Below are 55,851 nucleotides of genomic sequence, written 5' to 3'. Positions count from 1 at the left end.
AAGTGGGAGACCATGAGAACGCGGTTGTGTTGCCGGGGGATGTGACCGACGCGGCGGCGATGGAAGAGGTGTTTGCCCGCTTCGTGGCCGAAGCCGGGCGGCTGGATGTGCTGTTCAACAATGCCGGGATTTTCGGGACGGCAGGACCGATTGACGAGATCCCGCTGGAGGATTTCGAGCGGGTCATGGATGTCAACATTCGCGGCATGTTCATTTGCGCGCGGCTGGCGTTCGGACAGATGCGCCGACAAGACCCGAGGGGCGGGCGGATCATCAACAACGGCTCGCTTTCTGCGCACAATCCGCGGCCCGGCTCGGTGAGCTATACCACCAGCAAACATGCGATCACGGGTCTGACGCGGACGCTCTCGCTGGATGGGCGGGACTTTGACATCGCCTGCGGGCAGATCGATATCGGCAATGCGGAAAGCGAGCTGGTGGCGATGCTGAAGGACAAGTCGCCGGAGATGCAGACCATGGGCGTGGAGAATGCCGCGCGCTCGGTGGTGCATATGGCCAGCATGCCGCCAGAGGCCAACGTGCAGTTCATGACCGTGATGGCGACCAAGATGCCCTATATCGGGCGTGGTTGATTGGGGTGGGGGCAGGCTTTTCGAAAAGCCTGCCGGAACGCCTTTGCAAAGGCGTTCCTTCGGCGTTTGAATTGAGGGGGAGGGAAAGCCTTTCGAAAGGCTTTCCGCCGACTTATCCGCCCTGTCGGATGAAGCGGAAGGCGGCGGAGGCGCCCCAGCCGGCGGCGATGGCGATGGCCAGCGACAGGAGACCGTAGACCAGCGGTTGCTGGCGTGAGAGGTTGAAGAGCCAGCGTTCCAGCCCAACCTTGCGCACGTCGATCGTGGTTTCGTACTGCGAGACGACGTCGCCCCCGCGTGTCAGGAAGATGCGCGTGAGATAGTCGCCCTCGGTCAGGTTGGCGGGCAGTTTGACCGAGGTGTTGAACAGTGTCTGCTGGTCGACCTCCACGGTGTTTTCCAGCACTTGGTAGAGACCGTTGTCGGTGCGGATGCGGGCCACGGCTTCGGAAAATTCCTGTGCGTTCTTCACATCCATCGGTGCGCCGACAGACCGGATGGCGCGGGGGATCGAGATCTTGTGGCGCAGGTCCTCGATGTCTTTCACGATCTCCTTGAATGGGCCGGAGGTGGCCACGGCATAGAAACTGGGGGCGGCGTCGACCTCGACGCTGTCGGTATTGACCCAGATGCCGAGGCGCTTTTCCTTGCGGCGCACGACCACAGGCAGTTTGGGCCCGGACACGGCGACAACCACTTCAAGGGGATGGGCCTCGGGGATCGCGGTTTCGCGTTTCACCGCGCCGAAGATCAGGATCTCGGAGCCATCGAAATTGGCGGTGATCGCGACACGGTTCTGGCTCATGCCGAGGACGACCTGTTCCTCGGTGGCCATCAACGGTGTGGCGATCAGGAAAATGAGGGCAGCAAGGTAGCGGAGCATCCTAGTGTCCTCCTACCGCGCCGAGCGAGTAGAGTTCGTTCGGCATGACGAGAAGATCAAAGGCCAGTTTGCCACAGACGGCGAGGACGAGGGCGGCCAGAAGGATGCGCAGTTGTTCCGCCTTGAGACGGGTGCCGATGCGGGTGCCGATCTGTGCGCCGACGACGCCGCCCACCAGGAGAAGCACGGCAAGGGCCATGTCGACGGTATAGTTGGTGGTGGCGTGCAGAAGGGTGGTGAAGGCGGTGACAAAGATGATCTGGAACAGCGAAGTCCCCACCACGACCTTGGTGGGCATGCCCAGCAGGTAGATCATCGCGGGGACCATGATGAAGCCGCCGCCCACGCCCATGATGGCGGCGAGGATCCCCACACAGAGGCCGACCAGAAGCGGCGGGATGACCGAGATGTAGAGACCCGAGACACGGAAGCGCATCTTGAAGGGCAGACCATGAATCCAGTTGTGTTTCTTGCGTTGCGGCGGTGCGGCGTTGCCGCGCGACTTGCGGATCGCGTTCAGGCTTTCGATGAACATCAGGCCGCCGATGATGCCAAGGAAGATCACGTAGCAAAGCTTGACTAGCAGATCGACCTGACCGAGCGACTTGAGATAGTTGAAGATAAACACGCCGAGGCCCGCCCCGGCAAGGCCGCCGACAAGCAGGACACATCCCATCTTTAAGTCGACGGTTCGTCGTTTCAGGTGGGCGAGAACGCCCGAGAAGGACGAGGCCACGATCTGGTTGGCTTCGGTGGCAACGGCCACTGCCGGTGGAATGCCGATGAAGAACAGCAGCGGCGTCATTAGGAAGCCGCCGCCCACGCCGAACATGCCGGACAAAATGCCCACGATTCCGCCCAATCCGAGCAGCAGGAAAGCGTTCACGGAGACTTCGGCGATGGGGAGGTAGATCTGCATGAAACCAGTTAGCGTTACCGTGGAAAAGAATGCAACACATGTGCCGGTCAAAAGGTCGACAGGCTTGATGATTAGTTGCCGATTGGACTTATGGGTTTGCTTGGCTGGCCCCATTCAGGGCCAGCCGGATCACCATGAGAGCCGTTGGCCTAGCGTTCCTTGACGTAGGGCTCGCCTCCGGCACGTGGCGGGATGGCCTTGCCGACAAAGCCTGCGAGAATCACCACGGTCAGGATGTAGGGCAATGCACCCAGCAACTGGCCCTGTACCTTGATGCCGATCACGGTTTCGATCAGGTCGGGGCGCAGTTCGAGCGCCTGGAAAAGGCCGAACAGAAGGGTTGCCCAGAGCGCGTACCATGGTCGCCATTTGGCAAAGATCAGCGCGGCAAGCGCGATATAGCCACGGCCTGCGGTCATGTCTTTTACGAAGCCAGCCTGCAGGGCGGTGGCAAGGTAGGCCCCAGCGAGGCCGCAGAGTACGCCGCAGATCATCACGGCGGCAAAGCGCAGGCCAACCACCGAGACACCGGCGGTATCGACCGAGGCCGGGTTTTCGCCAACCGCACGCAGGCGCAGGCCGAAACGGGTGCGGTAGAGCACCCACCATGTCAGCGGTACGAGGCCAAAGGCGATATAGACAAGGATCGGGTGGCCCGAGATCAGTTCGTGATAGATCGGGCCGAGGATCGGCACGTCCTTGAGGGCTTCGGCAAACGGCAGGGTGATCGGTTCGAACCGGGCTGCCCCTTCGAGTTGCGGCGTACGGCCGCCCTGTTTGAACCAGTCCTGCGCGATCAGCACGGTCATGCCGCTGGCCAGCATGGTGATGGCAAGACCCGAGATCAGCTGGTTGCCACGGAAGGTGATCGAGGCGAGGCCGTGGATGCCCGACAGGAGCAGCGAGACACCGACACCCGCGAACAGGCCAAGCCAGACCGAGCCGGTGGTGTAGGCAAAGGCGGCAGAGAAGAAGGCCGCTGCCAGCATCTTACCTTCAAGGCCGATGTCGAAGATGCCCGCGCGTTCCGAATAGAGACCGGCAAGGCAGGCCAGCAGGAGCGGCGTTGCGAGGCGCACGGTGGTGTCGAGCAGTTGAACGAGGCTGAGGAAATCCATCATGCGTCTCCCTTGCGCAGCGCGAGGAACATTTTTTCAAGCGGCATGCGCACCATGTTGTCGAGGGCTCCGGTGAAGAGGATCACCAGCGCCTGGATCACCACGATCAGTTCGCGCGGGATGTCTGTCCAGAGGGCGAGTTCCGCACCGCCCTGGTAGAGGAAGCCGAACAGGATGGCGGCGAGGAAGACGCCGAAGGGATGGCTGCGGCCCATGAGGGCAACGGCGATCCCGATGAAACCGGCCCCTTCGGTGAAGTTCAGCACAAGGCGTTCGCTTTCGCCCATGGTGGTGTTTATGGCCATCATGCCCGCCAGTGCGCCGGAGATCAGCATTGAGATCACGGTGATGCGGACGGGCGAGATACCGGCGTATTTCGCACCACTTTCGGAATGGCCGAAGGCGCGGATTTCATAGCCGAGCTTGGTGCGCCAGATCAGGAACCAGACGAGGACACAGGCCGCGAGGGCGATGAAGAAGGACACGTTGGCCGGCGCGCCGCGGAACAGGATGTTATCGGCGGTCGAGAACATGTCGCGGAATGTGGGCAGGTGGGTGGACTCGGGGAACTTGGCGCTGGCCGGGTCCATGGAACCGCGCGGACGCAGGAGGCTGACCAGCACATAGTTCAGCAGGGCGGCAGCGATGAAGTTGAACATGATGGTGGTGATCACCACGTGGCTGCCGCGTTTGGCCTGCAGGTAGGCCGGGATCAGCGCCCAGAAGGCACCGAAAATGGCGGCACCCGCGCTGGCCCCGAGGATGGCCAGCGACCAATGCGGCCAGGGGATGTAGAGACAGGCCAGCGCAACACCGAGGCCGCCGAGCATGGCCTGGCCTTCGCCGCCGATGTTGAACATGCGGGCGTGGAAGGCGACCGAGACGGCAAGGCCGGTGAAGATGAAGTTGGTGGCGTAGTAGAGCGTATAACCCCAACCGGACGAGCGCATCAGCGCGCCGTCGACCATCAGCTTGAAGGCAGTCCAGGGGTTTTCCCCGATCGCAAGGATCACGAGGGCCGAGAGGAGGGCCGACAGGACCAGCGAAATCAGCGGGATCAGGACGATGTCCGCCCAATGAGGCATCTTTTCCATTATGCGGCCTCTCCGTTCATGCCGGCCATCAGGAGGCCGAGTTCTTTTTCATCTGTTTGTGCGGGATCGCGTTCGCCCATGATCTGGCCGTCGAACATCACCGCGATGCGGTCGCTGAGCGACATGATCTCGTCGAGTTCGACCGAGACAAGGAGGATCGCCTTGCCCTGATCGCGCAGGTTGACGATCTGCTGGTGGATGAACTCGATCGCGCCGATGTCGACGCCGCGTGTGGGTTGCCCGATCAAAAGAAGGTCGGGGTTGCGTTCGATTTCGCGGGCCACGACGATCTTCTGCTGGTTGCCGCCGGAAAAGTTCTTGGCGGCAAGGCGCGGGTGGGGGGGACGGACGTCGAAACGGTCCATCTGTTCCTGCGCCTTGGCGAGGATACCGGCGTTGTCCATCAGGAGGCCGTTTTGGTAGGCCGGGTCATGGTGGTAGCCAAAGACCGAGTTTTCCCAGGCCGCGTATTCCATGATCAGGCCTTCGCGCTGGCGGTCTTCGGGGACGTGAGCGATGCCGGCGGCGCGGCGGGATTTGCCGTGCGCGCCCTTGCCAACCAGCGGCAGCGTGGCACCGTTCATGGTGATGTCGCCGGTGGCGTTCATGTAGCCGCCCAGCACCTCGAGCAGTTCCGACTGGCCATTGCCGGCAACCCCGGCAATGCCGAGGATTTCGCCGCGTCGCACGGTGAGGTCGATGCCCTTGACGCGTTCGACGCCCTTGTCGTCGGTGACCCGGAGGTTCCGGACCTCGAGAACGGTGTCGCCGGGGGTGGCGGGTTTCTTGTCAACGCGCAGCAGCACCTTGCGGCCCACCATCAGCTCGGCCAGATGCTCCGGGCTGGTTTCCGAGGTTTTCACGGTGTCCGTCATCTGACCACGGCGCATGACCGAGACGGAATCGGTGATGTCCATGATCTCGCGCAGCTTGTGGGTGATGAGGATGATGGTTTTGCCCTCTTCGCGCAGGCGGTCGAGGATGCGGAACAGCTGGTCCGCCTCGGCCGGGGTCAGCACGCCGGTGGGTTCGTCGAGGATCAGGATGTCTGCCTGACGGTAGAGCGCCTTGAGGATTTCAACCCGCTGCTGGTGGCCGACCGAGAGGTTTTCGATCATCGCGTCGGGGTCGACGTTCAGTTCATATTCCTTGGCGAGGTGGGCCAATTCCTTGCGGGCCTTGGCAAGAGAGGGACGCAGGAGGCCACCGTCTTCGGCACCAAGGATGATGTTTTCCAGAACCGTGAAGTTCTCAACCAGTTTGAAGTGCTGGAAGACCATGCCGATTCCGGCGGCGATGGCGGCCTGTGAATCGGGGATCTGGGTTTTCTGGCCCTTGATGAAAATCTCGCCCTTGTCGGCCTTGTAGAAGCCGTAAAGGATTGACATCAAAGTCGATTTTCCAGCGCCGTTTTCACCGATGATACCATGGATTGTACCGGGCATGACGGAAATCGAGATGTCCTTGTTGGCCTGAACCGGGCCGAAGGCCTTGGAGATGCCTTTCAGTTCGATGGCGGGTGCTGTCATTCGGGCTCTCCCAAACCGACGAAGCCGATGAGGCGCGCGGGGCGGTCTTCGGCATCGCATTCGATGAAGTACTGGCCAAGCTGCACGGTGCCGTCCGCCATGCGGAATTCGACGGTGGCGCGGTGATGGCCTTGGGTTGTGCTTTGGGACACGACCGCAGCGGTCGCGCCGGGGGCGTATTGCGTATACATGCCGACATAGTCAACCAGTGCCGCGAGGGAAGTGATCGGCTCGGGCGTGCGCGGGTCGAGGTAGTGGATGTCGGGGGATAGGCTTTGGCCGAGGGCCGCCGCGCGGGCGTCTGCATCTGTCAGGCCCCAGGCGGAAAAGAAACTGGCAATCGCGTCTGACATCTGTGTCCTTTCGCGGGGTCGCGAGGGCGATGAACCCTTTTGACCGAATGGGCGGCCCGATGAGGCCGCCCACGGTATTTCAACTCATCAGGCTGATCAGAACTGGAGAACCGAGCAGCTTTCGTTGTCTGCGTAGTTCTCGACCTTGATCTCGCCGCTGATGATGCCTGCGGTCGCCATGTCGACGGCCTTGGTCATGTCAGCGGTGACCAGAGGTGCGTTGTTGTCGTCCATTGCAACGCCAACGCCCTGGGCCGCGAGGTTCAGGTTCTGGAAGCCGGGAGCGAGGTCTGCGCCGTCCTTGAGGGCGTTGTAAACCGCGACGTCAACGCGCTTGAGCATCGAGGTCAGGACTTTGCCCGGGTGCAGGTGGTTCTGGTTGCTGTCCACGCCGATCGACAGGATGCCTTCGTCGGCTGCGGTTTGCAGAACGCCAACGCCGGTGCCGCCTGCTGCAGCGTAAACCACGTCAGCGCCCTGTGCGATCTGTGCCTTGGTCAGTTCCGAGCCTTTAACCGGGTCGTTCCATGCCGCCGGGGTGGTGCCGGTCATGTTGGCAACGATGGTGGCATCGGGGTTGACCGATTTCACGCCCTGAGCATAGCCGCAGGCGAATTTGCGGATCAGCGGGATGTCCATGCCGCCGATAAAGCCGACGGTGCCGGACTTGGACGCCTTGGCGGCCATCACGCCAGCCAGGAACGAGCCTTCATGCTCGGCAAAAGAGATGGTCTGAACGTTGGGCAGGTTGGCCCAGCCGTCGATGTTCACGAACTTGGTGTCCGGATAATCGGGGGCGACTTCCTCGATCGGGGTGGTCATGGCAAAGCCCATGGTCACGATCGGGTTGGCGCCTGCCTCGGCGAAACGGCGCAGGGCCTGTTCGCGCTGGGCTTCGGACTGAAGCTCGATCTCTAGGTACTTGCCACCGGTTTCATTCGCCCAACGCTCGGCGCCGTTGAAGCCCGCTTCGTTGAAGGATTTGTCGAATTTGCCGCCGAGGTCGAAAATCACCGCCGGTTCGGCCATTGCGGCGCCAGCAGTCAGCGCCATAGCAGCAGCGGCGCCGAGGAATTTGTGCATTAGGGTCATGTGTCTCTCCCAAACGTTGAAGTGGCTGGTCTTTGCGTTGCCAGCCTTTCGAATTGGACTGATCGTGTCAGATCACATGCCAGTAAGGCCGCAGGGACACGGGGTGGTCAAGGCGGATTCGACCATTTGGACAAGATTCAGCAACATTTGATGGCTGACGCTAGGGAAGTCGCTTGGCCATGACGCGTGCGTCGATCCGGCTGCCGTCGGGGCGCTGGTAGTAGCCGCTGCGGATCGCGCGATCCTCGTAACCTGCGGACTGGTAGAGCGCGATAGCCGGCGCATTGTCGGCGGCCACTTCGAGGAAGGCTTCGGTGGCAGCGAGGGTTTGGGCCTGGGTTTCGAAGGCGGTGAGCCAGTGGCGGCCGCGGCCCTGACGGCGGGTGTCCGGGTGGGTGGCGATGGTAAGGAGTTCCGCTTCGCCCGCGATCACGCGGCCAAGGGCAAATCCGGTTGCGTCACCGACGACAAAGCAGAAGGGCGAGGCCAGGAGATCGGCGAATTCCTGTTCCGACCAGGGGCGCGACTGTGTGAAGGCGGCAGCGTGCAGGGCCGAAAGTTGGGCCGGGGTCATGGCAGTATGGTTGGTGCCGGATCGCGCGGTGGGGCGGCATCGGCGGCCTTGATATAGAGCGGGGCCGGGCGGGTCGGGGTCTCTGCGTGGCGCAGGAGAGCGACGCGGGCGATATTCTCGGCAAGTTGTGCCGGTGCGGGCGGCGTGAGGACGGGGAGGTCGGTCTCAAGCGTCTGAAGTAGGGCCGGGGCGGCATCGGGGAGGATGGCATAGACCTGATCGCGCGGGGCAGGGACGGTGGGGACGTGCGGGTCCGGCCGGCCAAACGAGGTGGCGTCGAAGGTGGACACGCCCACGGCGGGGATGTTCAGGGCCAGCGCCAGCCCGCGTGCCGCCGAAACGGAAATTCGGATGCCGGTGAAGTTGCCGGGGCCGACACCGACGCCGATTGCAGTGAGGTCAGCCCAGACAAAGCCCGCTTTGGCAAGGGTTTCTTCGAGAAGCGGCATCAGGCGTTCGGCCTGACCGCGCGCCATGTCTTCGGTTTTCTGCGCGATGAGGGTCTCGTCTTGCAGGAGTGCGGCCGTGCAATGGGGGCCGGAGGTGTCGAAACCAAGGATCAGCGTCACGGGGGCGGTCTTTCAGTCAGCGGCGTTCAGGGTGTTTCGGCCAGAGGCCGAGGCGCGTTCGAGGGTGTCTTCGATATGCAGCCATGGATAGGCGGAATCGGCGTGGCAATGGATGCGCGGCGGCAGGCGGTCGGCCTGATCAATCAGGCCAAGCGGTACGTAAACCTGATCGGGGAGGTAGTCAAAGGTTGCCATCAGAGGCGAGCCGCAGGATGGGCAATTCCAGCGGGTGACGCCTGCGGTGTGGGAGACGCCGGGGCCCTGGTTCGGGGTGGCGGACAGGTCGGCGGCGCGAAAGGCAGCGAAGGCACCGACGGGCGCGCCGGTCCAGCGGCGGCAATCCGAGCAGTGGCAAAAGGCCACCGTCAGCGGAGGGGCGTCCGAATGCAAAGAGACGGCGCCGCAATAGCACCGTCCCGTAAAGGCCGTATCGGCCGAAGGCGTCGGGGTGCCGTCAGACGGCAACCGGGCGTACCTCGGTCACTTCGGGGATATAATGGCGCAGAAGGTTCTCGATCCCCATTTTCAGGGTGAGGGTCGAGGAGGGGCAGCCCGCGCAGGCCCCCTGCATGTGCAGGTAGACAACGCCGCGATCGAAACCGTGGAAGGTGATGTCACCGCCATCCTGTGCCACTGCGGGGCGGACGCGGGTATCAAGAAGTTCCTTGATCTGGACAACGATCTCACCGTCTGGGCCGTCGTGATCGGCGTGGCCGGAAGGGGCGATTGCCTCGCCTGCCATGACCGGCTGGCCGGACTGGAAGTGCTCCATGATCGCGCCGAGGATGGCGGGTTTGATGTGGTCCCACTCGACGTTGTCGGCCTTGGTCACGGTGACAAAGTCATTGCCGAAGAAAACGCCGGTTACGCCATTGACGGCAAACACGCGGCTGGCCAGCGGCGAGGCGCTGGCGCCTTCGGCAGAAGGAAAGTCCGCGGTGCCTGTTTCCAGCACGGTCTGGCCGGGCAGGAACTTGAGTGTTGCGGGGTTCGGTGTGGATTCGGTTTGAATGAACATGTGGGCACCTGCTTTCGAAGTTACATCGGATATGCGCCTTGGGGGGCCGTTAGTCAAGGTTTGGAATGGTTCTAAATCAGCGGCGGAGTGCGTGGTCCAAAGCCTGATCAAGACGGTCGTCGCCCCAGAACAGTTCCTTGCCGACGGTAAAGCTGGGCGCACCGAAGATGCCAAGGGAGATGGCCGTGTCGGTCTGATCGCGCAGGGCCTGTTTGACCTCTGGGGTTTGGGCCTTTTCGATGAGCGACAGGGGGAGGCCCGCCGTTTCCAGACATGTCTCCAGCGTGGAAGGGGCCGAGATGTCTGCGCCCTCGGCAAATTGCGCGGTGTAGACGGCACGACAGAATGCCGGCATGTCAGCGCCTGCCGCAATCGCGAGGCGGGCGGCGTTCAGCCCGTTTTGGGGGAAGGTGTCAGGACGCTGGAGCGGTAAGCCACGCGCGGCACAGAGGCGTTCCATGTCGCGCCACATGTACCGGCCCTTGGCCGGATAAAGGTTGAACGGCGAGGTGGTCCAGCCCTGTGCGGCGAAAATCGGGCCAAGCAGGAAAGGCCGCCAGCGCAGGGTGATGCCGCGCGCACGGGCCATGTCTTCGATCCGCATCGTGGTGAGATAGGAATAGGTCGAGGCGAATTCGAACCAGTAGTCCAGCGCGGGCGCGCTCATGTGATGGCTTCGAGCCGTTCCTTGGAGAGATCGCCGGGCACCACGGTGATCGGGATCGGAAGGCTGCCGGAGTTGCGGGACATCTGGGTCACCAGCGGGCCGGGGCCTTTCTTGTCGGTGCCTGCGCCAAGCACCAGAACCCCGATGTCTTTGTCTTCTGAAATCTGGTCGAGGATTTCGCGCACCGCTTCGCCTTCGCGAATGACCAGTTCGGGATCAACACCCTGCTTGTCGCGCATCCATTTGGCGAAAACTTCGAAATGCGCGTGAATGCGTTCGCGGGCTTCTTCGCGCATCACCTCGCCAACGCTCATCCAGTGATTGAACTCGTCCGGCGGAATGATCGACAGGATCTGCACGCCGCCCTGCGTATGGGCCGCACGCATCGCCGCGAAGCGCATTGCGTTCAGGCATTCGCGACTGTCGTCCAGAACAACGAGGAATTTACGCATCATCAGTCTCCCTTGCGGCGATCATGGCCGATGGTTTGGGCGGTGGCAATGAAAGAAGATAAGTCCAGGCCGGGTTTGCCGTTGCGCGGGATCAGGCGGAATGCGCCCAGTCCCAATAAAGCTCGCGCACACGGCGCGTGACCGGACCCACCTGGTACTGGCGATCGTCAAAGGCGGTGACAGGGGTGACCTTGGACATGTTGCCGGAGAGGAAGACCTCGTCCGCGTCTTCGAAGTCTTCAAAGGACAGGATGGCCTCGTGGACGGCCATGCCGTCGGCCTTCATGTTGGCGATGTGGCGGGCGCGGGTGATGCCGGCGAGGAAGGTACCGTTGGGGATGGGGGTGAAGACCTCGCCATCCTTGACCATGAAGACATTGGCGGTGGCGGTTTCGGCGACATTGCCCATGGCATCGGCCACCAGCGCGTTGGCGAACCCCTTGGAGCGGGCCTCGACCAGCATCCGGGCATTGTTGGGATAGAGGCAGCCCGCCTTGGCGTTCACCACCGCATTGTCGAGGGTCGGGCGGCGAAAACGGGTGCGGGTGAGCGTTGTGGTCGCCTCGGCCGTGGCCATCGGCACGGCCTCGAGGGAAATGGCAAAGCCGGTGGCATCGGCTGTCGGGGCAATCGCGCTCTTGGTCATGTCGCCATCGATGCCCCAGTACATCGGGCGAATATAGACGGCCTCGTCCGCATGGAACCCTTCGAGACCTTCGCGGGTGATCTCCAGCATCGCCTCGACATCCATCGTGGGGGTCAGCATGAGCGCTTCGGCCGAACGATTCACGCGGGCCAGGTGCGCATCGAGATCAGGTGTGATGCCTTCGAAGAAGCGGGCGCCGTCAAACACCGTGGTGCCCAGCCATGCGCCGTGGTCGGCCGCGTTCATCACAGGAACATCGCCGTCGTGCCAGGTGCCGTTGAAATAGGTTCGGATGGTTTTGCTGATGGCCATGATCTGATCTCCCTCACTCGCTCGGGCGGATGCTAGACCCGGGAGGCGGGAAGGTCCATCCCCGGAAAGCGGCAAATGGAAAGCCCCCGACCGGGGGAGGTCGGGGGCGAAAAGTTTGGTTCTGAAAAGGATCTTTGGGGTAATCCGGGTTGCCCTTAGCCGATCAGGCCACCATCGGTGCGACGGATGGCGAAAACACCCGAACGCGGCACGCTGGTGCCACCGCGCGGGAAGTGGGAGTTGCCCTTTTCGCCCGGGTGCTGGATGCCGACAAACATGGTGCGGCGATCCGGCGACCAGCAGATGCCGGTGACTTCGCACTCTTTCGGGCCAACCATGAAGCGGCGGATTTCGCCGGTCACCGTGTCCCCGCAGAGCATCTGGTTGTTGCCCATGCCGGCAAAGTCGCCTTCGTTGGAGTATTTACCGTCGGTCTGGATCCACAGCAGGCCGGTTTCGTCGAAGGCCATGCCGTCGGGCGAGTTGAACATGTTGCCCGCGTTGATGTTCTCGGAACCGGCATAGGCGTCGTCGTGAACCTCGGGGTTGCCCGCCAGCGCAAACAGGTTCCAGGCAAAGCCAGGGGCGCTGTGGTCTTCGTTGTCGGGCATCCAGCGGGCGATCTGGCCATAGTTGTTGCCAACCCGCGGGTTCGGGCCGTTGGCCGGGGTGTCGTCGCCACCCTTGTTCGGCTTCTTGCCGCGGTTCTTGTTGTTGGTGAGCGCGACATAGGCTTCGGCCTTGGTCGGGTTCACCGCCACCCACTCGGGGCGGTCCATGGTGGTTGCACCGACCTTGGAAGCGGCCTGGCGGGTGTGGATGCGGATTTCCGCGTCGGACATGCCGGTGGTTTCCGGGGTCAGGGCCAGCCATTCGCCGCGCATGTCGTCGTGGAACTTGGCCACGAAGAGATCGCCGCTTTCCAGCAGGTCCGAGTTGTCGCCGGTGGCCGCGTAGGTGCCATGCGAGACGAACCTGTACAGAAACTCGCCACGCTCGTCATCGCCGAGGTAGACAACCGCCTTGCCGTTTGCCGCGATGACAACGGCGGCGTTTTCGTGCTTGAAGCGGCCAAGGGCGGTGCGCTTTTTCGGGGTCGAGGTGGGATCGAAGGGGTCGATCTCGACAACATAGCCGGCGCGGTTGGGTTCGTTGGGGTTTTTTGAGACGTCGAAACGCGCGTCAACCTTGGCCCAGCCATAGCCCCAGTCCTTCGACGATACGCCGTAACGCTTGAGTTCGGCGCTGACCTCATGGGCCTCGTCTGCGGCAGAGAAGTATCCGTTGAAGTTTTCCTCGCAGGTCAGGTAGGTGCCCCAGGGGGTTTCGCCGTTGCCGCAGTTGTTCCAGGTGCCAAGGGTCTTGGTGCCGCTCGGATCGGCCGCGGTTTTCAGGAGGTCATGGCCAGCAGCGGGGCCGGTCAGATCCATCTCGGTCCGGGGGGTGATGCGGCGGTTCAACTCGCTGTCGAGGACCACCCGCCAGGCGCCCTTGTCGTCGCGGGCCACTTCGAAGACCGAAACACCATGAGCCATCATGCCCTTTTCGATGTCGTCGCCGTTTTCAGGTTTGCCGTCGGGACGGTTGCCCCAGATGATCTTGCGGTTGGTGTATTCGTTGTTGATGGCCATGACGGTGCGGCCGTTGCGGGTGAAGATCGACATGCCGTCGTTGTTGTCCCCAAAGGCGCGGGCCTGGGTTGCGGCGGTGCCGCGGGTCGCGTCGTCAAACCCGTCGACGCCGCTCCACAGCGGATCGCCCCACTGCACCACCGGCTCCCATTCGAAGCCTTCCGGCACGGTGATGGTATCGTCGGTGTTGGCGGCCACCTGGGCAAAGCCGAAACGGTCCCCGGCCTGTGCCTCGCGGGTCAGGGCGGTGGTGCCGACAAGGAAAGTGCCAAGGCCGAAGGTCATGACCCCGCCAAGAAAGCCGCGGCGCGACAGCGCGGTGTCGACGATCCGGTCAAAGTCGGTCTCTTCCGGGCGCGGGTTCAGCAGTTCGTCATGTTCGTCAAACGAAAGGTCTTCGTGGTCCATCTCTGGCTCCCTGTTCAGGTGGCTATCAGCCTAGTGCGTTCAGAGCGCAAAGCTAGGGGAGGAGAGATACAGATTCGTGACGGAGACATGTCGGCTTTGTAACCGGGTGCCGAAATGCAGGATGCCTTCGGCGGGAGTTTTTGGGGTGCATTGAAGAGAGGGGCCTGCCTTCAATGCACCCAAAATACTCTGGGGGGTGCGGGGGGGCGAGCCCCCCGCGCTGAGATCAGGCGCCGACCATGCCTACGATTTCATAGGTTTTCTTGAGGATCGGCGCGGCGATGGCGCGGGCGCGGGTGGCACCGGCATCAAGGATCTTGTCGATCTCGTCCTGCTCCTGCATCAGGCGGGCCATCTCGGTCGAGATCGGGGCCAGCTTGTCAACCGCCAACTCGGACAGCATCGGTTTGAATTCCGAGAACTGCTTGCCGCCAACCTCGGCGAGGACCGCATCGACCGTGGTGTCGGCGAGGGCCGCGTAGATGTTGACCAGGTTGCGAGCTTCGGGGCGGTCTTCCAGCCCTTTGGCTTCGGAGGGCAGGCCATCGGGATCGGTTTTGGCCTTGCGGATCTTCTTGGCGATGGTTTCGGCGTCGTCGGTCATGTTGATGCGCGAGGCATCCGAGGGATCGGATTTCGACATCTTCTTGGAGCCGTCGCGCAGCGACATCACGCGGGTGGCCGCGCCTTCGATGACCGGTTCGGTTTCCGGGAAGAAATCGACCTTGTAGTCGTGGTTGAACTTGATCGCGATATCGCGGGTCAGTTCGAGGTGCTGTTTCTGGTCTTCCCCGACCGGCACGTGGGTGGCGTGGTAGACAAGGATGTCGGCGGCCATCAGCGCAGGGTAGGCAAACAGACCCAGCGAGGCGTTCTGCTGGTTCTTGCCGGCCTTGTCCTTCCATTGGGTCATGCGCTGCATCCAGCCCATGCGGGCGACGCAGTTGAAGATCCATGCCAGTTGCGCGTGTTCCGAAACCTGGCTCTGGTTGAACAGGATGGATTTGGCCGGGTCGATGCCCGCCGCGATGAAGCCTGCGCAGAGTTCGCGAGTAGCGTGGCGCAGCTTGTCGGGGTCTTGCCAGACGGTGATCGCGTGCAGGTCGACCATGCAATAAACGGTTTCAAAGTCACCTGCGTCCTGCATGGTGACGAACCGCTTCATGGCGCCGAGGTAATTGCCCAGCGTCAGGCCACCCGAGGGTTGAATCCCGGAAAAGACGCGTGGGGTAAAGTTGGAGGACGTTTGGACCGCCTCGTTCATGATGGATACTCCGTCTGGATTTATGTGTGGTGTTGCCTTACCGATGGGGCAAATTCCCGTCAAGGAGAGGCAGAATGCAGAAGCAGGAGAACCAGAGCCCGATCAACCCGCTGCCGCCGGTGGTGGTGGCGTTGTTCTTTGTCATCATCGGGATCGAGCTGATCTTTACGGCGGGTGCGCGCGGCTATGCCGGTGGGCACGAGGGTGTTGGCTGGCGGCTTGCGGCCTTGCAGCGCTATGCCTTTTCGGACGACATTTTCGAGTGGATGCTGGGCAACGGGATCTGGCCGTTTGAACATGTGATCCGCACGGTGACCTATTTGTTTGTCCACCAAAACCTGACCCACGCGGCCTTTGCCGGTGTCATGCTTCTGGCGCTGGGCAAGATGGTGGGCGAGGTGTTTTCGCCGGTCGCGACGCTGGCGGTCTTCGTGGTGTCGGGCATCTGCGGGGCGCTGGCCTTTACGTTCCTGCTTGAGGAATCAGCGCCGCTGATCGGGGCCTATCCCGGGGTTTACGGGCTGATCGGGGCCTTTACCTTTCTGTTGTGGACGCGGCTGGGGCAGCTTGGCGAAAACCAGGCGCGCGCCTTTAGCCTGATCGGGCTTCTAGTCGGCATCCAGTTGCTGTTCGGGCTGATCTTTGGCGGCAACCGCGATTGGGTTGCGGATGTGGCCGGGTTCGGAGCCGGGTTCCTGATGTCGTTTGTCTTTGTGCCGGGCGGCTGGCAGCGCATCCTGAGCCGGATGCGCCGGGATTAAACCTCGCGGCGGGCGGCTTTCTTGAAGTCCGACAGGTTGAAAGCGCCGATCAGCTGGCCAACGGCGAAATAGGTGACGGCGCCGGCGAGGATCAGGAGCGCCAGCGCGAGGTAGCGCCAGCCGTCGGTGCCAAGCATCGGGCCGAGGACAAGGGTTGCACCCCAAAGTGCCGCGCCCATGACGCCAGAGGCAACCACGATCCGCGGCATGCGGCGGCGGAAGCGTTCGTCGAAGCGCGCGACATAGCCCATCGGGCGGGCGCCGACGGCCAGCATCAGAACCATCACCCAACCGGCAAGCGTGGTTGCGACGGCGGGGGCGAGCCAGTCGATGACAGGGGCAAGGCCGATGGCGACGATGGCGTTCACGACCATTGCCCAGAGCGCATAGCGGAAGGGGCTTTTGGTGTCTTCGCGGGCAAAGAACAGCGGTTGCAGCACTTTTTGCAGAACAAAAGCGGGCAGGCCGAGGCCGTAGATGGCGACGGCCACGGCGATGGCGGCGCTGTCGTCGGCGGTGGCCTGGCCGCGTTCGAACAGGACCGAGACCAGCGGCAGCGGGATCACCACAAGCGCCACGGCGCAGGGGATGGTGAGGGCGAGCGCGATTTCGCCGGCGCGGGAAAAGGCAGTGCGCGATCCGGCTTCGTCCCCGGCCTTGAGGCGGCGGGAGAGATCGGGCAGGAGCACGATGCCGACGGCAATGCCGACCACGCCGAGGGGCAGTTGATAAAGCCGGTCGGCGGTGTAGAGCCAGCCGACGGCGCGGTCAAAGTATGAGGCGACCTGTTGGCCGACAAGCAGGTTGATCTGGACCACGCCACCGGCGAGGGCGGCGGGCAGGGCCACGACCACCAGCCGTTTCATGTCTGGTGACCAGCGCGGGCGTTGCAGGCGCATCGGGAAGCCAGCCCGCGCGGCGGCAACCGTCACCAGCAGCAGCTGCGCGACACCGGCGACGGGGATCATCCAGATCAGGGTGCGGGCGACATCCCCGCCGATCCATGCGGAAATCGCCAGCCCGCTGACCAGGAGAACGTTCAGAAGGACCGGTGCGGCGGCGGCGGCGGCAAAGCGTCCGGTGGCGTTCAGCACGCCGGACAGGAGGGCGGCCAGCGAGATGAACAGGATGTAGGGAAAGGCGATGCGGCCGAATTCGACCGAGAGGGCGAACTGGTCCTGACCGGCAAAGCCGGAGGCCAGCCCCCAGACCAGCCATGGCATGACCGCCTGCGCCAGCAGCGTCAGAAGGATCAGCACGGTGGCGAGGCCGGAAAAGGCCTCGCGGGCAAAGCCGAGGGCGTCTTCATCCCCTTCGAGCCGTTTGGAGAACATGGGCACAAAGGCCATGTTGAACGCCCCTTCGGCAAAGAAGCGGCGGAACATGTTGGGCAGGCGGAAGGCCACGACATAGGCCTCATACAGTGGGCCTGTGCCGAGAAAGGCGAGGATCATCGCGTCACGCACGAAGCCGAGGACGCGGCTGGCCATTGTCCAGCCGCCAACTGTCAGGAAGCCACGCATGAGCCGGATCGGCTTCACGACGTGGCCCTTTCGGCGCCGCGCTCGATGGCCTCGCGCAGCTTTGTCTCAAGGGTGCGCTGTTTGCTGTCGGCGTGGAACTTCAGGCCGAACATGTCCTTGACGTAGAAGCTGTCGACCACCTGTTCACCGAAGGTCGCGATCACGGCCGAGGCAATGTAGACATTGCTGTTGGCCAGCGTGCGGGTGAGATCGAACAGAAGGCCGGGGCGGTCGCGGGTGTCGACCTCGATGATGGTGTAGATTTCCGAGCCTTCGTTGTCGAAGGTGATCGTGGTAGGCACCTTGAAGGCGCGTTCGCGTTTCTTGATCACATCGCGCGACTTCATGGCCTCGGTTGCGATCACTTCGCCCTTGAGCGTCTTGTGGATCATCTGCTCAAGACGTTTCAGGCGGCTGGCCTCGTAGGGTTTGCCCTCAGCGTCCTGTACCCAGAAGGCCGCGGTGGCATAGCCGTCCTTCGAGGTGAAGGTGCGGGCATCGACAATATTGGCCCCGACAAGGGCAAGCGCGCCGCACATGCGGCTGAAGATGCCGGGGTGATCGGCCATCGCGAAACAGGCGCGAGTGGCGTCGCGGTCTTCGTCGGGGTGCAGGTCGATGCGGATTTCATCGTCGCCGATGTCGCGCAGCAGGTTGGCAAAGACCACATGGGCAGTGACGTGCAGGCCCTGCCAGTAGGGATCGTAATGGCGACCGGTTTCCTTCTTGAGGTCTTTTGAAGGCCAGTCCGCCAGTTCGGCACGCAGGTTCTTCTTGGCGGCCGCACCGCGGTGTTCGCGGGTCATGGCCTCCATGCCGTTTTCAAGAACGGTCTGGGTCTGGCCGTGCAGCGCCCGCAGCAGCGCGGCTTTCCAGTTGTTCCATGTGTCCGGACCAACGCCGCGAATGTCGCAGACGGTGAGAACGGTCAGCAGGTTCAGGCGGTCGACGGTTTTCACCGCCTTGGCAAAGTCGCGCACGGTGCGCGGGTCGGCGATGTCGCGTTTCTGGGCGGTGTCGGACATCAGCAGGTGGTAGCGCACAAGCCATTCCACGGTGTCGCAATCGCTTTTGCTCAGGCCAAGGCGCGGGGCGACTTTGCGGGTGATCTGGGCGCCAAGGATCGAATGGTCGATGTCACGCCCCTTGCCGATGTCATGCAGAAGCATGGCGACCATGAGGATCTTGCGGTTCACACCCTTCTTGATGATCTCGGAGGAGAGCGGCAGTTCGACCTGCAGTTCCTCGCGTTCGATCTGGGCATAGTTCGAGATCACCTGAATGGTGTGTTCGTCCACCGTGTAGGAGTGGTACATGTTGAACTGCATCATCGCCACGATGGGTTCGAATTCGGGGATGAAGGCCGACAGGACACCCAGTTCGTTCATGCGGCGCAGCGCGCGCTCGGGGTTGCCGTGTTTCAGCAGCAGATCAAGGAAAATGCGCTGGGCTTCCTTGTTGGCCCGGAAGTCATCGTCGATCAGATGCAGGTTTGCCGTGACCAGACGCATGGCGTCGGGGTGGATGAGCAGACCGGTGCGCAGGCCCTCTTCGAAGAGGCGCAGCAGGTTCAGCTTGTCGGACAGGAAGGCTTTGTCGTCGGCGATGGCCAGACGGTTGTGGATTTCCTTGTAGCCCGCCTTGATGCGGGGGCGGCGGCGGAAGATGCGTTCGTAAAGCGGCGCGGCCTTGCGGTGGTCGGCCTCGAGTTTCGTCAGCAGGATGCGGGTCATGTCGCCGACGCTGGTGGCGTGACGGAAATAGTCCTGCATGAAGTGTTCCACGGCACGCCGGCCACCCTTGTCGGTATAGCCCATGCGTTCGGCCACCTCGACCTGCATGTCGAAGCTGAGTTGTTCGACAGGGCGATTGGCGATGATGTGGAGATGGGCGCGCACGGCCCAGATGAAATTCTCAGCGCGTTCAAAGCGTTTGTATTCGTCTTCGCGGAACAGGTCCTGATCAAGCAGGTCGCGGGCGCTTTGGACGTGGTAGGCGTATTTGGCGATCCAGAACAGCGATTGCAGGTCGCGCAGACCGCCTTTGCCTTCTTTCACGTTGGGCTCAACGACATAGCGTTCGCCCTGTTTCTTGTGGCGCTCGTCGCGTTCGTTGAGCTTGGCTTCGATGAATTCGCGTTCGGTACCCTTGAACAGATCATTCTCGAGACGGTTGCCAAGCTCTTCGGACAGGGGCGCGTGGCCGCGCAGGAAGCGGTGTTCAAGGAGCGCGGTGCGGATGGTGAAATCTTCTTCGCCAAGACGCAGGCAGTCTTTTACCGTGCGGGACGCGTGCCCGACCTTCAGGCGCAGGTCCCACAGGATGTAGAGCATGGATTCAATGACGCTCTCGGCCCAGGCGGTGATCTTGTAGGGGGTCAGGAACAGCAGGTCGACATCGGAATGCGGCGCCATCTCTCCACGGCCATAGCCGCCGACGGCAAAGAGCGCGAGACGTTCGCCTTCGGTCGGATTGTTGAGCGGATGCAGATGCTCGGTCGCGACGTGGTGCGCGGCGCCGACAAGACAATCGGTGAGCCAGGTATAGGCGCGCGTCATCGGGCGTGCCTCGAAGGGTTTTGCCGTGAAGGCATCCTTGATGGCGGCGTTGCCCGACTTGCGGGCCGCCATCAGGATTTTGACCACCTCGTTGCGGTAGGAACGATCATCTGCGGCCTCTTCGCGGGCGGCGGCGATCGCGTCCAGAACGGCGGTGCGGTCAAAAATGTCGTCTGCCGGGCAAATCAACTCGGCAGACGGATCGGGAAACGGGGTTGCGGCCTTATCAGAAGCCGAAGCCACCGAAGCTTTGGGGAGCAGGGTCAAGAGTCACCACTTGTCTGTCGCGGATCGTGACGACTGCCAGTCCGCGTTCGTTCGTTCCGTTGGCTCGCAGGCGGAAGATACCATTCACGCCCTGGAAGCCGGCGCCCTGTGTCAGGGCTGTCGTGGTCAATGCGTTGCTTTTGCCCGCTTTGACCAGTGCGCCAATCGCCGCAATACCATCGTAGGCAAGGCCGCTGAGGTTGTGAGGCAGGCCGCCATAGGCCTGTGCGTAGCGGTCAAGGTAGGCCCGGTTCAACTGTGCGTCGGGGCGGGCAAACCATGCGCCCTGAACGCCGGGCAGCGACAGGGTCTGCGAGGGCAAATCCCAGCGGGTCAGGCCGATGTACTGAACCGTCTGCGGATCAAGGCCCGCTTCCGGCAGCATCTGCGAGAACAGGGGCAGCGCACCGGAGGTCGAGGCGGTCATGAAGATCGCGTCGGCGTTGCCGTCGGTGGCGGCGGTCTTGATCTCGTCAATGGCGCTGATCACGCCCTGCTGCGAGAACTCGTAGCCGACGGTGCCCGCGCTGATCGCGGTTGAGCCGTTGAGGGCCGCGTTGATGGCGTTGCGGCCGACCTGACCGGGCACGTTGTTGGAGTGCACGACGAGAACGTTGCGCTTGCCCTGGCTGGCGGCGTATTTCACCAGGCGGTTTGCGGTGTTCTCGAAGGTCGAGCCGAGAATGAAGACGTTGCCGCCCGCGATGGCGGCGTTGTTGGAGAACGACAGGACATTGATGCCCTTGCCGGCCACGGCCTTGCCCACGGCGTTGGCGGATTCGGCGTGCAGCGGGCCGAGAATGATCTTGGCACCTTCCGACACGGCCTGTTGGGCGGCTTGGGCGGCGACATCTGCGTTGCCCTTGGTGGCATAGACACGCAGGTCGATTTTCACGCCGTCCAGATCGGCAATGGCCAGACGGGCCGCGTTTTCAAGGCTTTGCGCGATCAGCGCCTCGCCGGAATCGCTTGAGCCGGCGGGCACGAGAAGGGCGACAGGCACCGGGTTGCTTGTGGAAATGGTCGGGCCAGTGCCTTCGATACAGGCCGAAAGGCCAAGCAGGGCGAGGGCCGAAGCGGCCCCTTTCAGAAACCGGCGGGCGGGGTTAAAACGGGTGAACATGAGGTATCCTTACTTCCACGGCGGGTCGGTTTTCGGGGCGTCGCTTACGGGGGCGGATCATAAACGACACAGATAGCGGGTCCAGCGTTGAATCATCAAATCAGCAGATTGCAGCCGGGGTTGTACTTTGTCGCAACACCTATCGGAACAGCGCGGGACATCACTCTTCGGGCGCTGGATGTGCTGGCCTCGGCAGAGGTGATCGCGGCCGAAGATACGCGTTCGATGCGGCGTCTTCTGGAGATCCACGGCATCAAGCTGGGGGATCGTCCGCTGCTCAGCTACCATGACCATTCCGGCGCGAAGGGGCGCGAGAAGCTGCTGGCGCTGCTGGCTGAGGGCAAGTCTGTTGCCTATGGATCGGAAGCGGGCACGCCGTTGATTGCCGACCCCGGATATCACCTTGCGCGCGAGGCAATGGAAGCCGGGCACAGTGTCACTTCGGCGCCCGGACCGTCGGCGATCATCACGGCGCTGACGCTGGCTGGCCTGCCGACAGATGCGTTTTTCTTTGCCGGGTTCCTGCCCAATGCAAAGGGCGCGCGACGGGCGGCGCTCGAGGCGGTGCGCGAGGTTCCGGGGACGTTGGTGTTCTACGAGTCTCCGAAGCGTACGGGCGAGATGCTGCGGGATGCGGCGATGGTGCTGGGTGGCGGGCGGCAGGCGGTGATCTGCCGAGAGTTGACCAAGAAGTTCGAAGAAGTGCGTCGTGGCACGCTTGAGGAGTTGGCCGCAGGTATCGACGGGGCACTCAAGGGCGAGGTTGTCGTTCTGATTGATCGCGCCGGGGCGAGCGAGGTTGCCGAAGGCGATGTCGAGGCAGCGCTGTCAGAGGCGTTGGAAAACATGTCGGTGCGCGATGCGGCGGACAGTGTGGCCAAGGCTTTTGGCGTGAATAAACGGAAAATTTATCAATTGGCGCTCAAGCTCTCGAAGGGATCGTAAAGCGGGGCTCAGATGGCAGACAAGCAGGCAGAGTTGTTTGACTGGGTGCCGCCTGTTGATCCCGCGCGGGCGCGTAAGGAGCAGCGTGGCAGCCGGGCCTGGCACTCCGGAGCCGCCGCCGAAGACATGGTCGAGCGGGCCTATCTGCGGCGCGGCTTGCGGCTTGTGGCACGGCGATGGCGCAAGGGAGGTGGCGAGATCGACCTCGTGATGCGCGACGGTGAGATGCTGGTGTTCATCGAGGTCAAGAAAGCGCGGGATTTCGATCGCGCGGCAGACCGGATTTCCGAGCGGCAAATCGCCCGTCTTCACAAGGGAGCAGAGGTGTTCCTCGCACAACAGCCGATGGGCGAGTTGACGGCCTGTCGTTTCGATGCGGCGCTGGTGAACGAACGGGGCGAGATTCACATTCTCGAAAGCGCCTTTTGAGGGGGCATTGCAAGGACGCCCCTCATGGGCCATGTAATGGGCAACCATAGCAAAAGGATTGCCCATGAAAATCGCCTTCCAGATGGACCCGATCCAGTCGGTCGACATCAACGCCGACAGCTCTTTCCGGATTGCCGAAGAGGCGCAGGCGCGCGGCCATGAGCTCTTTTACTATTCGCCGGACAAGCTGGCGTATGAAGAGGGGAAGATCACGGCGCGCGGGCATTTCATGACCCTGCGCCGCGAACAGGGCAACCACGCCGACCTTAGCGAAGTAACCCATGTGAACCTTGAGGATTTCGACGTTGTCTGGCTGCGGCAGGACCCGCCGTTCGACATGCATTATATCACTTCGACGCATCTTCTTGACCGCCTCAAGGGCAAGGCGCTGGTGGTGAACGATCCGTTCTGGGTGCGCAACTATCCTGAAAAACTGCTGGTTCTTGATTTCCCGGACCTGACGCCGCCAACCACGATTGCGCGTGATCTGGATACCATCAAGGCCTTCAAGGAAAAGCACGGTGACGTGATCCTCAAGCCGCTTTATGGCAATGGCGGTGCGGGGGTGTTCCGACTGGACGCCAATGACCGCAACCTGACCTCGCTGCACGAGCTGTTCACCGGTTTCAGCCGCGAGCCGCTGATCGTGCAGAAGTTCCTGCCGGACGTCAGCAATGGCGACAAACGCGTGATCCTTGTGGACGGGGAACCAGTTGGCGCGATCAACCGCGTGCCGGCAGCGGGTGAGACACGGTCGAACATGCACGTCGGTGGCCGCCCCGAGAAGATCGGGCTGAGCGAACGGGATCTGGAAATCTGTGCCGCCATCGGCCCGCTTCTGAAGGAAAAGGGGCAGGTGTTTGTGGGGATCGACGTGATCGGGGATTACCTGACCGAGATCAACGTGACCTCTCCGACTGGCATTCAGGAGCTGGAGCGGTTTGACGGCGTGAACATTGCCGAGAAGATCTGGGAAGCCATCGAGGCCAAGCTGGGATGAGCTGGCGTCGGGCGCTGCTGAACACGTCGCTGCGCTGGTTCGAGAAGCCGCATCTGGCGCGCGCTGCAACGCCCGAAGTCTTGCGCAAGTCTTTCGAAATGAAGGCGCGGGTCTGGTTTCACCCGCCGCGCGGCACGCATGTGCGCCGCGACAGGGTGGGGCAGGTGCCTGCCACTTGGGTCGCTGCGCGGGAAGCCCGCGAAGATCGGGTGATCCTTTATTTTCACGGCGGTGGCTATGTGTTCGGCTCCTCGCGCACCCATCAGGGGATGCTGGGGCACCTGTCGGCACATGCCGGGGCGGTGGCCTGCTTGCCGGACTACCGGTTGGCGCCCGAACATCCCTTTCCGGCGGCGATCGAAGATGCGCGCGCGGCCTGGGATGGCTTGCGGGGCGAAGGGTTCGCACCGGGGCAGATCGTGATTGGCGGCGACAGCGCGGGCGGTGGTCTGGCGCTGGCCGTACTGGGCGATCTGATCGCACGCGGAGAGGCGTTGCCTACGGCGGTTTTCGCCCTGTCCCCGCTGACGGACATGACCTTTTCGGGCGCGAGCATGCGAGGCAATGCCCAAAGCGATGTGGTTCTGCCCGCCTCGCGGGCGCAGGAGGCGGCCGAGATGTATCTAGGCACACAGGATGCGCGTGATCCGCTGGCATCGCCGCTCTATGCGGATTTTGCGGGCGCTCCCCCTATCTACATCACGGCCGGCACGACGGAGATCCTGTTGGATGACACGTGCCGCATGGCAGAGAGGTTACGAGAACAGGGTGCCGATGTGCGCGAAGTGATCCTCGAAGACGTGCCGCATGTCTGGCCTTTGTTTCAAGGGCTTATCCCAGAGGCGCGGCAGACACTGCGCGAGATCGGCCAGTGGCTCAACCCTCTTTGGCAGACAAAAGCCGATAGCTGATAGCTTCGGCGAGGTGGGGTTTGCGCACCTCTTCTTCGCCCTCCAGATCGGCGATGGTGCGGGCCACGCGCAGGACGCGGTGATAGCCGCGCGCGGAAAGGCCGAAGCGCTCGGCAATGTCCTGCAGGAAGGCGCGGCCTTCGCTGTCGGGGGCGGCCATTTCTTCGAGCAGTGCGCCGGAGGCATCGGCGTTGACGCGCATGTCGGGATGGTCGGCGAAGCGGTTGTTCTGGCGGGTGCGGGCGTCGGCAACGCGGGCGGCGACGGTGGCCGAGGTTTCCCCCGAAGGCGGCAGATCTAGATCGCGAAAGGCCACGGGCGGGACTTCGAGGCGAATGTCCATGCGATCCATCATCGGGCCGGAGATGCGGCCAAGGTAATCTTCGCCACATTGCGGGGCACGTGAACAGGCCTTGGCCGGATCAAACATCTCGCCACAGCGGCAGGGGTTGGCGGCGGCCACGAGCATGAAGCGGCAGGGATAGGTCACATGGGCATTGGCGCGGGCGACCATGACCTCGCCGGTTTCGATGGGCTGGCGCAGGGTTTCAAGGACAGGGCGCGAGAATTCGGGAAATTCGTCAAGGAACAGAACACCGTTGTGGGCGAGGCTGATCTCGCCGGGGCTGGCGCGGCGGCCACCGCCGACAATGGCGGCCATGCTGGCGGTGTGGTGCGGTTCGCGGAACGGGCGCGCACGGGAGATGCCGCCCTGATCGAGGATGCCGGCGATGGAGTGGATCATCGAGGTTTCCAGAGCTTCCTGCGGAGAGAGGGGCGGCAGGATCGTGGGAAGACGGGCGGCGAGCATGGATTTGCCCGAACCGGGGCTGCCGACCATAAAGACATGGTGGCGGCCTGCGGCGGCGATTTCGAGGGCGCGTTTGGCGCGTTCCTGTCCCTTCACATCGCGCAGGTCTTTTGTGCCGGGGGCGTCGGTGATTTCTCCGGGTTCCGCCGGGGGCAGCGGTGACTGGCCGGTGTAGTGGCGCACCACGTCGGCAAGCGAGTTGGCGCCGATGACCTGAGCCGCGCCGACCCATGCGGCTTCGGGGCCGGAGGCGGCGGGGCACAGGAGGCTGCGGTTGTCTTCGGCGGCGGACATGGCGGCGGGGAGGGCGCCGGTGACCGGGATCAGGGTGCCATCGAGCGAGAGTTCACCAAGCGCGACGCAGCCTTCGGAGGCGTCTTCGGGAATGATCTGGAGCGCGGCGAGAAGGGCAACGGCGAGGGGCAGGTCGAAATGGCTGCCTTCCTTGGGCAGGTCGGCGGGGGAAAGGTTGATGGTGATGCGCTTGGAGGGCAGGGCGATGGCCATCGCGTTGAGGGCCGCGCGCACCCTGTCGCGCGCCTCGGAGACGGCTTTGTCAGGCAGGCCGACAATCGAGAAGGCAGGCAGGCCGTTGGTGATGGCGCATTGCACCTCGACCGGGTGCGCCTCGACCCCTTCGAACGCCACGGTGTAGGCCCGCGCCACCATTTTCACCCCTCCAAGACCTTTCACCATCAATGGTTAACGGCGGAGTCTTAGCGATTGGTAAACGGCGGCGCGGGGGTGTTTCAGCCTTTGATCATCGCCATGAAGGCAGGCCAAGCCTCGGGGTCGGCAGCGGTCTTGTCGCGGCAGAAGGCGTTGCAGAAGCCCCAGCGCCGACCGTCGAGTTCAAGGACATGGGTGACGGGTTTGCCCGAGTAGGGGCATGCGCTGTTTTCGGAGTCTTGTCCTTCAACAGGTTTCGCGGCAAGAGGCGCGGGGCCGGGCCAGTCGCGTGTGACATAGGGTTTGGCGTACCAGGGCAGGGTTTCGCCCCGCACCAGCCCCATGGCGCGCCAGCGGCGGAAGGCGGGATCGGAGAGGTGGGCCGCGACATAGGCCCTGGCGACGTCGCCGACGGGCAGGTTGTAGCATGCAATGCGGGCCGCGACGGGCGCGAACATCACGTCGGCGATCGAGTAGCTGCCGCAGAGCCATGGGCCATCGCCACCGCAGGTTTTGCGGGCATGGGTCCAGATCTGTTCGATCCGGGCCACGTCGGCCATCACGTCATCCGAAGGCGCGGCATCGACATAGGCCGTGCGCAGGTTCATCGGGCAATCAGAGCGCAGGGCGCCGTAGCTCGAGTGCATTTCGTTGGCCAAGGCGCGGGCAGTGGCGCGGGCATAGGGATCGGACGGCCAGAGACCGGCATCAGGGTGGCGGGAGGCCAGTTCCTCGCCGATGGCGAGTGAGTCCGAGACGACAGCACCTTCGGGTGTGATCATGGTGGGAACGGTGCGCGCCGGTGCGTAGTCCGCCAGCATCTCTGCCATCGAGGCATCACTGGAGAAATCAACCATCCGCGTCTTCACGGGGATGTCGAAGTTTTCAAACAAGAGCCAGCCGCGCAGCGACCAGGACGAATAGGCGTAATCGCCGAGAATCAAATCATAGGTCATGAGGGGAGAATAGCGCGGTATCTTCCATCACGAAAATGAAAGAATTTGACGCAATTCATCACAGATTTTGATTAATCGACTGTGCGCCCCATTTGGGCCGTGTCTGGATCGTGGTGAGGGACAGGTTGTCGATCTTGTGGCCAAAGGCCTCGTAACCGGAAAGGCCTTCGGCGCGGGCGACTTGAGTCAGGATCGCTCCGAAATGGGCCACCACCACAAGATCACGGCCCGCGTGGGCGGTCAAGAGACGGTCGATGGAGGCATCGACGCGGGCGCAGACCTGATTCCAGCTTTCGCCACCTGGCGCAGCGATGTCGCCGGGGGTCTCCCAGAAGGCGCGGGTGTGTTCGGGATCGGGTTTGCTGGCTTCCATGAAGGTTTTCAGCTCCCAGTCGCCAAAGTGGATTTCGCGCAGGCCGGCGTCATGGGACAGGCGCTGGCGGTCGCCCTGGATTGCGTCGGCGGTGTGAACCGCGCGGATCAGATCGGAACTGATCACCAGTGCGTCCTGCGGCAGGTGGTCCGAGAGGCGCGCGAGGGCAGCGGTATCCGAGAGATCGGCAGGCAGGTCGGACCAGCCGACCATGGTCTTGGCATGGGTCGGTCCGTGGCGCACGAGGAACAGGCGGCTCATGGGAGTTGTCCTTTCAGGACCATCGGCAGGCCCGCGACGACAAAGACCGACAGGTCAGAGGCGGCGGCAAGGCGTTGGTTAAGTTTGCCCTGCAAGTCGCGGAAGCGGCGGGCCAGTGCATTGTCGGGGACGACGCCCATGCCGACTTCGTTCGACACGATCACGACGCGGCCCTTGCAGGCATGGAATGCGTCGATCAGGGCGTCGGTTTCCCTGGCAAGATCGCTTTCGGCGAAGATGTGATTGCTAAGCCACATGGTGGCACAGTCGAACAGCGCCACCTGATCGGGTTGAACCTGTGCCAGCGCGGCGGGGGCGTTCAGGGGCTCTTCGAGGGTTGTCCAGTCGGGGCCGCGCATGTCGAGGTGGGCGTCGATCTTGGCCTGCATCTCGTCATCGAACACCTGCGAAGTTGCGATGTAGACACGCGGCGCACCGGTGTTCACCACGAGGGATTCCGCGAAGGCGGATTTGCCCGAAGAGGCGCCTCCTAGAACAAACGTGAGTTTCGGCAACATGTTTTTTCATCCGCGAGTGATCCAATCCGGCGCAGGGTGCGTAATTCCCATGACAAGCGCAAGCAGGAAGGACACCGCGATGACGATCCAGACTTCGGAAGCGACGACCATGATCCGGCAGGCTATGAAGGCAGAGATGTTGGATGTGGAGACCGAACAGGCCCTTGCTCGGGCGTGGCGGGATGAGCGAGATCACCAGGCACTGCACCGGTTGATCCGGGCCTATATGCGTCTGGCGGTTTCGATGGCCGGCAAGTTCAAGCGTGCCGGCGTGAGCCAAAGTGACCTGATACAAGAAGCGATGCTGGGCCTGATGAAGGCGGCGGATCGGTTTGATCCGGATCGCGGCGTGCGCTTTTCGACCTATGCGGTCTGGTGGATCAAGGCGGGCCTGCAGGATCACGTCATGCGGAACTGGTCAATTGTGCGGACGGGCTCGACAACCTCGCAAAAGTCGCTGTTCTTCAATCTGAACCGGGTAAAGGCGCAGATCGAACGCGAAGCGATGGCACATGGCGAAGAGATGGACAGCTATCAGGTGGCGGAAAAGATCGCCTCCGAGATCGGTGTTTCGCTGAGTGATGCGCAGATGATGATGGGGCGGATGTCGGGGTCTGACATGTCGCTGAATGCGCGTCAGAGCCAGGAAGAGGAAGGCCGCGAGTGGCAGGATCTTCTTGAGGATGAAAATGCCGAAGGGGCCGAGGTGGTCGAGAAGCGCCGGTCGCAATCCTTCCTGCGCAAGGAGATTGTGGAGGCGATGAAAGACCTGAGCTTCCGCGAACGCTATATCCTGTCCGAACGCAGCCTTGCGGAGGCACCGCGCACCCTTGCCAGCCTTGGCGAGGAGATCGGCCTGTCGAAAGAACGGGTGCGCCAGTTGGAGGCCGCGGCATTTCAGAAAATGCGCCGTACCCTTGAAGCGCGTGGTGTGGGGGTTCATGACTTGGTGTCATGAAGAGATTGATTCTGGCTTTGGCCCTGTGCGCCAGCCCCGCAATTGCCGAACAGATCGAGGTCGCAGACATTGCCGCCCTGCCGCCTGTTGATGTGTGGTTCCTTGGAGAGACGCACGACAACCCGTGGCATCACGAGACACAGGCCGAATTGGTGGCGGCGATAAAGCCGGGGGCCTTGGTGTTCGAAATGCTGACGGTGGATCAGATTGCCGCGCTTGAGGCGGCTTTGGCTGCGAATGCCGATCTTTTTACCGATAAGGCAGCGCTTGAGGCCGTGCTTGGGTGGAACCAGAGCGGGTGGCCGGATTTCGACATGTACTATCCGATCTTTCAGACGGCGGGGGATGCGCGCATCTATGGGGCGCAGGTCTCGCGCGAAGATGTGCGCGCGGCGTTCGCGGGCGGTGATGTGGCCGCTGTGTTCGGTGAGGGCGCGGCGGATTTCGGGCTTTTGGAGGCGCTGCCGCCGGAGCAACAGGCAGAGCGGGAAGCCAAGCAGTTGGCCGCACATTGCAATGCGCTGCCGGAAGAGATGTTGCCCGCCATGGTGATGGGCCAGCGTCTGCGTGATGCGCGGCTTGCCCAGATGGTGGAACAGGCTGGGCTGGATGGCCGCGAGCCGATCGTCGTGATCACCGGAAATGGCCATGCGCGCACCGATTGGGGCGCACCTGCGTTGGTGACGGACGTGTTGAGCAAGCGCAGTATCGCGCAGTTCGAGCAGGTTCCGGACGGGGATGTGCCGTTTGATTTCTGGGTGAAGACCCCCGAAGCCGAACGCGAAGACCCTTGCGCGGCCTTCGGGAAATCGTAGGTCTGCTTGTCTAAGTCCTGCTCTGCGCATAAGTTCGGGGCGACCAATCTGAACGGGCGGCAAGATGCTGACAGACAAACGCATTCTACTGATCATCGGGGGCGGGATCGCTGCCTATAAATCGCTGGACCTGATCCGGCGTCTGCGCGAACGCGGGGCATGGGTGACGCCTGTGCTGACCAATGCCGCAAGCGAATTCGTGACGCCGCTGTCGGTCTCGGCCCTGTCGGGCGAGAAGGTGTTTCGTGACCTGTTCGATCTGACCGACGAGGCCGAGATGGGGCATATTCAGCTGTCGCGTTCCGCCGACCTTGTGGTGGTTGCGCCGGGAACGGCGGATTTGCTTGGGAAGATGGCCAATGGGTTGGCCAATGATCTTGCCTCGACCCTGTTGATGGCGACGGACACGCCGGTTCTTGTGGCGCCTGCGATGAATGTGCGCATGTGGGAGCACCCGGCAACACGGCGCAATGTCTCGACGTTGCGGGGCGACGGGGTGATGTTCGTGGGGCCGAACGAGGGCGACATGGCGTGCGGTGAATACGGGCCGGGGCGGATGTCGGAACCTCTTGAAATCGTGGCAGCCATCGAGACGGCGCTGAAGGAAGGGCCGCTGACGGGGCGACGCATCCTTGTGACCTCGGGGCCGACGCATGAGCCGATTGATCCTGTCCGCTATATCGCCAACCGCTCGAGCGGGGCGCAGGGCAGTGCGATTGCGCGTGCGCTGACGGTGATGGGGGCAGAGGTGGTCTTTGTGACCGGCCCTGCGGATGCAGACCGTCCCGAAGGCGCGCATGTTGTCGAGGTTGAAACCGCGGCCGAGATGCTGGAGGCCGTTCAGGCGGTTCTGCCGGTGGATGCAGCGGTGTTCGCGGCGGCGGTGGCGGATTGGAAAGTGGCCAGCGCGTCGGACAGCAAGATCAAGAAGCAGGCGGGCAAGCTGCCGTCGCTGGAATTCTCGGAAAACCCCGACATCCTTGCCACCATCAGCCAGATGGGTGACGGGCGTCCGGGGCTGGTGGTGGGCTTTGCCGCCGAAACCGATGACGTGATCGACAATGCCACGGCCAAGCGGCTGCGCAAGGGGTGCGATTGGATCGTTGCCAATGACGTGAGCCCGGAGACGGGGATCATGGGGGGCAGTGAAAATGCCGTGACCCTGATTTCGGATGCAGGCGCCGAGCATTGGCCGCGTATGGGCAAAGATGAAGTGGCGCATCAATTGGCCGAGCGGATTGCCGCTGCGCTGAACTAGGGGCCTTGAACAACAGACGGGAAGGGATGCGCCGTGGTGCAGATCCGAATGACGTGGCTTGAGGATGCAGACCGGGACGTGGCCTTGCCCTCTTATGAAACCGCCGGGGCCGCGGGTGCGGATGTGCGCGCGAACTTTCCGGCGGATCAACGGGCCGGTGTTACCCTCGAGCCAGGGATGCGCGCCCTGATCCCGACCGGACTTCGTGTCGAAATTCCAGAGGGTTACGAGATCCAGGTGCGGCCTCGGTCCGGGCTGGCGTTGAAACACGGGATCACCCTGCCTAATACGCCGGGCACCATCGACAGCGATTATCGCGGGCCGCTGGGTATCATCGTGATGAACGCGGGGCAGGAGGCCTTTCACATCGACCACGGCAGCCGGATTGCCCAGTTGGTGGTGGCCCCCGTGGTGCAGGGACAGTTCGAGATGGCCGAGGACCTGAGCGAGACGGCGCGCGGGTCTGGCGGGTTCGGATCAACCGGGGTGAGCTGATGCTTTTGGTTTTTATCATCGCCGCCGTTCTCTGGGGCATCGGGATGCTGATGGGCGCGCCGGTACGGGCGCGGTGGACGATGATTGGCGTGCTTTGGGCGGCTGTTCTGGGCGCGCATCTGGTGTTGCCGGATGACAACCCGTTGCGGCTTGCGACCGGCGAAAGCCCGGTGCTCTGGGCCATGATCGGCGGTGCGGCTGTCCTGGTGGCGGCCTATCGGGCTGGTCTGAACTGGCTGCGCGCAAGGGCGCAGGCGCCTGACGAAGAGGTGTCGGACGCGCTGTTTTCCGAGACCGAGCTGAACCGCTATGCGCGTCATATCGTGCTGCGGGAAGTCGGCGGCCTTGGTCAGAAAAAGATGAAAGATGCCAAGGTGTTGGTCGTGGGAGCGGGGGGTCTTGGGTCGCCCGCGCTATTGTACCTCGCAGCGGCTGGTGTTGGCACCATCGGCGTGGTTGACGATGACGTTGTCGACAATTCAAACCTGCAGCGGCAGGTGATCCATCGCGATGACATGATTGGGACGGGGAAGGTGTTTTCGGCCGAGATGGCGATGAAGGCGCAGAACCCGTTTGTTGTGGTGAAGCCCTATAATCGACGCCTGAGCCAAGAGGATGCGGCGCAGTTGGTGGCGGAGTACGATCTTGTGCTGGACGGGACGGACAATTTCACCACGCGGTATCTGGTGAACGAGGCCTGTGTGGCGGCGGGGGTTCCGTTGATTTCGGGGGCTTTGTCGCAGTGGGAGGGGCAGTTGAGCGTCTTCCATCCCGAAAGCGGAAGCCCCTGTTATCAGTGCGTTTTCCCCGAAGCTCCGGCGGCTGGCCTTGCACCAAGCTGTGCCGAAGCCGGGGTGATCGGGCCCTTGCCGGGGGTGATTGGCACAATGATGGCTGTTGAGGCCGTTAAGGTGATCACCGGTGCGGGCGAAGCGTTGAAAGGCGAGATGCTGATCTATGACGCGCTTTATGGCGAGAGCCGGAAGATCACCCTGAAACGCCGCGATGACTGCCCCGTTTGCGGGGGCGAAAAGGGCGAAAAACCGGCGTAGGTATTACGTCGGTATTGCGTCGGTATTGCGGAGGTGCGCGCGCCGACCGTAGGACGGCCGGCGACACGTTGGGATTACAGGACCTGAGACAGGTCCGCGATCAGGTCTTCCGCATCCTCGAGCCCGACCGACATCCGGAACACGCCATCGCCGGCATAGGCGCGGTAGCTTTCCAGTTGCGCCCCTTCCAGACGGAAGGAGGTGTCCATCAGGGCATCGGTGCCCATCCAGAAGATCAGGCTGCGATGGTGGCCAAGCGAAACGGCATAGTGGATGGTTTGCAGTTTCTCGATCATCTGCTGGGCCAGCGCCTCGCCGGTTGCGGCGTCCCCCACCTGGAACGAGATCATGCCGGAGTAGTTGTCCATCTGGAGCTGGGCAAGGTCGTGCTGGGGGTGGGATTTCAGGCCGGGATAGATGACGCGGGTCACGGAGGATTGCGCCTCGAGCCATTCGGCGACGGCCTGCGCCCCTTCAGCGTGGGCGCGCATCCGCAACGGCAGGGTCGCCGCGCCGCGTGCGATCATCCATGCGTTGAAGGGCGACATGATCCCGCCGTGGTGAATGGCGGCTTCGGCGCGGATCTGGGCAATCAGCTCTGCCCGTCCGGCCACGGCACCCCCAACGGCATCGCCATGACCACCGATGTATTTGGTCACCGAGTGCATGATGAGATCGACACCAAGGGCCGCGGTTTTCTGGCCAATCGGCGAGGCAAAGGTGGCATCGCAGGAAACCAGCGCGCCCGCGTCATGGGCAAGGCGGGCGACCGCGGCGAGATCGGTCAGGCGGCCAATCGGGTTCACCGGTGACTCGGTGTGAACGAGTTTGGTGTTGGGGCGGATCGCGGCGGCCACGGCGTTGAGGTCGGACATATCGACCAGCGTGACCTCGATCCCCCATCGCGGCAGGGTATCGCGGGCCAGTTCCGCCACGCCTGCATAGGAGACGTCGGACATGACCGCGTGATCCCCCGCCGACAGGAAGGTGAAGAAGATGGCAGAGGCCGCCGCCATGCCCGATGCGGTACAGAGGCACGCATCGACGCCTTCCATCGCGGCGATTTTTTTCTCGAGCATATCGACGGTCGGGTTGCCCCAGCGGGCGTAGAGATAGGCGCTGTTGTCTTCTTCGAGATCATGTGCCGAAAAGCCCGCGACCTGATCTGTCACGAAAGTGGAGGACATGTGCAGGGCCGGGGCCGATGCGCCGGTGGCCGTGTCGGGGGCTTCGCCTGCGTGGATGGCGGTGGTCATCGGGCCGCGCGGGCCGTTGCGGTGGGTCATGGTACTCTCCCTCGTTCGGTGCCGGCAGGGTGCGGGGCGATGCGGCGCAGTTCAAGCCAGAAAGCGACATGTGATGCGATCGGGCGTTGCGGATTTCGTTCGGCGGCTTAGGTTGTGTTCCAAAGGAGAAACCCGCATGACCAACCCGCTTTTGTCCGATTGGGACACCCCGTTTCAGCTTGCCCCTTTCGACCGCATTTCCGACGCGGATTTCGCGCCTGCCTTTGAAGAGGCGTTGAAGGCCCATAGCGCGGAAATCAAGGCGATTGCAGAGAGTGACGAGACCCCGAGCTTTGCCAATACGATCGAGGCGATGGAAGCGGCGGGCGGGGCACTGGACAAGGTTCTGTCGGTGTTCTTTTCGGTGGCCGGTGCCGATAGCAATCCGGAGCGCGAGGCGTTGCAGCGCGAATTTTCCCCCAAGCTGGCGGCGCATTTCTCGGCGATTTCATCGAACAAGGCGCTTTTCCGACGCATTGCCCATGTTTGGGAGCATCGAGACGCGGCGGACCTCAGCGACGAGCAGGCGCGGGTTCTGATGCTGAGCCATCGTGGGTTCGTGCGTTCCGGCGCGGCGCTTGACGGGGCAGACGGCGAGCGGATGACCGCGATCATGGGGCGGTTGGCCGAGCTGGGCACCGGGTTTACTCAGAACCTTCTGGCGGATGAGCGCGAGTGGTTCATGGAGCTTGAGGAAGGCGATCTTGAGGGATTGCCGGGCTTCGTGGTGGATGCGGCGCGGGCTGCGGGTGAGGAAAAGGGTGTTGCGGGGCCGGTCGTGACCCTGTCGCGGTCGATCATCACGCCGTTCCTGCAGTTTTCGCCCCGGCGTGACCTGCGCGAAAAGGCCTTTGCGGCATGGGCGGCGCGGGGTGCCAACGGTGGCGAGACCGACAACCGCGACATTGCGGCGGAGATTCTGGCGCTGCGGGAAGAGCGGGCCAAGCTTTTGGGGTACGGGTCCTTTGCCGATTACAAGCTGGAAACCGAGATGGCCAAGACACCCGGCGCGGTGCGTGACCTGCTGATGGCGGTCTGGGCGCCTGCCAAGGCGCAGGCCGAGGCGGATGCGGCGGTGTTGACCGAGATGATGCATGCCGATGGCGTGAATGGCGATCTGGAAGCCTGGGACTGGCGTTACTATGCCGAGAAGCGGCGCAAGGCCGAGCATGATCTGGATGAGGCGGCGCTGAAGCCCTACCTGCAACTGGAACGGATGATCGAGGCCTCGTTTGCCTGTGCCAACCGCCTGTTTGGGTTGGAGTTCACGCCGCTGGACGTGCCGCTTTATCACCCCGACTGCCGGGCTTGGGAGGTGACCCGCAATGGCGCGCATGTTGCGGTCTTCATCGGGGATTACTTTGCGCGTGGATCGAAACGGTCTGGCGCGTGGTGTTCGGCGATGCGGGGGCAGGCGAAGTTCCCGGAGGTGCAGGCGCCAGTGGTGATCAACGTCTGCAACTTTGCCAAGGGCGATCCGGCGCTGTTGTCTTATGACGATGCCCGCACCCTGTTCCACGAGTTTGGCCATGCGCTGCACCAGATGCTGTCGAACGTGACCTATGAAAGCGTTTCCGGCACTTCGGTGGCGCGCGACTTTGTGGAATTGCCGTCACAGCTTTACGAGCATTGGCTGGAGGTGCCGGAGGTTCTGGCCGAGTTTGCCACCCATGCCGACACGGGCGAGGCGATGCCGGAAGCGATATTGCAGAAGGTTCTGGGCGCGGCGAATTTCGACATGGGGTTCCAGACGGTGGAATACGTGGCCTCGGCGCTGGTGGACCTTGCCTTTCACGAGGGGGCGGCCCCGGCAGATCCGATGGCGAAACAGGCCGAGGTTCTCGAGGGGATCGGCCTGCCGAAGGCGATCATCATGCGCCACGCCACGCCGCATTTCGCGCATGTGTTTTCGGGCGACGGCTATAGTTCGGGGTATTACAGCTATATGTGGTCGGAGGTGATGGATGCGGATGCGTTCGAGGCCTTTGAAGAGGCGGGCAGCGCCTTTGATGGCGAGACGGCCCGCGCGCTGGAGGCCAATATCCTGTCGACGGGTGGTTCGGTCGAGGCGGATGAATTGTACCGGCGTTTCCGGGGACGTCTGCCGGGGGTCGAGGCGCTTTTGAAGGGGCGCGGACTGGCGGCCTAGAGGGGCGTTGCCCCTCTGGCCCCTGTCGGGGCCATTCACCCCAGGGTATTTGGACCAAGAAGAAGGCAGGACGCCATGCCCGGTTGTCGGGCGTGGCCTTTGCGGGGTGGATCAGAGATCAAAGTCGTCGATGGTGATCTGGCGGGGGGTGATGCCTTCCAGTGTGATTTCGATGCCTTCGTGTGAAATTTGGGTGCCGCCGCCACCGGTTTGCGAGATGGTGACGCGGTCGGCAAAATTTTCAGCCGTCAGGCCAGAGATGTCGATCAGGTCGATACCGTCATCGAAGTCTTTCCAAAGCACGTTGCTGGTGCGAAGGGGGGCGTCGGGGTCGAAGGGGTTGATGGGGTAGGTGTAGAGGTCGATGGTGTCGGCGCCGGCACCGCCGTAGACCGTGTCCTGTCCTCCGTCGGTGGCGGGTCCGGGCTGGATGCGGTCATCGCCGTCGCCCCCGATCACCAGATCGTCTCCGATGGCGCCGAAGATGCGGTCATCCCCGTCTCCGCCAAGCAGGGTGTCATTGCCAAAGCCGCCAGTCAGCCAGTCGTTGCCGTCGTTGCCAATCAGAAGATCGTCACCGTCCTTGCCAAAGAGGTCGTCAAAGCCGCTGGTGCCGACAATCTTGTCGTCAAAGACATCGGTGCCGACAACTTTGCCGCCCCAGGCGTTGATCTCGTTGAATGTGGGGGTATTGAAGATGAAGTCGTCGCTGTTGATCGAGGTTGGATCAATGCCGCGCAGGATGATCTTGCTTTCGCCGAAGGTGACCACGGTCTTGGTGGCGGTGCCGAAACCTGTTTCGATGCGGACCAGAGTGTCAAAGACCTCTCGTGGGATATCCAGGGCGATTTTATCTTCGCCGGTGGTGAAATCCTTCCAGATTGTCACGCCTTTTTGCCCTGCAACGGCGAGCGTGTCCGCGCCGTCGCCCGTCACCAGGATGTCCCGCCCGGCACTGTGCAGGATAAAATCATCGCCACCGCCGGATTTTAGGCGGTCATTGCCGTCTCCGCCGTCGAGTGTATCCGCGCCTGCGCCCCCATAGAGGGTGTCGTTTCCGAGACCGCCGGAAAGCAGGTCGTCTCCGGCTCTGGCACCTAGGATGTCGGCCAGTTCTGTGCCTGAAAGCGTATCCGCGTTTCGGCTTCCGGTAATTCTTGTCATTATGTCTCCATTATCAGTTTGATTTTAATCGGCTTTCTAAAATCCGGCAGAATCATTCGCCGTGTCGGTGCGGTGGCACAATCGCTTGGAAATGTGGCGCAAGAAGGGCGTTCGGAGCGGTGTTTAGCCGTTCGGCGAAACATTGGAATTCTGCGTCCGTAGCACGCTTCCGACGGGTGGATCAGCGCAAGGTGAAGGAGTTGTGATTTGCCCGCGAGCAGGTGGATGCCGCATCAATGGAGAGTGACGAGCCATTTTGCGCGTTGCGATGTTTTCCGTCTACGAAAGGGCCGATCATGAAAATCGTAGGTTCCAGTTTTTCCCGCTGTCTGCTGGCCGTGACTGCTGTCTCATTCTTCCTGGGCGCTCCGGTTAAGGCACAAGAGGCGGACGGGGTGACGGATTATGCGATTGCGCAGTTTGGCACGCCGCCCGCCGTTGTGGATGGCCCATTGCCGGATGCGCTGGAGGCGGCGGTGCAGGTGGCCTTTGTCGAAAGCGTCACCCGTGGCGGATGGGGAGAGGCGCAGAACGCGGCCCTTGCGGAGATCGCGGTCTCGGGCGATGCGCGGCTTGCGTGGATGGTGGCGGATCTGTTGCGCTTTGTCTCGAGCCCGGAGCTGGCCTCGGCGCTGGGGGTGGCGGCTGCGCAGCTGCTGGAGGTTGATCCGCCGCGCCAGAACGAGTGGGGTGTGATCACCGATTATCTGATTGCCTGGGACATTCCGGCGCCGCCCGGATACCTTGACGTCAAGCGTACGATCTTTACCGCCATTGTTCCCGGCTGGGAGCGGATTTTCGTCGAAGGTGACATCGACTGGCGGCTGGTGTCCTGGGGCGGTGTTTTGATTGACGATCGCCCGTTCGATACGACGGATGAGCCCTGCAACTGTATTCCCGCGGCGGATAATCCGGAGGTGATCGCGGCGGCGGAGGTCAGCTGGCTTGACGATGGTGATGTGGTGTTCGGGGTTGAGGTGAACGGCGAATACCGAGCCTATCCGCGTCAGATCATGGAAGTGCGGGAGATGGTGAATGATACTCTTGGCGGGCGGTCGATCGGGATGCCCTATTGCACGCTGTGCGGTGCGGCGCAGGCCTATTTCACGGACCGGTTGCCGGAGGGGATTGAGCGGCCGGTGTTGCGGACCTCGGGGCTTTTGATCCGGTCGAACAAGGTGATGTACGACGTGAACAGCTATTCGGTATTCGACACCTTCCTTGGCAAGGCGGTCACCGGGCCGTTGGCCGAAAAGGGCGTGCAACTGGAGCAGGCGACCGTGGTCACGACGACCTGGGGCGCATGGAAAGCGGCGCATCCCGAAACCACCGTTCTTGTCGAGGCGCTGGCGCTGGGGCGGGATTTCGATTTCCGCAACGGGCGGGATGCCAACGGGCCGATTTTTCCGGTGGGCGATGTCGACCCGCGTTTGCCGGTGCATGAGGATGTGATTGGCGTGGTGACGGCCTCGGGCCAGCCGGTCGCCTTTCAGCGCAGCGCTGCCATTGCGGCGCTGACGCGTGGCGAGGAGATCGGCGTGGAGAACGTGCGGCTCAGGATGGATGCTGGCGGGGTGCGGGCCGTGGATGCGGGTGGGCGCGATCTTGGTAGCCATCAGGCGTTCTGGTTTGCCTGGTCGCAGTTCCATCCGGGCACCGCGCTTTGGCCGCAGTGATCTTTAGAACCGAAGCGGGCTGAAGGCTGCGGTCAGGCCGAGCCCGCCGCCGATGCCGATCATCGCCATGGCAAGGGCGGTGTCGTGGCTTGGCTGTCTTATCAACTGCGTAAACAAGCGGGTGGCGAGGATCGCGCCGGAGGCCCCGAAGGGATGGCCGAGGGCGATGGCGCCGCCTTGCTGGTTAGGAAGGTCTGCGGGCAGGTCAAGCTGGTCGAGGGAGGCCAGTACCTGGGCGGCGAAGGCTTCGTTGAATTCCAGATGGGTGAGCGCGTCGAGCGTGATGTCGGGGCGGCGGTGCAGCAGTTTGCGGGTCGATGCGACGGGGCCGATGCCGAGAAGGTTGGGATCGACCCCTGCGGTTGCGGCGTCGAGGAAGGCGAGGCCGCGGGACAGGCCCGCCGCACGGGCGCGTTCAGCGGAGGTTATGACAAGGGCGCTGGCCCCGTCGTTCAGGGGGCAGGCATTGGCCACAGTCACCGAGCCGTCCTTGCCGAAGGCGGGGCGCAGGCGGGCGATGCGGGGCAGGGTGAGATCGTCGCGCGGGCATTCATCGGTGGAACAGCCCTTGATGGGCACGATTTCGGCGTCGAAGGCCCCGCTGGCCTGTGCCGCCTTGGCGCGGGTATGGGATTGCAGGGCAAAGCTGTCTTGCCGTTCTCTTGAGATGTCATAGGCGCGCGCGACGTTGTCGGCGGCGGTGCCCATGTCGGGGTCGCCGATCTCGTCAGGGGAAAAGCGGGCGCGGGTGTAGGCTTCGGGGGCGCTGCCATCGCGGCCGGGCAGGGCGCGCAGGGGTTTTCGGCTCTGGCTTTCAACGCCGCCCGCGACAAAGACCTCTCCGGCACCGGCCTGTATCAGGCGGCAGGCGTGGATGACGGCTTCGAGGCCCGCGCCGCACTGGCGATCGGTGGTGACTCCGGGCACGGTGATGTCGCGCCAGGCGGTGAGAGCGGAAAGGCGGGCGATGTTGCCGCCCGGGCCGGCCGCGTTGCCAAGGATCACATCGTCGATGTCAGAGGGGGAAAACGGGGTGTCGGCAAGGGCGGCCTGCAGGACCGGGGCGGCCAGATCCTGAACGTCGAGATCCCTGAACATCCCACCAGCGCGTCCGATGGCGCTGCGGCGGGCGGCGATGATGACCGGTTGGCGATCAGGCGGTAACAGCTGCAAGGCGGGCATCCTTTGTCTCGGCCCAGGTCAGCAGCGCGGCGCGGTCGGCCTTGCCGCTGCTGGTGAGGGGCCATGCCTCTACCCGATAGAACCGGCGGGGCAGTTTGTAGCGGGGCAGGCGGATGGCCAATTGCGATTTGATTTCGGCCAGCGGCACCGCGCCGCCGACGATGGCGATGATCTCCTGCCCGCGCGAGGGGTGGGACTGGCCAAGGACCACGGCCCCCTCGACGCCGGGGATTTCGGCCAGCGCGGTTTCGATTTCCTGTGGATAGACGTTGTGGCCCGAGGTGATCACCATGCCGCCCTCGCGCCCGAGGAGCGAGAGGCTTCCGTCGTTGTTCAGCCTGCCGATGTCGCCGACCGTGGCCCAGGGGCCTTCGCGACGAAAGCCGCTGTTGCGCCCGCCCCAGAGGTAGCCATCGATGGCGAGATCGCCGCGCACGAAGATGGTTCCGGGGCTGCCCTGCGGCACTTCCTGACCATTCTGGCGGATCGAAAGCGAGACGTGCGGGAAGGGGCGTCCGACGCTGTTGGCGGGGGCCGAGGAGCTTAGGAGACCATGGGTGTTGAGGCTGACGAAGCCGAGTTCGGAGGCGCCGTAGTATTCGTGGATGCGGGCGTTGGGAAAGGTGGTGCGGGCCTTGCCGAGGATGGTGGTGTCTAGCTTGGCGCCTGCGGTGGTGATTTCGCGGATATGGTCCTGCGCGCTGCCATGCGAGATGGCGCTGAGGAGGGTGGGGACGGCAACGATCCGTCGGGCCGCGCTCAGGGCGCGGTGGGCGGCGGCGGGCTCAAAGTGGGTCAGGCCGTAGAAGGTCGCGCCAAGGTCGAGGGTTTCGGCAAAGGCGTAGAGGGTGATGCCATGCGCCAGCGGGCCGGGCGCGAAAGTGTGGGTCTGATCGGTCAGGGCAAAGGCTTCGCGGCTGGCGTCCAGCGAGATGCGCCATGACTGGCGGGAGCGGGCAAAGGCCTTGGGTTGCGACGTGGTGCCAGAGGTAAAGCCGACGAGGAAGGTATCGGATGGCACGGTCCAGGGGATGTCGGCGGGGGCCGCGAGGAAGGCGTCGAAATCACCGGTGTCCACGCAGACGGCGGGAATGCCGAGGTGATCGGCGGCGGCCAGGAGGGCGGTTTGTGTCGACAGGCAGAAGATGACGTCGGGGGGCAGTTTGGCCAGTGTCTGCTGATGCAGGGCGTCGGGCCAGTGCGGATCAAGCAGTTGCACCGCGTGCGGGGTGGCCAGCGCCGCGGCAAGCAGGGTTGCGGCGGAAGGGTGGTTGCCGGCGGCAAAGGCAAAGAGGCGGGCGTCTTCCGGGAGCAGGACATCCGCGCGGGGATGTCTGGGCAGTGCCGCAAGCGCCCCGTGCAGACGCGCGATGTTGTGGTGCAACTCACCGTAGGTCAGGGGGCTGCCGGAAATGGATACCGCCAGCGCGTCGGGGCGCTGGCGGGCATGAATGGCTATCGCGTTGCAAAGGGGCAATGCGTCTCCTTCAGAGGTTCGGGTAGGCCCTGCGCAGTCCGCGGGCGATGATGGTTGCCACAACCACCTTTACAAGATCGCCGGGGACATATGCCACCATGATCGTGATCGACTTGGACAGGCCGAGTTTGCCGACGAAGGCCATCCACGGAATACCGATGGCATACATCAGTACGATACCGCCAAGCGCGACATAGATCGCCGTGGTCAGGAAGTTGGCAGCGGGGTTCTTGGCAACAAGGTAGCCGATGAGGGCTGCGGAAAGCGGCCATGCCAGAAGGAAGCCGCCCGAGGTGCCGAAGAACAAGCCAAGGCCACCCCGTCCACCGGCAAGCAGCGGCAGGCCGACGGCGACAAGTGCGATGAAGAGAAGAAGGGCAAGGCCACCACGGCGTGCGCCGGCAACGGCACCGGCCAGCATGACGCCGAGCGACTGTGCGGTGATTGGCGGCAGGCCGAGGCCGGCAAAGCTGATCGGGGGCATGAGGCCGAGGGCTGCGGTCAGCGCGGCGAAAAGAGCGATGTAAACGATGCTCTTGGTGTCCATAATCGTGTTCCTTCGTTCGTGAGTGGTGACCCGAGGGTTGGCGCGTGTCCTAGGAAAACGGGGGACAGCCCGACAAGGGGTTTTGCCGCAGTGCAGCGGTTTTTAGGGACGATATCCTCGGGATTCGATCGCATCAGAAATATCGTCCGCCATCTTGATCGTACGGATGGCGACGGGCATGGCGACGGCAATCACCGAGCGTTCAAGGCCGCGCGCCTTTTGCGCTTCGCGGACGTCCTGTGTGATCTGGGCAAGGACGGGGATGAACCGCAGGGCAAGGGAAATCGCGAGGCCCACCTTGGCGGGGTTCACGCCAAAGGGTTTGAGGAAGCGCAGACCGCTGGTCATGGTGTCGATCATATCGCTTGATCGGGTGGTCAGGGTCACGAGGCTTGCCAGCAGGATCAGCGCAGCGAGGCGCAGCACGACATAGGCGGCGAGGGTCAGGCCGGAGAAGTACCATTGCAGGGCAAAGAACAGGGCGAAAATCCACAGGAGCGGGCGGATCTGGTTCCACGCCTGTCTGAGGGTCAGGCCGGCCAAGAAATAGAGCGCAAGCACAAGGACGGTTGCGGCCACCGTGAGCGGCAGGCTTTCGTTCAGGAACAGAAGCGTTGCGCCGATCATCAGCGCCAGCATCTTGGGCGCGGGCCGCATACGGTGCAGGAGGGATGTGCCGGGCGAATAGAGATCGAGCATCAGGACATCCGGTCCATGTAGAGTGGGATGGCTTTGGCGGGCGTGTCATCGGCGATCACGCGGCCTTCGTCGAAGACAACCACGCGGTCGAAATCATGCAGCAGGTCGAGATCGTGGCTGACGAAGATGACGGTCTGGTCAATGGCGTCCACCGCCCGCGCGACACGCCGTTTGTTGCGCAGATCAAGCAGGGTGGTGGGTTCGTCCATCACCACATAGGCGGGCTCCATCACGAGGACACCGGAGATTGCCAGAAGCTGTTTCTGGCCGCCCGACAACAGGTGCGCGGGGTGTTCGCGCAGGTCGGACATGTCATAACGCGCGAGGATTTCATCCGTCTTGCGGGTGATGTCTTCCTTGGAAAAGCCGAGGTTCTTCATACCAAAGGCGAGGTCTTCCTCGACCACGGGAAAGACGATCTGGTTGTCCGGGTTCTGAAACACGAAGCCGACTTTCTGGCGGATGTCCTTGCCGTGGGTGCGGGTGTTCTGGCCGTCGATCAGCACATCGCCCGAGGTGGGCAGCACGAGGCCATTCAGAAGCCGGGCAAAGGAGGATTTGCCCGATCCGTTGGCCCCGATGATCGCAATGCGTCGTTCGCTCAAGGTCAGCGATATGTCATGCAGGACCGTGCGGTCTCCGTAAGAAAGCGTGACGTTCTGGACTTGGATCATAATGGCCCCGTGGCTGTGATTGCGCGCTCATAACGCAATTGGGGCGCTTGTTGAAGGTGTGGATGCCTCCGGCGGGAGTATTTGCGGTGCATTGAAGGGGCGGGCGTGCCGCCCCCATCAGGGTCAGGCCATGGAAGGCAGCCAGAGCACGATCCACGGGAAGGCGACCAGAAGGGCGATGGTGATGGCGTCGGCGATGAAGAAGGGGGTGACGCCCTTGAAGACATCCTGAACGCTGAGATCATCGCGGACCCCGGCAACAACAAAGCAGTTGAGGCCGATGGGGGGCGTGATCAGGCAGAATTCGGCCATCTTCACCACCAGGATACCAAACCAGATCGCGCACATGGTCCCGCTCATGCCGAAGGTCGACTCGGCGGCCGTTACCGCTTCGCCGCCATTCAGGGCCATGACCGCAGGATAGACCACGGGCAGTGTCAGCAAGAGCATGCCGATGGCGTCCATGAACATCCCCAGCACCGCGTAGGCCAGCAGGATGCAGACGAGGATCAGCCAGGGCGACATGGTCAGGCTGGTGATCCAGTCGGAGAAGGCGCCGGGCAGGTCGGCGAAGCCAAGGAAACGCACGTAGATCAGGACACCCCAGATGATGGTGAAGATCATCACGGTGAGTTTCGCGGTTTCAAGCAGGGCCGATTTCAGCTCATTCCAGCGCATGCCGCGGTAGAGCGCCATCAGGAAGACGATGAAGGCGCCGACGGCACCGCCTTCGGTTGGCGTGCCCCAGGCGTCGCCGAAGGGATTGTAGACAAAGAAGATGATGATCACGACCACCAGCACGATGGGCAGGGCGGGCGGCAGGGATACCAGCCGTTCGCGCCATGTGAAGCCTGTGACCGGGGGACCGACGGTTTTGAAGATCATCGCGATGCCGACGATCATCAACCCGTAGACCAGCGCCGAGAAGGCACCGGGGATGAAGCCCGCGAGCAGGAGTTTGCCCACGTCCTGTTCGACGATGATGGCGTAGATCACGAGGATGGCCGACGGCGGGATCAGCGAGGCCAGCGTGCCACCTGCCGCAACGACGCCAGCGGCGAACTGCTTGTTGTAGCCGGACTTGAGCATCTCGGGGATGGCGATCCGCGCGAAGACGGCGGCGGTGGCCACGGAGGCGCCGGAGACGGCGGCGAAACCTGCAGTGGCAAAGACGGTCGACACCGCGAGGCCGCCCGGCACCCAGGCGATCCAGCGTTTGGCTGCTTCGAACAAGGCGGTGGTCAACTTGGCATAATAGGCGAGGTAGCCGATGAGAATGAAGGTCGGGATCAGGCTGAGGGCCTGGCTTGAGACCTTGGAGTGGGGAACGGAACCGGCGACCTGGATGGATTTGCCGAGGGCACCGTCCCAGATTTCGCGACGTTCGTTCCAGTAGAGGAATTTCTCGGGCGCGTAGCCCATCTTGGACCAGAAAATCCAGACGATGCCGATAAAGCCTGCAAGCGCAGCGGCAAAGGCGACGCGCATCCCCAGAACGACAAGCAGCAGCATGCCGCCGGTGACCCAGAGGCCGATGGTGATATTATCCATTGTCGGTGCCTCCCAGCGCGTCGGCTTCGGCGCGGGCCTGTTCCTCGATGCTTTGTACAAGCGGCACGGCGACGGGGGTCGGCAGGCCAAGGACAAGGGCGCGGCCATAGCCCCAGACCTGGATCATCAGGCGCAGGCAGAGGACCGAGAAGGCCACGGGTACGATCAGTTTCGACGGCCAGATCGGCAGGCCGATGTCGATGGAGCTGTCGCGCGAACACAAGGGGCGTGCGCAGTCGAACGACCGGTCGAAATGGGCCCATGACCCCATGACAAGCGCGATGATCAGCAGGAGGATCAGGGTCACCGAGAGCAGTTCGGCTGCCCAGAGGGCGCGGCCCTTGAGGCGGCCAATCACCAGATCCATGCGGATATGGCTGCCGTCGCGCTGGACATAGGCGATGCCCATGAAGGCGATGAGGGGCATCAGGGCTTCGATCCAGTCCACGTAGCCCGCCAGTGGCGAAGCAAAGAACTTGCGTCCGCCGACCGAATAGGCGGCAAGGAACATCAAGCTGAAGACGGCAAGGCCGCTCAGGAGTGCAAAGAACTGTTCTAGCTTGAGAAGCTGCTTGTCGAGACGGCTGAGCAAGCTGCCATCTTCAAGCACGGCGGAGGAACCGGCCATGTCCATCCCCTTTGTACGTCAAAATGCAGACGACCCCGGCAAGCGCCGGGGCCGTCGAAGTCATGCTGGATCAGTTGCCCGCGCGGTGGTCGGACAGGGTTTTCACGACGAGGTCATAAAGCTCCTGACCGGGCAGGCCCTGGGCTTCCATGTCGGAAATCCACGCATCACGGATCGGGTCAGCAGCCTTGGCGCGGAACTCGGCGATGACATCATCGGAGATCTCGACTTTCTGGACGTTTTTCTCGGCCAGAACGCCATCCCACTTTTCAAGAAGGGTGCCGTAGTTGGCGAGATAGTGGTCGAGGGCTTCGGGGATCGAGCTGTCGAGCGCGGCGCGTTCGGAGTCCGAGAGGGCCTCATAGGCGTCGATGTTCACCACAACCGGGCAGTTCACGGTGCCGGGGTTGAGGTTTGCCGTCCACCAGTCTGCCTGGTTGATGGTGCCAAAGGCGAGGTGGGCGTGTTGGGCAAAGGCCACGGTATCAACAACGCCGGATTCCATTGCCTGATAGGCTTCGGTAGCGGTGACCGAGGTCGGCACGCCGCCAACGGCTTCGAAGGCTTTGCCAAGGCCGCCGGTTGCGCGCACGCGCATGCCGTCGAATTCCGCCAGCGTATCACGCGGATCGCCGGTGCCGACCAGGTTGTACTGTGGCATGGGCGAGGTCATCAGCAGCTTGGCGTTCCACTGTTCCATTTCTTCGGCAGCCGCAGGGTGACCGTAGACAGCCATCGAGACGGCGACTTCCTCTTCGAGGTTGGAGACGCCAAGGAACGGCAGTTCCAGAACGGTGATGACGCGGTTCTTGTCGCGGTGATAGCCAGCGCAGAACTGGGCCATTTCGAAGGCACCGATCGAGATGCCATCAAGGTTCTCGCGGTTTTTCGACAGGCCACCGTAGCTGATGTTCATGGTGAACTCGCCGTTGGTCTTGGCCGAGACCAGTTCGGCGAGTTTTTCCACATGTTCGGTAAAGGCGCGGCGTTTGCCCCAGACCGATACGTTCCATTCGGTCGCGGCCGCTTCGGACGCGAGACCAAATGCACAGGCCACCAAGGTGGCTTTACCCAAAAATCGTTTCATAATTTTCCTCCCAGTGTGCCGATCTTTTGTCGGCACTCGCAACAAGTTAGCGCGCGGGGGGGAAGGTGGGTATCCGTATTTTTGGGTAGGGATCAGACGTAGTAGATGTCCTTGAAGACGTGACGAACGATGTCTTCGCGCTTGATGCCGCGTGCGGCCAGTTCTGCATCGCTCATTTGCTGCAGGCGATTGGCTTTCTCGGCACGCGAGTTGGCTTCGCCAATTGCGATCAGAAAGTTGCCAACGGCAACGAAGGGCGCAGCAAGAACGCGCAGGATGGAGTTATGTGCCGGAGCATTTACTGAGATATGTGCCATTTGGACCCTCGAATTTCTAACGTTGGTCCTCCCTTGCGCTGAAGGTAGGTCACACTTGTTGACGTTACCAGTGACAGTTCGACATGGCCGCCTTGCACCTGCTGCAAGTTGCTGAATCACTGGGCAAATTGTGAACCAAAGTCCGAAACGGAAAACGCCCGCGAGTGTCGCGGGCGTCTGTCCTTTTGGCGTGGCCTGTTAGGGTTATTTCTTGGTCGCGCTGGTCGGCTTTGGCATCGCCGGCGGTTTCGAGGGCGCGCGGGTCCGCTTGCGGGCGGGTTGCGGAGTTTCGGGGGGCATTGTCTCGGCTGTCTTTTTTGACGTCGCCTTGGAGGCAGTTGCCGCCTTGGTTTCGACGGGCTGTGTTTTGGGCGCGGGTTTTGGAGCCGCCACTTTGGACGGAGCCTTTGCCGGTGCCGGTTCCGCTTTTTTCGCAACCGGTGCTTTAGGAGCTGGCGTTGCCTTGGCGGTGGGGGCGGGTTTTGCAGGGGCGGCTTTGGCCTTGGCCGGGGTTTTCGGCTTTGCGACCGTTTTTTGCGGCGCGGGTGCGGCCTTGGCCGCCGGCTTGGCTTTTGGTGCCGGAGCGGGTTCCTCGGAGGGGGAGGGTTTCAGGGCCGCCTTTCTGGCCGTAGTCTTGGGCTTGGGGGCCGGCTTTGCGACCGGTGCCGCCGGAGTGGATTCGATGTCGTTCAGCGCTTTGCGGGTGATCAGAAGCGGGTGCGCCTCGAGCATTGCGCGGCCCACGGCATAGGAGAACCGCATCTGGCGCTCCATCAGATTTGCGACCACGAACATGTTGTTCATGGCACCGGTGTATTGAGAGGTGAGAAAGTTCGTCATTGTTGGTCTCCAGTCATTGGACGGACCGGGCAAAGATCCGGGAGAGTGGGTTGGTCCACGCGAAGTTTTGAAAAAAGTCATCGGCGCACCCAGGCCAGTCGCGCGACGGAGGCCACCACAAGGCCGCCAACCAGAAAGGGGAGCCAGGCCGGGGCGTCGGGGCCCGTCGAGTGAATCACGAAGGCATCTGCGGCGGCGGGTGTGGCCAGCAGCACGGCAGGGAACAGGGCAAGCGGCTTCATCTAGGCTCTCCTTGGCAGGGTGCCAATTGGGGGATGCGTTTGCGAAAGCGGTGGCAAAGAGAACGGAGTTCTTTGGTCAAGGAAGTCATGGGAGAAACCCCGCTCGAACGCTGCCATGGGCAAGCAGGCAAAGCGGGGACCGTGCGTGATATCTGCGCCAAAGGATGAATGGCGACCTCCTTGGTTTGGTCTATTCTGCATGTGCAGCATGACAGAATTGAAACGGGATGAGCTGTTTTTGCCGTTTTGGGCGGATTTTTGCTTGGTTTTGATGGCCGTGCTACAGGTTTGGTGAAAAAACAGGCAGGAATATTGCTGCGTTGCGGCACGGCTGATGTGAAGACCGGATTGCACTTTCTGCCGCCAAACTCCATTTTCCCGCTCAAATCGAATCGTTTTCGCCTGTCGGGCGCTGGGGGCCTCACATGACTTTCGACCGTTCCATCAAAATCGCACCATCCATCCTGTCGGCGGATTTCGCCAACTTCGGACAGGAGATCCAAGCCATCGAGGCGCAGGGTGCGGACTGGGTGCATGTGGATGTGATGGATGGCCACTTTGTGCCGAACCTGACCTTTGGGCCGCCGGCGGTGAAAGCGTTCCGTCCGCATGTGAAGACCTTCATGGACGTGCATCTGATGATTGCGCCCGTTGATCCCTATATCGAGGCCTATGCCGAGGCAGGTGCGGACATGATCACCGCTCATGTCGAAGCCGGCCCGCATATTCACCGCACGCTTCAGGCGATCAAGGCGCAGGGCGTCAAGGCGGGGGTGTCGCTGAACCCCGGCACGCCGCTTGAGAGCATCGAACACGTGATGGACCTTGTCGACATGGTGCTGATCATGACGGTGAACCCGGGCTTTGGCGGTCAGAAATTCATCCATTCGGGTGTCGAAAAGACCCGTCGCTGCCGCGAGATGATCGGCGACCGTCCGATCCATATCCAGATTGACGGTGGTGTCACGACTGAGACTGCGCCTTTGGTTGCCGCTGCCGGGGCCGATGTGCTTGTGGCAGGCTCGGCCGTGTTCAAGGGCGGCAGCGTGGAGAAGGCGGATGTCTACGGCGAGAACATCCGGGCCATCCGCGCCGCAGCGCAGGCGGCACAGTAACAGCGTTTCCTGTCGATCTATCTCTTGTGAAGGCCCGTCGGTCCCCGGCGGGCTTTTCTACGTTCTGGGGTCATTCGCGCAATTCGTTGTCGAACACGCCCCAAAGCGCGGTCTTGGGGGCCCAGCCTTTGTAGCCGCCCGAGGTGAGCTTGCACCATTCCTTGAGGCATTCGCCAAGGCGGGCGACGACGCCCATTTCCAGCAGCGCGGTTTCAGGCGACTGGGGGTCGGGGCGTTGGGTCAGGGGCAGCATGTCCTGTTCGACGATCACCGTGCGGACGCCGGACAACAGCGAGTAGTGCACCCAGCCCCCTGCGCCCTCGATATCCTGGACACGACGCCAGTGGCCGTATTCGGCGGTGATCTGGAGCGGCATGGACCGACGGGTGAAAACCCAGTCGATGCGGTGGGTCAGGGATGGGCCGCGACGGACATTGGCCTTGCTGGCTTTCAGCGAAACATAGCGCGGCAAAGGCAGGTTCGTGACCGGACCGCGAACTTCCTCAGCGAGAAGTCCGTTCGAAAACAACACTATGCCTGCCAAAAGGGCCAAGCCGAGCCGCTGTGTCATTCTGTCCGCCATGTCTTGTGTGTTTTCTGCCGTTTATTCCGCCGCAGGTTCTTGTGCCCCGTCGACGTGTGAGGCAGTGTGTCATCAACTGGATGATTTGGAAAGGATTGGGAGGTCCGCATGCCAAAGGAACGTCTGAGTGTTGTTGTTACGCGACGCTTGCCGGACGCTGTCGAAACCCGGCTTTCCGAGCTTTTCGATGTACGGCTGCGCGATGACGATGCTCCCATGTCTCGGGGCGAACTGGTGGACGCGATGCGCGACGCCGATGTTCTTGTTCCCACACTGACCGACAATATCGACGCCAACATGATTGCCGCTGCGGGCGACCGTCTGAAGCTGATCGCGAACTATGGGGCCGGTGTTGACCACATTGATGTCGAGACTGCGCGCCAGCGCGGTGTTCTTGTCTCCAACACGCCCGGTGTTGCGGCTGACGACACGGCCGACATGACCATGGCGATGATCGTTGGTGTGACTCGTCGCATCCCGGAAGGATTGCGGATGATGGCCTCTGGCGATTGGCACGGCTGGGCGCCGAATGCGATGCTGGGTGGCCGGATTGGTGGCCGTCGTCTGGGTATTCTGGGCATGGGGCGCATTGGTCAGGCGGTTGCCCGTCGCGCCAAGGCCTTTGGCATGCAGGTGCATTATCACAATCGGCGCCGTCTGCGTCCGGAGATCGAGCAGGAGCTTGAAGCGACTTACTGGGAGAGCCTTGACCAGATGGTCGCGCGGATGGATGTGCTGACGATCCATTGCCCGCATACGCCGGGGACGTTCCACCTGATGAACGCGCGTCGTCTGAAATTGATGAAAGAGGGGGCTTACCTGATCAACACCTCGCGTGGTGAGGTGGTTGATGAGAACGCGCTGGTGCGCGAGTTGAAAAGCGGCGAGATCGCGGGGGCCGCGCTGGACGTCTATGAACACGGCGTTGAGGCCAATCCGGATCTGATTGCCATGCCCAACGTGCACCTTTTGCCGCACATGGGGTCGGCCACGATCGAGAGCCGTCTCGAGATGGGCGAAAAGGTGATCATCAACATCAAGACCTTCGACGATGGGCACCGTCCGCCGGATCTCGTGGTTCCGGCCATGCTGTAACGAAGGCACAAGCTATTGTCGGTCGTGCGCGATGCGTGCGGCCGGTTTTCTTTTTGGGGTCGTGAATGGAGGGGAGGCCATGACCGGATTTCTGAAGGCAATTTCAGTCTTTGCGGCGCTTGCAGCGTCAGGGGCTGTCGCACAGGAGGCGGCGGATGCCGTGGCACCGGAAGTCGCGACCGCGCTGGTGCGCGAGGTGTCGCCCGAGCTTCGGGCGTCTTTGGAGGCCAAGCAGGCCGGTAAACCCGTGGAGGCCGAGGACTGGATGGTTGCGGCGGCCCATCCGCTGGCCGTCGAGGCCGGAGCGCGGGTGTTGCGCGAAGGCGGCACGGCCGCGGATGCGATGGTTGCCGTTCAGGCGGTTCTGGGCTTGGTAGAGCCGCAGAGTTCGGGCCTTGGGGGCGGTGCCTTTCTTGTCTGGTATGATGCCGCGAGTGGCGAGATCACCACGCTGGATGGTCGGGAAACCGCGCCTTTTGCCGCGACGCCGCGCATGTTGCTGGATGCTGACGGCAAACCGCAGAAGTTTTTCGAGGCCGTGGTTGGCGGATTGTCGGTGGGCACACCGGGGACGCCACGCCTGATGGAAGTGGCGCATCGCAAATGGGGGCGGGCCAACTGGGCATCCCTGTTTGACGAGGCGATTTCCCATGCCGAAGACGGTTTTGCCGTGTCGCCGCGCATGGCAGCCTCAGTCGCGCGTGATGCCGGGCGTTTGGCGGTGCATCCCGAGACTGCCGCCTATTTCCTGCCTGACGGGATGCCGCTTGCCGAGGGGCAGATCCTGCGCAATCCGGCCTATGCGGCCAGTGTGTGGGCCCTGGCAGAAAAGGGCGCGGAGCCGTTCTATACCGGCGACATTGCAGCCGAGATCCTGACGGCGGTGCGTTCCGCGGCCAAGCCCGGGCTTCTGAGCGATGTTGATCTCGCGCTTTACGAGGTCAAGGAGCGTCCGGCCGCCTGTGCCAGCTATCGCGGCTTTGACGTCTGTGGCATGGGGCCGCCGTCGTCCGGGGGTATCGCGGTGGGCCAGATCCTTGGCATTCTCGAACCCTTCGACATGACGGGGCTGGGTCCGGATGATCCGGTGACCTGGCGGCTGATCGGGGATGCCATGCGGTTGGCCTTTGCGGACCGTGGGAAATATGTGGCGGATGATGATTTCGTGCCGGTCCCGACCAAGGGGATGCTGACGCAGGAGTATCTGACCGGACGTGCAGAGCTTTTGCGCAGGGATACCGCGCTGGACGTTGTCGCGCCCGGCAAGCCCGAGTTCGATCACGCGGTGAACTGGGCGCGTGACGAAGAGCGTGCGGCGCCTTCGACCTCGCATATTTCGATCGTGGATGCCTATGGAAACGCCCTTTCGATGACGACGACCATCGAGAACGGCTTTGGCAGCCGCGTGATGGCGAACGGCTATCTTCTGAACAACGAATTGACGGATTTTTCCTTCCGGTCGCATCGCGATGGTGTGCCGGTTGCCAATCGCGTGGAACCCGGCAAGCGGCCAAGGTCGTCCATGGCGCCGACGATTGTGTTTTGGAAGGGCAAGCCGGTTCTGGTTGTCGGCTCGCCCGGGGGCAGCCGTATCATTCCCTATGTGGCCAAGACCATCATCGCCCATATCGATTGGGAAATGGACGTGCAGCAGGCCGTTGCCATGCCGCATCTGGCCAACCGTTTCGGAACCTTCGAGATGGAAGAACCCCGAATGCAGGCGGACTTGCAGGCCATGGGGTTTGAAACCAAGGTACGCGATCTTAATTCGGGGCTGCACGCGATTTCGATCGGAGACCGGTTGCAGGGCGGTGCCGATCCACGCCGCGAGGGGCTGGCGGTTGGCCAATAGCCTGTTGGTCCGCCCGGACATGCCCTTAGACATTCGCAAGACATGAGGAGAGAGTGATGGTTGATGCTGTGGATTTGCCGCGCAACGAGGTTGGGATCGCGGCGGCGCTGGGCGTTTTGAAACAGAAGTTTGGCGAGAAGTTCCAGACCGGAGAGGCGATCCGCGAACAGCACGGCCATACGACCACCTGGATTCGCAATCAGGCGCCCGATGCGGTGGTCTATCCCCGATCCTCGCAGGAGGTGGCCGAGATCGTGCAGGTCTGTGCCGCGCACAAGGTGCCGGTGATCGGCTTCGGGACGGGCACCTCGCTTGAGGGGCATGTGAACGCGCCTGCGGGGGGCGTCTGTGTCGACATGACCGAGATGAACGAGATCGTTGCGGTGCACGCCGAAGACCTTGATTGCGTGGTGCAGCCCGGTGTGACGCGCGAGCAGCTGAACGTGTACCTGCGCGATCAGGGGTTGTTCTTTCCGATTGATCCGGGGGCGAATGCCTCGCTTGGGGGTATGGCGGCCACCCGTGCCAGCGGCACCAACGCGGTGCGTTATGGCACGATGAAAGACAACGTTCTTGCGCTTGAGGTGGTGACGCCCAAGGGCGAGATCGTCCGCACCGCCAGCCGGGCCAAGAAATCGAGTGCGGGTTATGATCTGACGCGGCTCATGGTGGGCTCGGAAGGCACGCTGGGCCTGATTACCGAGATCACCCTCAAGCTTCAGGGCATTCCCGAGGCGATGTCGTCGGCCCGCGTGACCTTTGACAGCATCGATGCGGCCTGTCAGGCGGTGATGATGACGATCCAATACGGCATTCCCGTGGCGCGGATCGAACTTCTGGATGCGCTGACCGTGCGGGCGGTGAACACCTATTCCAAGCTGGACCTGCCGGAATCTCCGCTGTTGCTGTTGGAGTTCCACGGCTCGGAAAGCAGCGTCGAGGAGCAGGCCGAGCTTTTTGGCGGGATTGCCGAGGAGTTTGGTGGCCAGGGATTTGAATGGACGTCGAGCGCGGAAGAACGCAACAAGCTCTGGCAGGCGCGCCATGATGCCTATTGGGCCTCTGTTGCCTTACGTCCCGGGGCGAAAGGCATTTCGACGGACGTTTGCGTGCCGATTTCCCGTTTGGCGGAATGTGTGACGGCGGCGCAGGAAAAGCTCGATGCGCTGGGCTTTATTGCGCCGATTGTGGGCCATGTGGGAGACGGCAATTTCCACACGCTTCCCCTGATCGACATGGACAACGCCGAGGAAGTGGCCAAGGCGGACGAATTTGTCGGCTGGTTGAATGACCTCGCGATTTCGATGGGCGGCACCTGTACCGGCGAGCACGGGATCGGGCAGGGCAAGAAGCCTTACCTCGTCAAGGAACTGGGCGGGGCGGTTGACATGATGGCGGCGATTAAGGCGGCACTTGATCCCGACAACATCATGAACCCGGGCAAGATCGTGCCGGGGGCATGAGATGTGCGAGGTGACTGAGTGAGCAATCCGCAGGCCAAGTTTCTGAGCGGTAGCCTGTTGCGCCATGTCACGGTGATGTCCCTGACATCATCGGTGGGGTTGATGGCGGTCTTTGCCGTCGACTTCGTGGACATGATCTTCATCTCCATGCTGGGCAAGGATGAGTTGGCGGCGGCGGTGGGCTATGCCGGGGCGATCCTGTTTTTCACCACGTCGTTCAATATCGGCGTTGCCATTGCGGCGGGTGCGCTTGTGGCACGGGCCTTGGGGGAAGGCAGTCGGGACAGAGCCCGGCAGCAGGCCTCGAGCGCCTTGCTGGCGGGGGTGATCTTTTCGTCGATCTTCGCGGCTGGCGTTCTTTACATGCTCGATCCGCTGGTGTCCCTGATCGGAGCCACGGGCAATACCCATGATCTGGCCGTTCACTATCTCACGATCATCGTGCCAACGCTCCCGTTCCTGTTGCTTGGGATGGCGGGCGGCGCGATCCTGCGGGCGCATGGCGATGCGCGGCGGGCCATGTGGGCAACGGTGATTGGCGGGCTGGTCAATGCCGGCCTTGATCCGATCCTGATCTTCGGGCTGAACATGGAACTGACCGGTGCCGCGTTGGCCAGTGCGGCCTCACGGATCACGATTGCGGTTTTTGCTTTGGGGCCGATCTTTCGCCATCACGGTGGTCTGGCGTGGCCCAGGGTGCCGGATTTCCTGCGTGACCTGCCGCCGATCGTGGCGATCTCTTTCCCCGCGATCCTGACGCAACTGGCAACGCCCGTGGGGCAGGCCTGGGTGACGCGGTCGATGGCCGAGTTCGGCGAGGAAGCGGTGGCCGGGATGGCCATCGTGGCGCGTATGACGCCGCTGGCCTTTGGCACGATCTTTGCCCTCTCCGGCGCGGTCGGGCCGATCATCGGACAGAACTATGGGGCCGGTCAGTTTCATCGGGTGCGGGGCACGCTTCGGGCATCGCTCCTGTTCACGGCACTGGTCGTGGTAGCGGCGGCGTCGATCCTGTTTGTGCTGCGGGGGCCGATAGCGGCCCTGTTCGAGGCGGAAGGGCTGGCGATGAGCCTGGTCTTCCTGTTCTGTGGTCCGCTGGCGCTGGCGTTCTTCTTTAACGGGGCGCTGTTCGTGGCAAACGCCTGTTTCAACAACCTAGGACGTCCGTTCTATTCGACCTGGCTGAACTGGGGGCGGCACACGATTGGCACGATCCCCTTTGTCTGGCTTGGCGCCATGCTGTTCGGCGCGCCGGGCGTGCTGATCGGGCAGGCCGTTGGCGGCGTGGTGTTTGGCGTGGTTGCGGTGGTTCTGGTGCGGCGGGTGATCTCCGACGTGGAAACCGGGCAGGAGGCCGCCAAAGGTCCGGGCCTGTTCCAGCGTCAGGCCCGGCAGGTTGCCTTGTTTTTCTCGCGACGG

At 62.8% G+C, this 55,851-nt stretch carries 55 protein-coding genes (2 of these 55 only partly in view); 18 read left to right on the top strand and 37 right to left on the bottom strand.

The window, feature by feature from the left end; all coding sequences use genetic code 11:
• Positions 1-593 carry the 3' portion of an SDR family oxidoreductase gene (locus ABWV42_RS09545; RefSeq protein WP_353339918.1) on the top strand. The gene continues 118 nt to the left of window position 1, outside the view, so only the last 593 of its 711 coding nucleotides appear in the window; its start codon lies off the left edge, out of view; the stop codon is at positions 591-593.
• A gap of 112 nt (positions 594-705) precedes the next feature.
• Here the strand turns inward: ABWV42_RS09545 and ABWV42_RS09540 are convergent, their stop codons facing one another.
• From ABWV42_RS09540 to trpS, 16 genes are all read right to left on the bottom strand, one after another.
• Positions 706-1,476, bottom strand: a complete 771-nt coding sequence (locus ABWV42_RS09540; RefSeq protein WP_353339917.1) for a TIGR02186 family protein — start codon at positions 1,474-1,476, stop codon at positions 706-708.
• A gap of 1 nt (position 1,477) precedes the next feature.
• Positions 1,478-2,395 (bottom strand): sulfite exporter TauE/SafE family protein, encoded by a 918-nt coding sequence (locus tag ABWV42_RS09535; protein ID WP_353339916.1) that lies wholly within the window; start codon positions 2,393-2,395, stop codon positions 1,478-1,480.
• Positions 2,396-2,544: 149 nt separating this feature from the next.
• Positions 2,545-3,513, bottom strand: a complete 969-nt coding sequence (locus ABWV42_RS09530) for an ABC transporter permease (RefSeq protein ID WP_353340378.1) — start codon at positions 3,511-3,513, stop codon at positions 2,545-2,547.
• The gene (locus tag ABWV42_RS09525; protein WP_353339915.1) at positions 3,513-4,607 is read right to left on the bottom strand and encodes an ABC transporter permease; all 1,095 of its coding nucleotides are present in this window, start codon (positions 4,605-4,607) and stop codon (positions 3,513-3,515) included. Before ABWV42_RS09525 ends, ABWV42_RS09530 begins: the two co-directional genes overlap by 1 nt.
• Positions 4,607-6,136, bottom strand: coding sequence for an ABC transporter ATP-binding protein (locus ABWV42_RS09520; RefSeq protein WP_353339914.1), 1,530 nt, complete (start codon positions 6,134-6,136; stop codon positions 4,607-4,609). The genes ABWV42_RS09525 and ABWV42_RS09520 overlap by 1 nt, the downstream gene beginning before the upstream one ends.
• Entirely contained in the window at positions 6,133-6,489 is a 357-nt protein-coding gene (locus tag ABWV42_RS09515) for a molecular chaperone GroEL (RefSeq protein ID WP_255103437.1), read from the bottom strand. The genes ABWV42_RS09520 and ABWV42_RS09515 overlap by 4 nt, the downstream gene beginning before the upstream one ends.
• A gap of 96 nt (positions 6,490-6,585) precedes the next feature.
• Positions 6,586-7,581: a BMP family lipoprotein gene (locus ABWV42_RS09510; RefSeq protein WP_353339913.1), complete on the bottom strand. Its 996-nt coding sequence runs from the start codon at positions 7,579-7,581 to the stop codon at positions 6,586-6,588.
• Positions 7,582-7,741: 160 nt separating this feature from the next.
• Positions 7,742-8,155, bottom strand: coding sequence for a GNAT family N-acetyltransferase (locus ABWV42_RS09505; RefSeq protein ID WP_353339912.1), 414 nt, complete (start codon positions 8,153-8,155; stop codon positions 7,742-7,744).
• Positions 8,152-8,724, bottom strand: coding sequence for a tRNA (adenosine(37)-N6)-threonylcarbamoyltransferase complex dimerization subunit type 1 TsaB (tsaB, locus tag ABWV42_RS09500; protein WP_353339911.1), 573 nt, complete (start codon positions 8,722-8,724; stop codon positions 8,152-8,154). The genes ABWV42_RS09505 and tsaB overlap by 4 nt, the downstream gene beginning before the upstream one ends.
• 12 nt (positions 8,725-8,736) lie before the next feature.
• Positions 8,737-9,189, bottom strand: a complete 453-nt coding sequence (locus ABWV42_RS09495; RefSeq protein ID WP_353339910.1) for a GFA family protein — start codon at positions 9,187-9,189, stop codon at positions 8,737-8,739.
• The gene (locus ABWV42_RS09490; RefSeq protein WP_255103427.1) at positions 9,179-9,742 is read right to left on the bottom strand and encodes a NifU family protein; all 564 of its coding nucleotides are present in this window, start codon (positions 9,740-9,742) and stop codon (positions 9,179-9,181) included. The genes ABWV42_RS09495 and ABWV42_RS09490 overlap by 11 nt, the downstream gene beginning before the upstream one ends.
• A gap of 76 nt (positions 9,743-9,818) precedes the next feature.
• Positions 9,819-10,409: a 2-hydroxychromene-2-carboxylate isomerase gene (locus ABWV42_RS09485; RefSeq protein ID WP_353339909.1), complete on the bottom strand. Its 591-nt coding sequence runs from the start codon at positions 10,407-10,409 to the stop codon at positions 9,819-9,821.
• On the bottom strand, positions 10,406-10,861 hold the full coding sequence (locus tag ABWV42_RS09480; RefSeq protein ID WP_255103423.1) for a universal stress protein: 456 nt from the start codon (positions 10,859-10,861) through the stop codon (positions 10,406-10,408). The genes ABWV42_RS09485 and ABWV42_RS09480 overlap by 4 nt, the downstream gene beginning before the upstream one ends.
• Positions 10,862-10,952: 91 nt before the next feature.
• Complete coding sequence (locus tag ABWV42_RS09475; RefSeq protein WP_353339908.1) at positions 10,953-11,819, bottom strand: branched-chain amino acid aminotransferase; 867 nt, start codon at positions 11,817-11,819, stop codon at positions 10,953-10,955.
• A 155-nt stretch (positions 11,820-11,974) separates the two neighbouring features.
• Positions 11,975-13,858, bottom strand: a complete 1,884-nt coding sequence (locus ABWV42_RS09470; RefSeq protein ID WP_353339907.1) for a PhoX family protein — start codon at positions 13,856-13,858, stop codon at positions 11,975-11,977.
• A gap of 226 nt (positions 13,859-14,084) precedes the next feature.
• Positions 14,085-15,122: a tryptophan--tRNA ligase gene (gene trpS, locus ABWV42_RS09465; RefSeq protein WP_255103418.1), complete on the bottom strand. Its 1,038-nt coding sequence runs from the start codon at positions 15,120-15,122 to the stop codon at positions 14,085-14,087.
• A 74-nt stretch (positions 15,123-15,196) separates the two neighbouring features.
• Here trpS and ABWV42_RS09460 point away from each other — a divergent pair, with 74 nt between their 5' ends.
• On the top strand, positions 15,197-15,883 hold the full coding sequence (locus ABWV42_RS09460) for a rhomboid family intramembrane serine protease (RefSeq protein WP_353339906.1): 687 nt from the start codon (positions 15,197-15,199) through the stop codon (positions 15,881-15,883).
• On the opposite strand, the gene murJ is transcribed toward ABWV42_RS09460, so the two are convergent.
• Genes murJ through ABWV42_RS09445 form a run of 3 tightly spaced genes read right to left on the bottom strand, consistent with a single transcriptional unit; the run spans position 15,880 to position 21,354 of the window.
• Complete coding sequence (gene murJ, locus ABWV42_RS09455) at positions 15,880-17,424, bottom strand: murein biosynthesis integral membrane protein MurJ (RefSeq protein ID WP_353339905.1); 1,545 nt, start codon at positions 17,422-17,424, stop codon at positions 15,880-15,882. The two genes, ABWV42_RS09460 and murJ, sit on opposite strands and share 4 nt — an antisense overlap.
• Complete coding sequence (locus ABWV42_RS09450; protein ID WP_353339904.1) at positions 17,421-20,231, bottom strand: [protein-PII] uridylyltransferase; 2,811 nt, start codon at positions 20,229-20,231, stop codon at positions 17,421-17,423. The genes murJ and ABWV42_RS09450 overlap by 4 nt, the downstream gene beginning before the upstream one ends.
• Positions 20,191-21,354 (bottom strand): penicillin-binding protein activator, encoded by a 1,164-nt coding sequence (locus tag ABWV42_RS09445; RefSeq protein ID WP_255103410.1) that lies wholly within the window; start codon positions 21,352-21,354, stop codon positions 20,191-20,193. The genes ABWV42_RS09450 and ABWV42_RS09445 overlap by 41 nt, the downstream gene beginning before the upstream one ends.
• Before the next feature lie 87 nt (positions 21,355-21,441).
• Between ABWV42_RS09445 and rsmI the strand changes: the two genes are divergently transcribed.
• The 4 genes from rsmI to ABWV42_RS09425 all read left to right on the top strand — a co-directional run bounded on the left by rsmI (position 21,442) and on the right by ABWV42_RS09425 (position 24,639).
• Positions 21,442-22,299 carry a 16S rRNA (cytidine(1402)-2'-O)-methyltransferase gene (gene rsmI, locus ABWV42_RS09440; protein WP_353339903.1) on the top strand — a complete coding sequence of 286 codons (858 nt, stop codon included), beginning with the start codon at positions 21,442-21,444 and terminating at the stop codon, positions 22,297-22,299.
• A gap of 12 nt (positions 22,300-22,311) precedes the next feature.
• The gene (locus tag ABWV42_RS09435) at positions 22,312-22,728 is read left to right on the top strand and encodes a YraN family protein (protein WP_353339902.1); all 417 of its coding nucleotides are present in this window, start codon (positions 22,312-22,314) and stop codon (positions 22,726-22,728) included.
• A gap of 64 nt (positions 22,729-22,792) precedes the next feature.
• Positions 22,793-23,728: a glutathione synthase gene (gshB, locus tag ABWV42_RS09430; protein ID WP_353339901.1), complete on the top strand. Its 936-nt coding sequence runs from the start codon at positions 22,793-22,795 to the stop codon at positions 23,726-23,728.
• Entirely contained in the window at positions 23,725-24,639 is a 915-nt protein-coding gene (locus tag ABWV42_RS09425) for an alpha/beta hydrolase (RefSeq protein ID WP_353339900.1), read from the top strand. The genes gshB and ABWV42_RS09425 overlap by 4 nt, the downstream gene beginning before the upstream one ends.
• Here the strand turns inward: ABWV42_RS09425 and ABWV42_RS09420 are convergent.
• The 4 genes from ABWV42_RS09420 to cobU all read right to left on the bottom strand — a co-directional run bounded on the left by ABWV42_RS09420 (position 24,605) and on the right by cobU (position 28,227).
• Positions 24,605-26,119 (bottom strand): YifB family Mg chelatase-like AAA ATPase, encoded by a 1,515-nt coding sequence (locus tag ABWV42_RS09420; RefSeq protein ID WP_255103404.1) that lies wholly within the window; start codon positions 26,117-26,119, stop codon positions 24,605-24,607. The two genes, ABWV42_RS09425 and ABWV42_RS09420, sit on opposite strands and share 35 nt — an antisense overlap.
• Positions 26,120-26,199: 80 nt before the next feature.
• Positions 26,200-27,075: a glutathione S-transferase N-terminal domain-containing protein gene (locus tag ABWV42_RS09415; protein ID WP_353339899.1), complete on the bottom strand. Its 876-nt coding sequence runs from the start codon at positions 27,073-27,075 to the stop codon at positions 26,200-26,202.
• 58 nt (positions 27,076-27,133) lie between these two features.
• Positions 27,134-27,709 (bottom strand): histidine phosphatase family protein, encoded by a 576-nt coding sequence (locus tag ABWV42_RS09410; RefSeq protein ID WP_255103400.1) that lies wholly within the window; start codon positions 27,707-27,709, stop codon positions 27,134-27,136.
• Entirely contained in the window at positions 27,706-28,227 is a 522-nt protein-coding gene (gene cobU / locus ABWV42_RS09405) for a bifunctional adenosylcobinamide kinase/adenosylcobinamide-phosphate guanylyltransferase (protein ID WP_255103399.1), read from the bottom strand. Before cobU ends, ABWV42_RS09410 begins: the two co-directional genes overlap by 4 nt.
• Before the next feature lie 79 nt (positions 28,228-28,306).
• On the opposite strand from cobU, the gene ABWV42_RS09400 reads away from it, so the two are divergent.
• The 5 genes from ABWV42_RS09400 to ABWV42_RS09380 all read left to right on the top strand — a co-directional run bounded on the left by ABWV42_RS09400 (position 28,307) and on the right by ABWV42_RS09380 (position 32,805).
• Complete coding sequence (locus ABWV42_RS09400; RefSeq protein ID WP_255103397.1) at positions 28,307-29,185, top strand: RNA polymerase factor sigma-32; 879 nt, start codon at positions 28,307-28,309, stop codon at positions 29,183-29,185.
• Complete coding sequence (locus ABWV42_RS09395; protein ID WP_353339898.1) at positions 29,182-30,000, top strand: ChaN family lipoprotein; 819 nt, start codon at positions 29,182-29,184, stop codon at positions 29,998-30,000. Before ABWV42_RS09400 ends, ABWV42_RS09395 begins: the two co-directional genes overlap by 4 nt.
• 64 nt (positions 30,001-30,064) lie before the next feature.
• The gene (coaBC, locus tag ABWV42_RS09390; RefSeq protein WP_353339897.1) at positions 30,065-31,258 is read left to right on the top strand and encodes a bifunctional phosphopantothenoylcysteine decarboxylase/phosphopantothenate--cysteine ligase CoaBC; all 1,194 of its coding nucleotides are present in this window, start codon (positions 30,065-30,067) and stop codon (positions 31,256-31,258) included.
• 33 nt (positions 31,259-31,291) lie between these two features.
• Positions 31,292-31,753 carry a dUTP diphosphatase gene (gene dut / locus ABWV42_RS09385; RefSeq protein WP_353339896.1) on the top strand — a complete coding sequence of 154 codons (462 nt, stop codon included), beginning with the start codon at positions 31,292-31,294 and terminating at the stop codon, positions 31,751-31,753.
• A complete protein-coding gene (locus tag ABWV42_RS09380) occupies positions 31,753-32,805 on the top strand; it encodes a HesA/MoeB/ThiF family protein (RefSeq protein WP_353339895.1) in 1,053 nt (350 codons plus the stop codon). The genes dut and ABWV42_RS09380 overlap by 1 nt, the downstream gene beginning before the upstream one ends.
• 74 nt (positions 32,806-32,879) lie before the next feature.
• Here ABWV42_RS09380 and ABWV42_RS09375 read toward each other — a convergent pair whose 3' ends face one another.
• Complete coding sequence (locus tag ABWV42_RS09375) at positions 32,880-34,091, bottom strand: trans-sulfuration enzyme family protein (protein ID WP_353339894.1); 1,212 nt, start codon at positions 34,089-34,091, stop codon at positions 32,880-32,882.
• A 136-nt stretch (positions 34,092-34,227) separates the two neighbouring features.
• Between ABWV42_RS09375 and ABWV42_RS09370 the strand changes: the two genes are divergently transcribed.
• Complete coding sequence (locus ABWV42_RS09370; protein ID WP_353339893.1) at positions 34,228-36,240, top strand: M3 family metallopeptidase; 2,013 nt, start codon at positions 34,228-34,230, stop codon at positions 36,238-36,240.
• A gap of 111 nt (positions 36,241-36,351) precedes the next feature.
• Here ABWV42_RS09370 and ABWV42_RS09365 read toward each other — a convergent pair whose 3' ends face one another.
• Positions 36,352-37,404, bottom strand: a complete 1,053-nt coding sequence (locus ABWV42_RS09365; protein ID WP_353339892.1) for a calcium-binding protein — start codon at positions 37,402-37,404, stop codon at positions 36,352-36,354.
• A 296-nt stretch (positions 37,405-37,700) separates the two neighbouring features.
• Here ABWV42_RS09365 and ABWV42_RS09360 point away from each other — a divergent pair, with 296 nt between their 5' ends.
• Positions 37,701-39,080 carry a DUF3179 domain-containing (seleno)protein gene (locus ABWV42_RS09360; RefSeq protein ID WP_353339891.1) on the top strand — a complete coding sequence of 460 codons (1,380 nt, stop codon included), beginning with the start codon at positions 37,701-37,703 and terminating at the stop codon, positions 39,078-39,080.
• 3 nt (positions 39,081-39,083) lie between these two features.
• Here the strand turns inward: ABWV42_RS09360 and ABWV42_RS09355 are convergent, their stop codons facing one another.
• The 11 genes from ABWV42_RS09355 to ABWV42_RS09305 all read right to left on the bottom strand — a co-directional run bounded on the left by ABWV42_RS09355 (position 39,084) and on the right by ABWV42_RS09305 (position 48,324).
• Complete coding sequence (locus tag ABWV42_RS09355; protein WP_353339890.1) at positions 39,084-40,253, bottom strand: thiolase family protein; 1,170 nt, start codon at positions 40,251-40,253, stop codon at positions 39,084-39,086.
• On the bottom strand, positions 40,234-41,739 hold the full coding sequence (locus ABWV42_RS09350) for an AMP-binding protein (protein ID WP_353339889.1): 1,506 nt from the start codon (positions 41,737-41,739) through the stop codon (positions 40,234-40,236). The genes ABWV42_RS09355 and ABWV42_RS09350 overlap by 20 nt, the downstream gene beginning before the upstream one ends.
• A gap of 10 nt (positions 41,740-41,749) precedes the next feature.
• Entirely contained in the window at positions 41,750-42,286 is a 537-nt protein-coding gene (locus ABWV42_RS09345; protein WP_353339888.1) for a biotin transporter BioY, read from the bottom strand.
• 102 nt (positions 42,287-42,388) lie between these two features.
• Positions 42,389-42,985, bottom strand: a complete 597-nt coding sequence (locus tag ABWV42_RS09340; RefSeq protein WP_353339887.1) for an energy-coupling factor transporter transmembrane component T family protein — start codon at positions 42,983-42,985, stop codon at positions 42,389-42,391.
• Positions 42,985-43,659, bottom strand: a complete 675-nt coding sequence (locus tag ABWV42_RS09335; RefSeq protein ID WP_353339886.1) for an energy-coupling factor ABC transporter ATP-binding protein — start codon at positions 43,657-43,659, stop codon at positions 42,985-42,987. Before ABWV42_RS09335 ends, ABWV42_RS09340 begins: the two co-directional genes overlap by 1 nt.
• 123 nt (positions 43,660-43,782) lie before the next feature.
• Positions 43,783-45,210 (bottom strand): TRAP transporter large permease, encoded by a 1,428-nt coding sequence (locus ABWV42_RS09330; RefSeq protein WP_353339885.1) that lies wholly within the window; start codon positions 45,208-45,210, stop codon positions 43,783-43,785.
• The gene (locus ABWV42_RS09325; RefSeq protein ID WP_255103366.1) at positions 45,203-45,838 is read right to left on the bottom strand and encodes a TRAP transporter small permease subunit; all 636 of its coding nucleotides are present in this window, start codon (positions 45,836-45,838) and stop codon (positions 45,203-45,205) included. The genes ABWV42_RS09330 and ABWV42_RS09325 overlap by 8 nt, the downstream gene beginning before the upstream one ends.
• Before the next feature lie 70 nt (positions 45,839-45,908).
• Entirely contained in the window at positions 45,909-46,925 is a 1,017-nt protein-coding gene (locus tag ABWV42_RS09320; RefSeq protein WP_255103364.1) for a C4-dicarboxylate TRAP transporter substrate-binding protein, read from the bottom strand.
• A 92-nt stretch (positions 46,926-47,017) separates the two neighbouring features.
• Positions 47,018-47,242: a hypothetical protein gene (locus ABWV42_RS09315; RefSeq protein ID WP_255103363.1), complete on the bottom strand. Its 225-nt coding sequence runs from the start codon at positions 47,240-47,242 to the stop codon at positions 47,018-47,020.
• Positions 47,243-47,446: 204 nt separating this feature from the next.
• Entirely contained in the window at positions 47,447-48,082 is a 636-nt protein-coding gene (locus ABWV42_RS09310; protein WP_353339884.1) for a hypothetical protein, read from the bottom strand.
• 77 nt (positions 48,083-48,159) lie between these two features.
• Positions 48,160-48,324: a hypothetical protein gene (locus ABWV42_RS09305; RefSeq protein ID WP_353339883.1), complete on the bottom strand. Its 165-nt coding sequence runs from the start codon at positions 48,322-48,324 to the stop codon at positions 48,160-48,162.
• Between the two features lie 425 nt (positions 48,325-48,749).
• On the opposite strand from ABWV42_RS09305, the gene rpe reads away from it, so the two are divergent.
• Positions 48,750-49,439: a ribulose-phosphate 3-epimerase gene (gene rpe, locus ABWV42_RS09300; protein ID WP_255103355.1), complete on the top strand. Its 690-nt coding sequence runs from the start codon at positions 48,750-48,752 to the stop codon at positions 49,437-49,439.
• Between the two features lie 70 nt (positions 49,440-49,509).
• On the opposite strand, the gene ABWV42_RS09295 is transcribed toward rpe, so the two are convergent.
• Entirely contained in the window at positions 49,510-50,010 is a 501-nt protein-coding gene (locus tag ABWV42_RS09295; RefSeq protein WP_353339882.1) for an SH3 domain-containing protein, read from the bottom strand.
• 120 nt (positions 50,011-50,130) lie between these two features.
• Between ABWV42_RS09295 and ABWV42_RS09290 the strand changes: the two genes are divergently transcribed.
• The 4 genes from ABWV42_RS09290 to ABWV42_RS09275 all read left to right on the top strand — a co-directional run.
• A complete protein-coding gene (locus tag ABWV42_RS09290; RefSeq protein ID WP_255103352.1) occupies positions 50,131-51,117 on the top strand; it encodes a 2-hydroxyacid dehydrogenase in 987 nt (328 codons plus the stop codon).
• A 79-nt stretch (positions 51,118-51,196) separates the two neighbouring features.
• Complete coding sequence (ggt, locus tag ABWV42_RS09285; RefSeq protein WP_353339881.1) at positions 51,197-52,969, top strand: gamma-glutamyltransferase; 1,773 nt, start codon at positions 51,197-51,199, stop codon at positions 52,967-52,969.
• 56 nt (positions 52,970-53,025) lie between these two features.
• On the top strand, positions 53,026-54,432 hold the full coding sequence (locus ABWV42_RS09280; RefSeq protein ID WP_353339880.1) for an FAD-binding oxidoreductase: 1,407 nt from the start codon (positions 53,026-53,028) through the stop codon (positions 54,430-54,432).
• An 18-nt stretch (positions 54,433-54,450) separates the two neighbouring features.
• Positions 54,451-55,851, top strand: partial view of an MATE family efflux transporter gene (locus ABWV42_RS09275; protein WP_353339879.1) — the 5' portion only. Its footprint extends 3 nt past the window's final position; the window shows 1,401 of its 1,404 coding nt (coding positions 1-1,401); its start codon is at positions 54,451-54,453; its stop codon lies off the right edge, out of view.

Origin of the sequence: Pelagimonas sp. KU-00592-HH, from assembly GCF_040369695.1 — a bacterium.
Lineage (GTDB): Bacteria > Pseudomonadota > Alphaproteobacteria > Rhodobacterales > Rhodobacteraceae > Shimia.
Note: the sequence above shows the minus strand (reverse complement) of the source record. Positions and strands in the feature narration are given on the sequence as shown.

Coding starts and splice junctions, on each gene's coding strand:
- ABWV42_RS09320 (WP_255103364.1), bottom strand. CDS start 46,925: ATGAAACGATTTTTGGGTAAAGCCACCTTGGTGGCCTGTGCATTTGGT.
- ABWV42_RS09540 (WP_353339917.1), bottom strand. CDS start 1,476: ATGCTCCGCTACCTTGCTGCCCTCATTTTCCTGATCGCCACACCGTTG.
- ABWV42_RS09295 (WP_353339882.1), bottom strand. CDS start 50,010: ATGACACAGCGGCTCGGCTTGGCCCTTTTGGCAGGCATAGTGTTGTTT.
- ABWV42_RS09400 (WP_255103397.1), top strand. CDS start 28,307: ATGACGATCCAGACTTCGGAAGCGACGACCATGATCCGGCAGGCTATG.
- ABWV42_RS09515 (WP_255103437.1), bottom strand. CDS start 6,489: ATGTCAGACGCGATTGCCAGTTTCTTTTCCGCCTGGGGCCTGACAGAT.
- ABWV42_RS09380 (WP_353339895.1), top strand. CDS start 31,753: ATGCTTTTGGTTTTTATCATCGCCGCCGTTCTCTGGGGCATCGGGATG.
- ABWV42_RS09475 (WP_353339908.1), bottom strand. CDS start 11,819: ATGGCCATCAGCAAAACCATCCGAACCTATTTCAACGGCACCTGGCAC.
- rpe (WP_255103355.1), top strand. CDS start 48,750: ATGACTTTCGACCGTTCCATCAAAATCGCACCATCCATCCTGTCGGCG.
- ABWV42_RS09480 (WP_255103423.1), bottom strand. CDS start 10,861: ATGCGTAAATTCCTCGTTGTTCTGGACGACAGTCGCGAATGCCTGAAC.
- ABWV42_RS09460 (WP_353339906.1), top strand. CDS start 15,197: ATGCAGAAGCAGGAGAACCAGAGCCCGATCAACCCGCTGCCGCCGGTG.
- ABWV42_RS09375 (WP_353339894.1), bottom strand. CDS start 34,091: ATGACCCACCGCAACGGCCCGCGCGGCCCGATGACCACCGCCATCCAC.
- ABWV42_RS09445 (WP_255103410.1), bottom strand. CDS start 21,354: ATGTTCACCCGTTTTAACCCCGCCCGCCGGTTTCTGAAAGGGGCCGCT.
- ABWV42_RS09525 (WP_353339915.1), bottom strand. CDS start 4,607: ATGGAAAAGATGCCTCATTGGGCGGACATCGTCCTGATCCCGCTGATT.
- ABWV42_RS09315 (WP_255103363.1), bottom strand. CDS start 47,242: ATGGCACATATCTCAGTAAATGCTCCGGCACATAACTCCATCCTGCGC.
- ABWV42_RS09535 (WP_353339916.1), bottom strand. CDS start 2,395: ATGCAGATCTACCTCCCCATCGCCGAAGTCTCCGTGAACGCTTTCCTG.
- ABWV42_RS09435 (WP_353339902.1), top strand. CDS start 22,312: ATGGCAGACAAGCAGGCAGAGTTGTTTGACTGGGTGCCGCCTGTTGAT.
- coaBC (WP_353339897.1), top strand. CDS start 30,065: ATGCTGACAGACAAACGCATTCTACTGATCATCGGGGGCGGGATCGCT.
- ABWV42_RS09520 (WP_353339914.1), bottom strand. CDS start 6,136: ATGACAGCACCCGCCATCGAACTGAAAGGCATCTCCAAGGCCTTCGGC.
- ABWV42_RS09420 (WP_255103404.1), bottom strand. CDS start 26,119: ATGGTGGCGCGGGCCTACACCGTGGCGTTCGAAGGGGTCGAGGCGCAC.
- ABWV42_RS09410 (WP_255103400.1), bottom strand. CDS start 27,709: ATGAGCCGCCTGTTCCTCGTGCGCCACGGACCGACCCATGCCAAGACC.
- ABWV42_RS09485 (WP_353339909.1), bottom strand. CDS start 10,409: ATGAGCGCGCCCGCGCTGGACTACTGGTTCGAATTCGCCTCGACCTAT.
- ABWV42_RS09510 (WP_353339913.1), bottom strand. CDS start 7,581: ATGACCCTAATGCACAAATTCCTCGGCGCCGCTGCTGCTATGGCGCTG.
- ABWV42_RS09335 (WP_353339886.1), bottom strand. CDS start 43,659: ATGATCCAAGTCCAGAACGTCACGCTTTCTTACGGAGACCGCACGGTC.
- trpS (WP_255103418.1), bottom strand. CDS start 15,122: ATGAACGAGGCGGTCCAAACGTCCTCCAACTTTACCCCACGCGTCTTT.
- ABWV42_RS09340 (WP_353339887.1), bottom strand. CDS start 42,985: ATGCTCGATCTCTATTCGCCCGGCACATCCCTCCTGCACCGTATGCGG.
- ABWV42_RS09470 (WP_353339907.1), bottom strand. CDS start 13,858: ATGGACCACGAAGACCTTTCGTTTGACGAACATGACGAACTGCTGAAC.
- ABWV42_RS09360 (WP_353339891.1), top strand. CDS start 37,701: ATGAAAATCGTAGGTTCCAGTTTTTCCCGCTGTCTGCTGGCCGTGACT.
- ABWV42_RS09415 (WP_353339899.1), bottom strand. CDS start 27,075: ATGACCTATGATTTGATTCTCGGCGATTACGCCTATTCGTCCTGGTCG.
- ABWV42_RS09505 (WP_353339912.1), bottom strand. CDS start 8,155: ATGACCCCGGCCCAACTTTCGGCCCTGCACGCTGCCGCCTTCACACAG.
- ABWV42_RS09370 (WP_353339893.1), top strand. CDS start 34,228: ATGACCAACCCGCTTTTGTCCGATTGGGACACCCCGTTTCAGCTTGCC.
- ABWV42_RS09530 (WP_353340378.1), bottom strand. CDS start 3,513: ATGGATTTCCTCAGCCTCGTTCAACTGCTCGACACCACCGTGCGCCTC.
- cobU (WP_255103399.1), bottom strand. CDS start 28,227: ATGTTGCCGAAACTCACGTTTGTTCTAGGAGGCGCCTCTTCGGGCAAA.
- ABWV42_RS09280 (WP_353339880.1), top strand. CDS start 53,026: ATGGTTGATGCTGTGGATTTGCCGCGCAACGAGGTTGGGATCGCGGCG.
- ABWV42_RS09425 (WP_353339900.1), top strand. CDS start 23,725: ATGAGCTGGCGTCGGGCGCTGCTGAACACGTCGCTGCGCTGGTTCGAG.
- ABWV42_RS09365 (WP_353339892.1), bottom strand. CDS start 37,404: ATGACAAGAATTACCGGAAGCCGAAACGCGGATACGCTTTCAGGCACA.
- ABWV42_RS09325 (WP_255103366.1), bottom strand. CDS start 45,838: ATGGCCGGTTCCTCCGCCGTGCTTGAAGATGGCAGCTTGCTCAGCCGT.
- ABWV42_RS09305 (WP_353339883.1), bottom strand. CDS start 48,324: ATGAAGCCGCTTGCCCTGTTCCCTGCCGTGCTGCTGGCCACACCCGCC.
- ABWV42_RS09330 (WP_353339885.1), bottom strand. CDS start 45,210: ATGGATAATATCACCATCGGCCTCTGGGTCACCGGCGGCATGCTGCTG.
- ABWV42_RS09395 (WP_353339898.1), top strand. CDS start 29,182: ATGAAGAGATTGATTCTGGCTTTGGCCCTGTGCGCCAGCCCCGCAATT.
- ABWV42_RS09490 (WP_255103427.1), bottom strand. CDS start 9,742: ATGTTCATTCAAACCGAATCCACACCGAACCCCGCAACACTCAAGTTC.
- ABWV42_RS09310 (WP_353339884.1), bottom strand. CDS start 48,082: ATGACGAACTTTCTCACCTCTCAATACACCGGTGCCATGAACAACATG.
- ABWV42_RS09345 (WP_353339888.1), bottom strand. CDS start 42,286: ATGGACACCAAGAGCATCGTTTACATCGCTCTTTTCGCCGCGCTGACC.
- ggt (WP_353339881.1), top strand. CDS start 51,197: ATGACCGGATTTCTGAAGGCAATTTCAGTCTTTGCGGCGCTTGCAGCG.
- ABWV42_RS09290 (WP_255103352.1), top strand. CDS start 50,131: ATGCCAAAGGAACGTCTGAGTGTTGTTGTTACGCGACGCTTGCCGGAC.
- gshB (WP_353339901.1), top strand. CDS start 22,793: ATGAAAATCGCCTTCCAGATGGACCCGATCCAGTCGGTCGACATCAAC.